The organism is Pseudomonas sp. Au-Pse12 (assembly GCF_021341665.1).
Taxonomy (GTDB): Bacteria; Pseudomonadota; Gammaproteobacteria; order Pseudomonadales; family Pseudomonadaceae; genus Aquipseudomonas.
Map to the genome: position 1 here is coordinate 1 of NZ_JAJTTH010000020.1, position 52,868 is coordinate 52,868.

The window sequence follows — 52,868 nt, forward strand, 5'->3', positions numbered from 1 at the left end:
GTGCGAGGCTGCGAAAAGGTCCGCAGGACCTTGCCTGGCGATCGCCAGTCGAGCCTCCAGCGGCCTTGAGATCCGTGCGTCCCTTCGGGCCGTTCGCAGCCTGCGGTAGCGGCTACAAAGCAATCTGCAGAAAACGGATACAGGTCTGCACGCATCGGCTATTGCCCCGCCAACCCCCGTCCTAGCATGGCCCTGCCTGAATAAAAACAATGGAGGCGGCGGCCATGTCCCTGCGACCCGAATACCTGCATTCCCTGCTTGAAGAAGACCCCGAACAGGGCGTCTACCGCTGCAAGCGGGAGATGTTCACCGACCCCCGGCTGTTCGACCTGGAGATGCAGCACATCTTCGAAGGCAACTGGCTGTACCTGGCCCACGACAGCCAGATCCCCAACCCCAACGACTACTACAGCACCACCATGGGCCGGCAGCCGGTGTTCATCGCGCGCAACAAGAACGGCGAACTCAACGCCTTCATCAACGCCTGCAGCCATCGCGGCGCCATGCTCTGCCGGCACAAGACCGGCAACAAGGCGTCCTTCACCTGCCCATTCCACGGCTGGACCTTCAACAACGCCGGCAAGCTGCTCAAAGTCAAGGACCCGGCCGCCGCGGGCTATCCGGCCAGCTTCAACTGCGAAGGCTCCCACGACCTGACCCGTGTCGCGCGTTTCGAGTCCTACCGCGGTTTCCTGTTCGGCAGCCTTAACCCCGACGTGCTGCCCCTGGTGGAGCACCTGGGCGAGTCGGCGAAGATCATCGACATGATCGTCGACCAGTCCGCCGACGGCCTGGAAGTGCTGCGCGGTTCCTCCAGCTACCTCTATGAAGGCAACTGGAAACTCACCGCCGAGAACGGCGCCGATGGCTACCACGTCAGCTCGGTGCACTGGAACTACGCTGCCACCCAGAACCAGCGCAAGCAGCGCGAAGCCGGGGAAGACATCCGCACCATGAGCGCCGGCACCTGGGCCAAGCAGGGCGGCGGTTTCTACTCCTTCGACAAGGGCCACATGCTGCTCTGGACCCGCTGGTCCAACCCCGAGGACCGCCCGCTGTACGAGCGCCGTGACGAGCTGGCCCGGGACTTCGGCCAGGCCCGGGCCGACTGGATGATCGAGAACTCGCGCAACCTGTGCCTGTACCCCAACGTCTACCTGATGGACCAGTTCAGCTCGCAGATCCGCATCGCCCGGCCGATCTCCGTGGACCGCACCGAGATCACCATCTACTGCATCGCGCCCAAGGGCGAGAGCGACGAAGCACGGGCCCGGCGCATCCGCCAGTACGAAGATTTCTTCAACGTCAGCGGCATGGCCACCCCCGACGACCTGGAGGAATTCCGTTCCTGCCAGCTCGGTTACCAGGGCAGCAGCACGGCCTGGAACGACATGTCCCGTGGTGCCGAGCATTGGGTCCGGGGGGCGGACGAGGCCGCGAAAGAAATCGACCTGCAGCCGATCCTCAGCGGCGTGCGCACCGAAGACGAAGGCCTGTTCGTGATGCAGCACAAGTACTGGCAGCAGACCCTGCTCGCGGCTCTGGAGCGTGAAGCCTCTCGCCGGATCGACGTGGAGGCCGTGCAATGACCATTTCCTACGACACCGTGCGCGATTTCCTGTACCGAGAAGCCCGCTACCTGGACGACAAGGACTGGGACAACTGGCTGGAACTCTACGCCCCGGACGCGACCTTCTGGATGCCCTCCTGGGACGACAGCGACCAACTGACCGAAGACCCGCAGCGGGAAATCTCGCTGATCTGGTACGGCAACCGCAGCGGCCTGGAAGACCGGGTGTTCCGCATCAAGACCGAGCGCTCCAGCGCCAGCATTCCCGACACCCGCACCTCCCACAACCTGAGCAATATCGAGCTGCTGGAGCAGGGCGACGGCCTGTGCAAGCTGCGCTTCAACTGGCACACCCTGAGCTTTCGCTACAAGACCGTGGACAGCTACTTCGGCTGCAGCTTCTACACCCTCGACCTGCGCGGCAAGAGCCCGCGGATCCTGGCCAAGAAAGTCATCCTGAAGAACGACTACGTTCGCCAGGTCGTCGATATCTACCACCTCTGAGGCGACTGCCATGAGCCATCAAATCGCACTCAATTTCGAAGACGGCGTGACCCGTTTCGTCAACGCCAACCCGGGCGAAACCGTGGCCGACGCCGCCTATCGCCAAGGCATCAACATTCCCCTGGACTGCCGCGACGGCGCCTGCGGCACCTGCAAATGCCTGGCCGAAGCCGGGCGCTACGAGCTGGGCGAGGACTACATCGAAGACGCCCTGAGCGCCGACGAGGCCGAGCAGGGGTTTGTCCTCACTTGCCAGATGCGCGCCTTGAGCGATTGCGTGGTGCGGGTGCCGGCTTCGTCCCAGGTCTGCCGCGCCGGGCAGGGCAGTTTCCAGGCCCGCATCAGCGCCGTGCGCCAGCTCTCCGACAGCACCATCGCCCTGTCGATCAAGGGCGAAGCCCTGAGCCAGCTGGCGTTCCTGCCGGGGCAATACGTCAACCTCGGGGTGCCCGGCAGCGAACAAACCCGAGCCTATTCCTTCAGCTCGCTGCAGCGCGACGGCGAGGTCAGTTTCCTGATCCGCAATGTGCCCGGCGGCCTGATGAGCAGCTTCCTCACCGGTCTTGCCAAAGCCGGCGACAGCATGACCCTGGCCGGGCCCCTGGGCAGCTTCTACCTGCGGGACATCCGCCGGCCCTTGCTGTTGCTGGCGGGCGGCACCGGGCTGGCGCCGTTCACCGCCATGCTGGAGAAAATCGCCGAGCAGGGCAGCGAGCACCCGCTGCATTTGATCTACGGCGTGACCAACGATTTCGACCTGGTGGAACTGGAGCGCCTGGAAGACTTTGCCGCGCGCATCCCGCAGTTCAGCTTCAGCGCCTGCGTGGCCAACCCCGAGAGCCAGTACCCGCGCAAGGGCTACGTGACCCAGCACATCGAACCGGCGCACCTCAACCAGGGCGATGTGGACGTCTACCTGTGCGGGCCGCCGCCGATGGTCGAGGCGGTGAGCCAGTTCATCCGCGGGCAGGGCATCGCCCCGGCGAACTTCTACTATGAGAAGTTCGCCGCCAGCGCCGCGTAAAGAGCGTGCCCCTTGGTAGGAGCTGGCCAGCCGGCTCCTACGTGGAGCCGCGTCCTTGCCATCCTTTTGTTCTCACGAGGTCTTCATGAAGCGCTTCCACAACCAAGTCGCCCTGGTCACCGGCGCCGCCCAAGGCATCGGCCGTCGCGTCGCCGAACGCCTGGCCGAAGAGGGCGCCCGCGTGGTGCTGGTGGACCGCTCGGAACTGGTCTTCGAACTGGCCGCCGAACTCAGCCCTCGCTACCCGGTCCTGGCCCTGACCGCCGACCTGGAGCAGTACAGCGAATGCAGCCGGATCATGGTCGCCGCCGTCGGCCATTTCGGCCGCCTCGATGTGCTGGTCAACAACGTCGGCGGCACCATCTGGGCCAAGCCCTTCGAGCACTACGAGCCGGCGCAGATCGAAGCCGAAGTGCGCCGCTCGCTGTTTCCGACCCTGTGGTGCTGCCACGCCGCCTTGCCGCAGATGCTGGAGCAGGGCCGTGGCGCCATCGTCAACGTCTCGTCCATCGCCACCCGCAGCCTCAACCGCGTGCCCTACGGCGCAGCCAAGGGCGGCATCAACGCATTGACTGCCTGCCTGGCCTTCGAAACCGCCGGCCGTGGCGTGCGGGTCAACGCCACCGCCCCCGGCGGCACCGAGGCACCGCCGCGGCGCATTCCGCGCAACAGTGCCGAGCCCAGTGCCGAAGAGCAGGCCTGGTACCAGCAGATCGTCGACCAGACCCTGGATAGCAGCCTGATGCACCGCTACGGCAGCGTTGACGAGCAGGCGGCGGCGATCCTGTTCCTGGCCTCCGACGAAGCGTCCTACATCACTGGCACGGTGCTGCCGGTGGGCGGCGGGGATCTGGGCTGAACCGGCTCGGCAGGGCAGTGCATCGGCTTGATGCAACTGGCGAAGCTGATGCCCGCGAGTCCGCCTGTTGGGCGTTGCCCCGCTGCTGACGGCTCAGGCGGTGCTCGAACGGGGGTTGATAAACGCCGTGGCCCCGTGGCCGTGGCGTCAAGGCAAACGCAAACTGGGCAGCGCTGCCTTGCCCTCGGCCGACAGCACCGGCGCCAGCTGTTCCCAGGTGAAACTCAGCTCATTGTCGCAACTGTCACCGTAGGCGGGGGTCGAGAGTTGCAGGCCTTGGGTGTTGAAGCTCAGGTCGTAGTTCGAATAGCTGCTGACGGCCGGGCAATCGGCGTCCTTGGTGGTCTGCTTTTCGAGCCAGGTGGCGAAGCCGGGGGCCAGTTTCACCTGGCCGGAGTAGGCGTCGTACCACTGCCGGCGGCCGCCCAGCCAGGTCCAGGGGTCGACGCTTTCGCCGGTCTTGAGGTTCCAGCTGTGCAGGCCCCAGCTGATGCCATTGCGTCCGGTGCCGGCGGCCCAGCGATAGAACCTGACGGTGAGCCACTGCGACGACCAATAGTGGGGCTCGACGGTGATTTCGCTGGTGTAGCCGGAGCCGTTGCGGCCCAGGTATTCGCGGCGCTCGCTGAAAAATTCCTCCTGGCCCTCGGGGCTGATGGCCAGGCGCTCCAACTGTCGGTTGATGTTCTTCAGCGCCGGGCTGTCCCCCTCCAACCTGAGGCTGACCTGGGCGCCTTGGGTCCTGAGCTGGTAGCGGTGTTCGCCGAAGCGCTTGTTCACCACCTTGAGCGCCAGCGGCGCAGCCTCCATTGGACCGTTGTAGGCATCGCCACCACAGCCTTCGGTACTGATGCGGGTCAGTGCCAAGGGTAACGGCGCAGCGCCCGGAGCCTTGCTCCAGGTGCCGCTCAGGTGATCGCCCTGGGGCGCGTCGAGCTGCCAGAAGCCGGTCTTGCGGTCCTCGACCCAGGGCTCGCCGGCCTGGGCCTGAGTCAGCTGGATCGGCGTGACAAAACGCTGGTAGTAGTAGCTGCCGTTGCTGTTGGGGGCGGCGTTGAAGCAGGCGGTAATCGCCGATTTCCCCAGGGTGCCTTGCCATACCCCAGCGAGGTCGGTGGAGGCGGCGCTGGCGTGCGCTGAAACACCGGCCAGGGCCAGCAGGGCCAAGAGGGACAGAGGCTTGAGCATGGGGATCGGACTTCCAGTTGTCTGACGGGCGCGCATCATAGCTGAAACGCGGCGGCCGATGCCTCGGCCCTGCGCGCCGCCGACTAAAGCGCCGGTTTCAGCAGCAAGCGCGCGCACAACCCGCCCTCGGGCCGATTGTGCAATTCCAGGTGGCCACCGATCTTGCTGACGATCATCTGCACGATCGCCAGCCCCAACCCGGCGCCATGGGCGTTGCCCTGGCTGTAGAAGCGCTCCAGCAAACGCCCGCGATCTTTTTCGTCGATACCCGGTCCTGCGTCTTCCACGCACAGGTGCATGGCGCCATCGGCCTGGGGCCGCAGGCCAACCCGCACTTCGCTGCCTGCGGGGGCAAAGTTCAGGGCGTTGGTCACCAGGTTCTGCAGGGCAATGGCCAGGGCCACCGGGTCGGTGTCGATCTGCCAGCCTTCTTCGCCTTCCAGTACCAGTTCGACCTCTTTCTCCAGGGCCAGGGGCGTCAGTTCTGCCAGCTCTTCGCGCACCAGGGCGCTGAGATCGACCCGGCTCAGGCGCGGGCTGTGCAACTGCGGCTCGATGCGCGCCATGGTCAGCAGCTGGCTGGCGATACGCGTGGCGCGGTCGACGCCGTTGACCAGAAAGTCCAGGGCTTCCCGGCGCTGTTCCGGGGTGCCGGCACTCTGGGCGTTCTGCGCATGAATCCGCAAAATCGCCAGGGGCGTGCGCAGCTCATGGGCGGCGTCGGCGATAAAGCGCCGCTCACGCTCCAGCAGGCTGTCGATCTGGGCCAGTAACTGGTTGAGGGCGGTCTGCATCGGCTCCAGGTCCTGGGGCAGGGGCTGCAAGCTCAGGGGCTGCAGGGTTTCGCTGCTGCGCCCGCGAATGGCCCGGGCCATGGCCCGCAGCGGCGCCAGGCCCCAGCCGATGGTCAGCCAGATCAGCAGCGCCAGCAGCGGCACGCCGATCAGGGTCGGCCACAAGGTGTGGCGCACGATGCGCTGGATCAGGTCCTGGCGAATGTCATCGCGTTCGCCCACCCAGATCAGCAGGCCCTGCTGCGGGTCGGCCAGCAGGAAGGCGCACCAGTCCTTGCCGTTTTCCAGGATGTCGTGGGCCCCCAGGGTGGTGGGCGGCGCCTCCAGCAGCGGGGCCTCGGCGGAGCGCATCAACAACTGGCCGTCGTTGCGCCAGACCTGGAAGGTCAGGCGGGTTTCATAGGGGTGGGCGGCGCCGTCCACGCCGACCCGGCTCATGGCCTGGTCGAAGGCCTGGTGCAGGCGCTCCCAGTCCGCCGCGTCCGTCTGTTGAGCCGGGTCGCGCTGGCGCAGCACCCCTTGCAGCAGCCGCGCGCTCTGGGCCAGCTGGGCGTCGTAGACCTCTTCGATTTCATGGTGGCTGTCGCGCAGCACCAGCCAGCTGATCAGCAAGTCCCCCAGCAGCACCAGCACCAGGACCGGCAGCAGGATCCGCGTGCGCACCGAGTTCATGGCTTGAGCTCCAGCACATAACCGACGCCGCGCACGGTGCGGATCAGTTCGCCGCAGAGCTTCTTGCGCAGGTTGTGGATCAGCACTTCCAGGGTGTTGCTCTCGACCCGGTCCTGCCAGCCGTACAGCGCACGGGACAAGCGCTCGCGGGTCACCACCTTGCCCGGGCGCACCATCAGCTGGTGCAGCAACTGGTATTCCATGGGCGTGAGCACCACCTCGGCGTCCTGGTAGTGCACCTGCTGGTTGGCCGGGTCGAGGCAGATGCCGGCGTGCTCCAGCAGCGGCTGGGCACGACCCTGGCTGCGGCGCAGCAGGGCGCGGACCCGGGCCTTGAATTCCTCGACATCGAAGGGCTTGACCAGGTAGTCGTCGGCCCCGGCATCCAGCCCGGCGATGCGCTCGGCGGTGCCGTCGCGGGCGGTGAGAATCAGCACCGGCAGGTCCTGGCGGGCGGCGCGCAATTGCTGCAACAGCTCCAGGCCGTCGAGCCGCGGCAGGCCCAGGTCCAGCAGCAACAGGTCGAAGCTTTCCGTGCGCAGGGCATGCAGGGCGCTGGCGCCGTCTTGCAGCCAGTCCAGGGTGTAGCCTTCGGCGCTCAGGGCCACGCGGATGCCCTGGCCGAGGGCACGATCATCTTCGACAAGCAGCAGGCGCATGGGCGGTTCTCGGTAGGGCGAGGAGCAGGGAAGGGGCGCATGATGACGCCGGCCAGGGTTCGCCGGCAGGGGTTTTAGGCGGGGAAAATGTTACCGCGCGTTGCCAACTAAGCTTTCACTAAGCTTGGTTTTGCACAGTGGAATCTCCCCCATTACCGGAGCGTTTTTCCATGCGCAACATCCTGCTGCTGTCCCTGGTTCTCGCCAGCCCCCTGGCCCTCGCCGGCCCGCAATGCACCACCGCCGAACGCTCGCAATGGCAAGACCAGAAAGCCTTCCAGGAACAGCTCAAGGCCCAGGGCTACCAGATCAGCAAGTTCAAGGTCACCGACGGCAACTGCTACGAGATCTACGGCTTCGACAAGGACCAGCGCAAGGTCGAGATCTACCACGACCCGGTCACCGGCAAGGCGGTGAAGACCGAGATCAAAGGCTGATGCCAGAAGCTGCCCTGCGGCTGTGGGACCCGTTGGTGCGACTGTTTCACCTGTCCATCGCCGGGGTCTTTATCGGCAACTACTTCTTCAATGAGGCCGGTGACGACTGGCACGTCTGGCTGGGCTACTACGCCATGGCCTGGCTGCTGTTGCGCACGCTGTGGGGTTTTGTCGGGCCGCGCAGTGCGCGCTGGTCCGACTTCTGGCCGACCCGGGCCCGGCTGGCGGGGCATCTGCGCTCGCTGTTGGCCGGGCGCCCCGAGCACCGCCTGGGGCATTCGCCCCTCGGGGCTTTAGTGATGGTGCTAATGCTCCTGGCCTTGTTGCTGATCGGTATCAGCGGTTTCTTGATGGAGGAGGTCGATGCCCTGTGGGGCGCCGACTGGCCGCTGCAAGTGCACGAAACCAGCGCTGATCTGCTGCTGGGGCTGGTGCTGCTGCACATGTGCGCGGCGATATTTGAAAGCTTCCAGGTGCGCGACAACCTGCCGTTATCGATGCTCACCGGCCGCCGCCGGCCCTTGCCGGGCAGTGCTAAGCGCTAATGGTTTTTTCCCTTGTTCCCACCCTGTATTTGCCACGGGTTCCTGTATGCGTGCGCTGTCCTTTCGCCTGATTTTTCTCTGCAGCAGCCTGCTGTTGGCCGCAGTCTTTATCGCCGCCTGGCGCAGCCATCCACCTCATCAATTGGCGCCTTTCGCCCAGGCGGCCGTGAACAGCGACGCGGCCACGGCCAACAGCACACCGCAATACACCAGCCGCTTTGTCTCCTCGGAACTGGATGACTTCGTGCATTCCTCCTCGGTGACCGCCTTGCCCGGCGGCGACCTGATGGCGGTGTGGTTCGCCGGCTCCCGGGAGGGCGCCGCCGATGTCCAGGTGCGCAGCGCACGCTTTGATGCCCAGAGCGGCGAGTGGGGCGCCGAGCAGGTGCTGGCCACCCGGGAATCGACCCGTGACGGCACCGGGCGCTACATCCGCAAACTCGGCAACCCGGTGATCGCCCTCGGCCCGGACCAGCGCCTGTGGATGTTCTACGTCTCGGTGTCGGTGGGCGGCTGGGCCACCAGCGCCATCAACCTGATGGTCTCCGACGACCTCGGGCGCAGCTGGTCGGCGCCGCGCCAGTTGATCACCTCGCCGTTCTTCAATATCAGCACCCTGGTGCGCGCCGCGCCGGTGTTCCATGCCGACGGCGCCATCGGCCTGCCGGTGTACCACGAGTTCATGGGCAAGTTCGCCGAGTACCTGTACCTGAGCGCCGACGGCGCGGTGATCGACAAATTCCGCATCAGCCGCGGCAAGCACTCCCTGCAACCGACCATCGTGCCCCTGGACGAACGCCGCGCCGTGGCCATGCTGCGCTATGCCGGCGACACCCACCACAAGGTCCTGGCCAGCCGCACCGAAGACGCCGGGCAGACCTGGAGCGAGCCCTATCCGCTGCAACCGTCCAACCCCAACTCGTCCCTGGCGGCGGTGGGCACCGACGACCAGGGCCTGCTGGTGGCCCTCAACGACCTGCGGGACGGGCGCTTCAAACTCAGCCTGTACGGCACCGACGCCGGCCTCAGCCAATGGCGCCCGCTGGTGGAGCTGGACCAGTCCCCCGACCCGTTGGGCCAGCCGTTTTCCCACGAAGCCTACAAGGACATCATCGGTGCAGGCTTCCGCGCCTCCAGCGGCGCCCGGCGCCTGCCCCTGGAACAGCGCTTCCTGAGCAACCTCGACTACCGGGTGTGCAAGCCCCAGGGCTGCGACTTCGAGTACGAATACCCTTACTTCAGCCGCGGTGCGGACGGCCTTTACCACCTGGTCTATTCCTGGAACAACACCTTTATCAAGCACGTCAGCTTCAACGCGGCGTGGCTGGCGGAGCGCCTGTGATGCTGTCCCTGTGGCAAGCCCACCTGAGTTTTATCCTTCTGGGTTTCGTGCTGCTTGGCAGCCTGCGCCTGACCGCGCCCTGGCGCCCCTGGCTGCTGCCCGTGCTGGCCCTGGTCAGCTTTATCCCGCTGAACCAGTTGCCGCTGGCGGCCTATGTGCGCAGCTTCACCGATGACCTGGCCATCAGCACCCTGGTGCTGCTGGGCTGGGCCAGCCTGCGGCGCTTGGGGGTGATTGCGCCCTTGCAGGCCAAACACCGGGTGCAGGTCCTGCTGCTGTTTATCGGCCTGACCCTGAGCCTGTACCCCGCGACCCTGGGCCTGACCTATTTCGACCCCTATCGCTGGGGCTACAACCCACGGCCGATGATCGTGCTCATGGGCCTGGCGGCGCTGGTGCTGCTGTGGCAGCGCAACCTGCTGGGGGTGCTGATGCTGGCGGTCGGCACCCTGGCCTTTGCCCTGCGCCTCAAGCCTTCGGAAAACTACTGGGACTACCTGCTGGACCCATTGCTGGCGGGCTACTGCCTGATCGCCGGCAGCGGCGCACTGCTGTTGTGGCTGTGGCGCCGTTTCGTCCAGCGCAGCCGCCGGCAGCCCCTTACCGGCTAAACCAACAGGCCGCGCCGCGGCCTTCGACAACACTACACAGAGGTCAATGATGGGCGGCTTGCAATCACGCCGCCTGCGCTACGGCGTGGGCGCGATAGGGTTGGTATTCGGCTTGCTGGCACTGCTACGGCTGCTGTTCGCCGTGGGGTTTTCCGGGGTCGACCTGAGCGCCGCCAATGAGCGCGAGGCCATCCTGCAGACCCTCGGCATCGGCCTGCGCTTCGACCTGCGCCTGACCCTGCTGCTACTGCTGCCCCTGGCCCTGCTGGCCTGGCTGCCGCGCTACAACCTGCTGCGTCAGCCAGCCCTGCGCTGGCTGGCCCGGGCCTATCTGCTGCTGGTGCTGGGCGGGGTAGGGCTGCTGTACATCATCGACTTCGGCCACTACGCCTACCTCGGCGTGCGCATCAACGCCACCGTGCTGCGCTACCTCGACGACGCACAGATCTCCCGACAAATGCTCTGGGAAAGCTACCCGGTGCTGTGGATCGTCCTCGCCTGGGGCGCCGCCCTGGCCCTGTGCTGCTACGCCTTGCTGCGCCTGGAGCGCCTGACCCTCGACCGCCCGGCGCAAGCCATTGGCCGGCTGCCCCTGGCCAGCGTCAGCGCCCTGGGCACTGCCGCGGTATTCCTCGCCCTGCTGGGCCGGGTAGACAACCTCAACCTGGAAAACCCCGTGCCCCTGCGCTGGAGCGACGCCTACTTCTCCGGCAACAACCAGATCGCCGCCCAGGGCCTGAACCCCGTGCTGTTCTTCTACGACACCCTCAAGGCCGGCCAGGCCCAGTACGACGAAGCCCAAGTGCGCCAACACTACCCGGCCCTGGCCCGCTACCTCGGTGTCGACCAGCCCGACCCGCAAAGCCTCAGCTTCACCCGCCAACAAGGCGTGCAGCCTTACCGCATCGACCGCCCGCGGCCGCCCAACGTCATCTTCGTGATGCTCGAATCCCTCGGCACCAGCGCCGTGGGCGCCTACGGCAACCCGCTCAACCCCACCCCCAACCTCGACCGCCTGGCCAGCCAGAGCTGGTTCTTCAAACACTTCTACGTCCCGGTCACCGGCACCGCCAAGACCGTGTGGGCCAGCATCACCGGCGTGCCCGACGTCACCCGCCAAGAGACCGCCACCCGCCAGCCGCTGATCACCCGCCAACACAGCCTGATCAACGCCTTCAGCGACTACCACAGGCTCTACCTGATCGGCGGCAACGCCGGCTGGGCCAACATCAACGGCCTGATCCGCCAAAGCATCGACAACGTGCGCCTGTACGACGAAAGCCACTGGCAATCGCCCCTGGTGGACGTCTGGGGCATCTCCGACCTCGACCTGTTCAAGGAAAGCGACCGCCTGCTGCGCGCCATCCCCCAGGACCAACCCTTCTTCGCCTACCTGCAAACCTCCGGCAACCACCGCCCGTTCACCATCCCCAAGGACAACGACGGCTTCCAAACTCAAGACCTGCCCCTGGAACAAGTCCAAGCCGCCGGTTCCCGCAGCCTTGCGCAATACAACGCCGTGCGCCTCTTGGACTTCAACATCGGCCGCCTGCTGGAGATCGCCAAAGCGGGCGGCTACTACGACAACACGATTTTCGTGTTCTTCGGCGACCACAACACCCGCATCAGCCAGATCCCCCACATGGCCCCCGCGTTTGAACAGCTAGGGCTGGAAAGCAACAACGTACCGCTGCTGATCCATGCCCCAGGGATGTTGCAGCCCAGAGTGATCGAAGAAGCCGTCGGCCTCGCCGACCTGCTGCCCACCGTGGCCGGCATGGCCGGGATGCCCTTCACCAATGGCGCCATGGGGCGGGATATTCAGCAGCCTGCACCGGAGGGGGAGCGGGTGGTGCCGCTGGTATTGAGGGAAGGGACCTTTCCGGTGATTGGCGGCGTGACCCAGGATTTTTTGTTGCAGATGCAGCACGACGGCAGCGGACCGACTCTGCACGATTTGGCCTCACCCACCCCACGCGACGATGTGGCCCAGCAACACCCCGAAGAGTTTCAGCGGTTGCTGGAATTGACTAGGGGGCTGCACGAAACGGCACGCCTGATGCTGTATAGGAATGTGCGTTAGACCTTTCGACTTCATCGCATTAACTAACGTACTGGCACACATTTCGGTACAGGTGTTGTTGTCTTGATTGACATCGAGTGGTCGCTTTAATAAGTTCGGCGCCCGATTGATGACCTATAGCCAAAACGGCTGAGAACATCGAGCTTTGTTGAGGTCCACAGGCCAGCGTCAGCAAGGAGGCTGCATGTCCCAGCAACACAATGACAATCACTACGTTCCACAGCTGTATCTCAAGCAATGGGCGATTGAGGGCAAAGTGCTTGCCTATCGCCTGCTGGTTCAAAACCCCAACGTACCTCAATGGAAAAAGTACACGCCCAAAGGTATTGCTTACTATCGGCACCTTTATGTCTACACCTACGCCAAAGGTGAAACCGACGAGTTCGAGCGATGGCTGGATAGCGAGTTTGAGTCTCCGGCTAAAGCTGCCATTGAGAGGGCGACAACTGGGCAGCGCTTAACTCCGCGAGATTGGGAGCTTTTAATACGGTATCTCGCTGCGCAAGATGTTCGGACGCCTGCCCGACTAAGGGAGTTTCTTGTGTATCAGCAGGAGCATCTTCCAAGCCAACTAGACGAGGTACTCCCGCGTACTCTTAAACAGTTGGAAACCCAAGTCAGCCTCGGTCTGGACATTCAAGTTCCTACTCAGCAGCAACTCGATTCGGCACCAGTAAAAGTGACCTTTGAGCCCCATTCGGATCGACCAGGCGGTACGATTCAGGCAAAGACTCTCATTGGCCGCAAGCTTTGGGTGGATGCCACGCGGTATGTACTGCAAAACGTGATGCCTGAGCTGATGAAGCACAAGTGGACGATTTTCACTGCACCTGGCGATTTCGAATGGTCTACCAGTGATGATCCTGTAATACGCCTGGATACGTTGAGCAAACCGTATAACTTTAAAGGAAGATGGGGCGGCGAAAGTGGCTTTATCCTGCTTCCTCTAAGTCCTAAAAATCTATTGTTCACAAGTTTTGGTCAGCGTATGCCTCCTCGTGGAAAGAAGGTGTCCATTGAGTTTGCTATGCAGATAGAAAAAATCATTGTGGAGCATGCTTATCGTTATGTGTTCTCTACAAAAACACACGATATGCGTGCCCGCCGTCCAAGAATTGAGTGTGCAGAGTTGTTTAAAGAGGAAAAAGCAATCTGGGAAAATTGGCATCGCGATCAAAGTCATGCGGAGCGACAACTGCTTTAAATCAACCAATTTTCAGGTAACAGCTAAGGGGTAGGGCCTGCCCTGGAGCTTGCAAGGGCGCTTAAGCTGGCCTCTTTCAGAAGGCGTTAGCCGTCAGCGAAATGGTATTTAACAACCATTAATTGGTATTTGATTTTAGGTTTGTTTGGTAGCGCTCCTTCACTTCAGCCACGCTCAGCCACTTGCGTTGCGAATGCACCACCCGATGGCAATTGGCACACAACAACGCCAAATCAGCGAGCTTAGTTTTGTCACCCGGCTGGAGCGTGTGCAGAGGTTTAGTGTGGTGGACGTCAATCACCCCCTCCACATCTGCACCATAGGTTTGGCTGAAGTTAAAACCACACGCCTCACACTGCAGCGCTCCATGTTGCTTCAGCGCCTCTTCCTTTTTGCGCTTAACGATTTTCTTGTCTCTTTCCCGCACCCGATGTACCCGGGTGAGCACTTTGCCTTCCTCTGCCTCGAAGAAGCCCGGGTCATCCGCTGCACTTAAATCGATAGGGCTGGCTGGAATCGTCTGAACATTGGCATTGATCGCCGCCACAACCTCAGCAAGACGCTCCGGGTCATTGGCAAACTCCAGCCACACCAACTGCTCATCCTTATTGCCTTTCGCAAGCCCCGTACGGCCGTTATTGGTGTAGCTCGGGTCCCAACGCCGGAAGTTGTTGAGCTTCATGCACACACCGTTGGCATTACGAAAGCTCTGGTTCTTGCTCACTCCTGTGGCATTGCCGATGAGATTGAGAGCCTGCGATAACGCCAAAACATCCGGATGATTGACACCGGGTAAACCGTTGCGGTGGAGGAGATATAAGTTCAGGGCAAGAACGAGCTCGTCGCGACTCCAAGCAGGGTTGGATTGATTGCTGGTAGATGCAGAGGTCATGCGGGGGGCTATCCGTAGTTTTCCCGATTCACTGTACGAAACAGCGTAAGAGGCCGTAAGGATATTCTTTTCCCAACAGGTTTGGGAGTTCAGTAGTGAGTAGGAAAGGGGGCGTAGCAGGGGAGGGACGCGTTGCCTCTCACCACCTGTCTATGGCCGTGGCTGGGCAGTGAGAGAGCTTAAGCAATATCGAAGGGCTACAGCATCTGTAGGAGCTGGGCTTGCCAGTGAAAGCGGCCCACCAGAAGCGGGGCAAATAATCCTTCACCCCGCTTCCATATTTTTCGGACTTTTGAGTATTTAGTCGATTACCGAGGAGGCGCCGGTCTATTGGCATCCAGCAACGAATCCACCACCGCCCTGGCCATCTCCACCGAATGGATCATCGACCAAATCAATCCACGCTCCACGCCGCTGGCGCGTTCGGTGATTTCATCGCTGACCTGCACCGCGCAATCGAGCAGCAGCGACACATGAATCAAGGCTTCTTCAGCGCTGATACCGGCGCGCACGTTGAAGAGCGAGTCGCGGCCGATGAAGGTGTGCGCGGTGTCTTTCAGAGAGCTGAGGATTGATGCCTCGGCGTTGTTCGAGGCCAGGGCCAGGCGAATACGCTGGGTGTCGATATCGTGTTCGGGGGTTCTGAATTGTCCAGGTAAGGACAGGGGCGGATCGGGAACGAGCTTTTTCATGGTGCATCTCCAATGTGAATGGAGCTGCCAGCTATCGCTGCTAAACGAAGGAGTGGCAGCTGTACGCAGGTTAGCAGACCGGTCACATTGGAAACCGGCGCACCCGAAGGTGCCCTGCGCACAGCCACCATAAAAAGCAGAAGAAAAACTCTGCCAATAGGTGACGTCGATGCGCCCAATGTGATGTTTCGAGCTGCTAAACCCGATCACTGATATGCAGTGATGAACCGAGCCTAGCCAGCCGAAGTATCAGGCGCAAGCGGGTTGGATTCTCTAGGAAAAGTCGCTCGATAGAAAGGGACTAGCCTTACAAGGCGTTGTGAGTTGGGCGAAGAATAGGGGCCATGACTGTGAGGTAGAAGCCCCGTTGGCTCAGGTGTTCAGGCCTGAACTTGTCAGACTTCAGTTCGATGACCACATAGCAGTGCTAAAAAAGCAGGTCGATGAAGAAGTCTTTTCCGCCCACTTCCAGTGCCACTTGCCGGCCAACAAAGGCAAAGCCTACCCCCAATTCCAGCAGAAAGCGGGTGACATGCTGCACCAAGGCATGTTCGATATCGCGCTCGTTTGCCTCCCGGGTCACGTCGAGAAAATTGAATACATAAGGGTCTTTCAACAGCCGTTGCGCTAGGTCCGAGTTGGGGGCAGGCAACTGCGTTGAGAAGTTGGTTTGTGCCATGCCTTCACGCTCCAGCAAGCGAGTCTTGATGTGCATGCCCAGCACGTTTCGGGACCAGCCGTATTCAACGGCTCGTTGGGCGTAGGCCAGGCACTCTTGTGGCACTTTCAGCTTGGTGATCAGCAGCAGATTGTGGCCCCACGGCAATTGTCCGATAGCCTGTTGGACAATCTCAGAATCGGGCCAGGCCTTGGCAAAACCATCTGACCTTCAATCGATTTTGCTATCCTGCGCCCCTTTTCCCCACCGCAAGGAGCGCAGGCATGACCCAGCCCATTGGCAGCAGTCCGCAAACAAGGGCTGGCCAACAGCGTCACCTGCAACACTTCCTTTTCCGTCTGACCACAGCACTCCTGCTTGGCCTCGGGCTCCTCACCCCAACCGCCCAAGCCAACCCCACCACCACCTACCGCGGCACCCTCGGCGACACTCCGGTTGAACTGGCGCTCACCTACGACTCCCAATACGGCGGCGGTATGTCCGGCTATTGGTTCTCCGAGTCCGAGCGCTTGCCCATGGCGTTGGAATCCACCCCTTTCCACCCTGGCTCCGCGCTGTTGATCAACATCATGGACAACCCGACCCTGCCGGCGACGGCGGTGTCGTTGCAGCCGTTCGCCGAGGGGGCAGAGGCGCTGCAGGGCAGTCTGGTGGATTTGCGCACGGGCACGCAGCAGCCGTTGCAGTTGCAGCGGGTGACGCGTTTTGGCGGCAGTCAGCGGGAGGCGTTTGATGGGGAGTTGTTGCAGCCGGTGTTCGATCGGGATTTCTATTTCAGTGTGCATGCCGCGCGCAAGGCCGGGGAGGAGGTCGGGCAGGTGGACAGTATCCGGGTGATCAGTCGCAACACCGGGAGGCAGGTGCAGGACATTCGTGGGCAGTGGTGCCTGTCGCCGGTGGGCACCCAAACCCTGACCTTTGGCCATTTCCAGGAAGAGGCGCGGATGGATTTCCGCGCCCAGGGCTATCGCCTGACGGAGGCGGATGGCCGGCAGTGGTGTTCGCCCACTCAGTATTACCTGTTCAACCGCGAAGGCCGGGAATACCTGCGCCATCCGCAGATGGAGCAGTTCGCTGCGGACGGCGATCTGCGCTTTTCCCCCAGTGGCCAGATGGAGTTCAGCAAGCAGGACTTCATCAATTACGACCAGCGCACTCGGCGTTGGGATTATTACCGGGTGATCAGCCCTGAGCGTTTGCAATATCTGTCGTCGGGCGAGGAGCGTTTCTGATGCGCGGGTTTGATCTTGGCCGTGGATTGGCGGCGGTGTTGTTGGCGCTGTGGTTGTTGCCGGTGCAGGCGTCCCATGGGGTGTATGAGGGGACCTTGGGCAAGCAGGCGATTGTCTTGACCCTGGGCAGCCAGAATGCGGTCTACCAGGGCACCTATGCCTATCAGCGCTATCGCACGCCGATCCGCCTCAAGCCGACCTTCAGCTACAGCAACAAGACGCTGGCCATGGATGAGCTGGACGAGCAGGGCTTGCCGGTGGCGCGTTTGCAGTTCAATGACTTGATGAACTCCCGCCAGCAGGAGCAGGTGCGCGGCACCTGGACCAGTTATCGCACCGGCAAGACCCTGCCCATTGCGCTGAAGCTGGTGGGCCTGGTGGATTCGGATCGCTCGTGGCCGCAGCCGGTCACCACGCTGTTGCAGAGTGCTTCCACCCAGCGCTGGTATTTCCAGGTGCCGATGCCGGGCAATGATCAGCGGATCACGACGGTGGAGGTGATGGACAAGACCAGTGGCAAGTTGCTGCAGACCCTGGCGGTTGCGGCGCCGGGGTGTCGCAACCTGGGGGTGGATACCTTGCAGGTGCAGGCTGAGGGGGAGCCGTTGCGGATTGGCTTTCAGGACTGCAGGTTGCCGGGGTTTGCGTGGAATGAGGGCAGCGGGCGGTTTGAGCCGTTGCCCTGAGGCAGGGGAGGGAAGCCTTGGGTAACAGAACAAGGGTCAGGTGTTGAACGTGGAAACTGTGGAGCCTCGTATGGACGACAAGCAATCCCCTGTGCTGATTCAGGTGTACATGGCCGATGACGATGGCGCCGTTCGCGAGGAGCTGCTGGCGCGGCAGATCGATGAGGATACCTACGAGTTGCTGTCCTCGCCGGGCCTGGCGCAAAACCTGGCGCGGGGCGATATCGTTTCCATCCGCAATCCCGATGCTCCGGCGCAAGTGCTGAAGCGGGGCGGCAATTTCTGCATTCAGATTTATGCCGATTACATTGATCCGGCGGTGATCAGTGCGCTTGAAAACGAGGTCGCTGGTGAACTGGGCGGAACCCTGGATGGGCTGTTCGAGGGGAACCTGTCATTCGCTGTTCCTGCGAGGAGTGGCATGGATCGTATCAATGCGGTGTTCGATCGCTTCCGCGAGCAAACCGGGATCGAGTGGTACTACGCCAATGTCTATAAAAACCTCGACGACGATGAGGACGAGACGCTGTTGAACTGGTGGTTGGACTGCTGATCTTTCCCGGGGCCTGGGCATGCCACCCAACAAACCGACCAAGTAGCGACCAAGTAAGCGACCAAGTCAGCACCCGGTAGTGCTCCAGCGGCCGTTCTGTGGTGTGGGCCTGCATGGGCGTGGGGGAGCGCTAATCGTCCAACAGCGTGTTGGACGATTGAGACTTTTGTACTGGCATTGGAAAGAGGCGTGCCGACCTTTTGTTTGCTCAATCGTTGGGTGTGCTTTTTACCGGCGAGGGCGTGCTTGAGGACGCCTTCGCCGGCAAGCCGGCTTCTGCGGTGGATGTAGGAAGGGTCTGTCTTTTCTGTAAGGCAGGCTGGAGGCGCTGATTGCGGTGCTGTTCTGTGGGATAACCATCAGCGCAACCCTGGACGTACTGATCGATACCAGGGCGTATCCCACGCAGAGAGGTCGTAGCCATGGGCCAGGAAATGCGGCTGTTTCAGGAGGACTTGCTTAAGGCGGTTGCCGATATGAGCGCCGGTAAGGCTGTGCGCTCAGTGACGCTGTCCGTGGCGACTCGTCGCCAAGGATGGGCGGGAGACGGGCAAGGTACGTTTGTCGAGATTTTGATGGCTGGCTTGTGCCGGCGCTGCAGTTTTTCCGGCAAGCCACAACGCCCGGGATTTCGTGGGCGTTGTAGCCGCTGCCGCAGGCTGCGATCGGCCCCGTAGGGGCCGTCTGCCTCAGAAACTCACTGAAGCACTCAACCGCGCCGTCAACGGCGCGCCCTGGAACAGGTAGTCGTCGCCCATGTATTCCCCAGCGTCGCGCCAGTAGCGCTTGTCGAACAGGTTGTCCACGGTCAGGCGAAATACCGTGTCGTAACCGTCAATGCGGGTGCTGTAGCGGCTGCCGATGTTGAAGATGGCGTAGGCGCCGGTGGCGACGTTGCCCTGGCGGTCGGCGTACTTGCTGCCGCTGTACTGCATGCCGCCCAGCAGGGCCAAACCATCGAGCCAGGGCAGGGCGTAGTCGCCCTGCAGGCTGGCCCGCAGGCGGGGGACGTTGAGGGTCTGGTGGCCTTCGTAGGCAGGGGTGCCGGTGCCCTCGACCCGCGAGCGGATCGCCGCGACGCTGGCGGCAATCTGCAGGCGCTGGGTGGCCCAGCCGTTGGCCGCCAGTTCCAGGCCGGTGTTCTTTTGTTGGCCCTGCTGGACATAGGTGAAGCCGCCAGCGGCGTCGGGGCGCGAGTATTGGTAGGCCTGGCGCATCTGGAACAGCGCGGCGCTGAAGCTCATGCGCTGCCAGTCGTACTTGATGCCGGCTTCGATCTGCCGCGAGACGGTGGGGGCCAGGGTGTCGAATCGATTTTCTGCGAACCACGGTGCCTGGCCACCCAGGCTCAAGCCCTTGCTGTATTGGGTGTACAGCGAAAGGTCGCTGATCGGTTTGTAGATCAGCGCCGCCTGGGGCAGGAATACATAGCGCTGGGTGTGGCGATCGCGCACGCCGTCCTTGTCGAAGCTTTCTTCGTCGAGGCGCACTTCGCGCCCGCCGAGGACGGTCTGCCACTGTTCGTTGAAGCTGATGCGGTCGCTGAGGAACAGGCCGTATTGGCGGCTGTCCAGGCGTTTGTGGGAGTCACGCAGGTCTTCAGTGGAGCGAGGACGATCTTCCGGTTCGTTGTTGATATTGCCGCTGCCGATCATTTCGTTAATGGCATCGCGCTTGTTCACTACCCGGCGGAACGCACTGGTCCCCACCGTCAAATCATGGCCCAGGCCCGCTGCATCGAAGCGGCCATTGAGCAGCGCCTGCACCTCATCGTTGCGCCGGGTGTCGTCGGGGCTGCGGAAGTCGTAGATGTCGTAGTTGCCTTCCGGGCTGAAGTAATTGGGCACCTTGACGCTGGAGCAGCTGGTAGAACCGTAGCAACCCCAGGCAAACGAACTGTAGTCATCGATCACCACCTTGCTGCGCGACGCACTGAGGCTGCCCTTCCAGTCGTCATTGAAGCGGTATTCGAAATTGCCACCGATGTTCAGCGATTCATTGGTCACCGGCTTCGACCCGCTCTGGTGCCCCAGGAGCTTTTTCGGCGAGGCGTGGTGCGGCAGGCTGGAACCGCCCAGCAGTTGATAGCCCGGGGCCGAGCGCTGCTGTTTGTTCTGGTATTCGATATCCAGTTGCAGCAGGGCGTCGGGGCTGATGTTCCAGTCCAGGGCCAGGGAGGCAAAGTCGCGCTGGCCGTTGGTGTGTTCGACGTAGGAGTGCAGGTCTTCATGGGCCAGGTTGGCGCGCAGGCCGAACTGCTGTTCGCTGCCGAACCAGCCGCCGACATCGGTGGCCAGGTAGCCGCTGCCGCGATCGTCGGTGGAGACGGTGACCGAACGAATGTCCGTGGGCCGCTTGGTCACGTAGTTGACCAGGCCGCCCGGTTCGCTGATGCCGCTTTGCAGGCCGGAAAGGCCCTTGAGCAGTTCCACCCGCTGCTTGTTTTCCAGGGCGACGTTCTGCTCGCCAGTGAGGGTGTGGTTGTTGATCTTGTAGCTGCTGGCGGCATTCAGCGAGAAACCGCGCACTTCGAAGTTCTCGTAGTAGCCCACCGGCGCGTAGCTCTGGCCCACCGAGGCGTCGTTCTTCAGCACGTCGCTGAGCAGGCGCGCCTGCTGGTCCTTGATCAGTTCTTCGTTGATCACGCTGATGGAGGCCGGGGTATCCAGCAGCGGCGTTTCGCTGAAGCTGCCCACCGAGGCGCTGTCGCTGCGATAGCCGTATGGTTCCTCGCCACTGACGGTCTGGGTCGGCAGCTGGGTGCTGGCGGCGTTGCTGGCCATGCTGCTACCGGCCAGCAGCAGGCCCAGGGTCAGACGATTGAAAGGCAACCCCGTGGTGCGGGCGTGCACGCGGGCAGTCGGGTGAATCCGGCTCATGAACAGTCCTTGAAGGCGACGCCGTGCCGTGGCGCAGCCGGAGGCGTTTTCCGGGGGGCTACGGGCGTCGACCTGAGTGTGTAGTGAGGAACAGCGGGGGAGTCTTGCGGGCTTCAGGCCAGTGGCTGGCGGCTGTCGCTGCGTGCTGTCGGGCAGGCGCCATCATACAAGTTGCGGCGAGGGGGTAAAGGCGGGAGTGGCGCAGGACCGATGTCGGGAGCGCGGCGGCTCAGCTCCTGGCATAAACGGCTGGCGAGTCGTGCTCAGGTTCCGGAGGGTTTATCTGCAGGTTCTTGAGCTGATGTTCCAGGGCCTCCACCTTGCGCAGCAGTAAGGCGATGATTTTTTCATCCCGTTGGCGGGCTTCGTCACTGACCAGGGATTTTTCCAGCCGATCGACGATTTCATTGTTCATGCTGCGGTTTTCGCGTTTGGCGATGTGTTTGAACTGAGTGTGCAGTTCACCCGGAAGACGAATGATGAACTTTTGCTGGGAGGAGCACATAGCGGGCCTCGGAATGATGTCAAAGAGCAACATCATAGGAACGAGGCAGGCTTGCTTGCTTCAGGAAAATTCTTAAAAGCATGACAAAAACCACGCTTTTTTCATTAGGAAGTTTCTGGCAGGCACAAGACCCCGTTGCAATCCGATGGAAAAAGCGGACCTGATCCAGGTCCGTTTTTCATCGGGAGCATTCAGCCGCTGACGTGGCCTCCGAGCCTCAACGGCGGTCCAGCCACACCGTCTGCGCGTTGCAGAATTCGCGCACGCCGAAGTGCGACAGCTCGCGCCCGAAGCCGCTTTTCTTCACCCCGCCGAAGGTCACCCGAGGGTCGCTGGCGCTGTAGCCGTTGATGAACACGCCGCCGGTTTCCAGTTCGTCGGTCATCTGCCGGGCCCGTTCCAGGTCCTGGGTGAAGATCGTCGCGGTGAGGCCGAACTCGCTGTCGTTGGCCAGCTCCAGGGCGTGTTGCGCGTCCCGGGCGCTGATGATGGCGGCCACCGGGCCGAACAGTTCCTGCCGGAAGGCGGTCATCTGCTCGGTGACGTTGGCCAGCACCGTGGGCTGATAGTAGTTGCCGGCGCCTTCGACCTTGTCGCCGCCCAGCAGCAGGGTGGCGCCTTCGGCCAGGGTGGCCTGGACTTGCTGGTGCAGTTCGTCGCGCAGGTCGAAGCGGGCCATCGGGCCGAGGTAGGTGTCGCTCGCCAGCGGGTCGCCCATCACCAGGGCGCGGGTGGCTTCGACGAATTTGCGGGTGAATGCCTCCACGACGCCTTGCTCGATGATCAGGCGCTTGGCGGCGGCGCAGACCTGGCCGGTGTTCTGGTAGCGGCCGATCACCGCGGCCTTGACCGCTTCGTCCAGGTCGGCGTCGTTGAGCACGATAAAGGGGTCGGAGCCGCCCAGTTCCAGTACGCACTTCTTCAGCGCGGCGCCGGCCTGGGCGCCGATGGCCATGCCGGCGCGCACGCTGCCGGTGAGGGTCACGGCGGCGATGCGGCGGTCGGCGATGGCGCGGGACACGCCGTCCGGGGTGACGTTGAGCAGCTCGAACACGCCATCAGGGAAACCGGCGCGCTGCATGACGTCCAGCAGCAGGTAGGCGCTGCCCATGACGTTCGGCGCGTGCTTGAGCACGTAGGTGTTGCCGGCCAGCAGCGCCGGCACCGCGCCACGCAGCACCTGCCAGATCGGGAAGTTCCACGGCATCACCGCCAGCAGCGGGCCCAGGGGGCGGTACTCGATGCGCGCCTTGTCGTGCTCCACCAGGGTCGCTTCCGGGGCCAGCATGGCCGGGCCGTGCTCGGCGTACCACAGGCACAGCTGGGCGCACTTCTCGATTTCGCCGCGGGCCTGGGGCAGGGGCTTGCCCATTTCCTGGCTGATCATCCGCGCCATGGCGTCGCTGCTGTCGCGCAGGGCCTGGGCCAGGGCCGTCAGGCGCGCGGCGCGGGCGGCGACGCTCTGGCGTTTCCACAGGGCGAAGCCGCGGGCCGCGCGCTCCAGGGTGGCGTCGGTTTCAGCGTCGGACTGGTAGGGGTAGGCGCCGATCTGCTCACCGCTGGCGGGGTTGATCGACAAGGCGTGGGTGTGGCTGGAAACAAGGCTCATGGCAGCGTCCTGCAAGGTGGGAATGACGGCAGGTTACGGCGCTGGCTCTTTTCTGAAAACTGAATAATATTAAGCGAGTCGTTCACGTTTGGAGAATGCTGTGGATCTGGTCCAGCTGGAAATTTTCAAGGCCGTTGCCGAGCAGGGCAGCATCAGCGCCGCCGCGCAGCTGATCCACCGGGTGCCGTCGAACCTGACCACCCGGATCAAGCAACTGGAGCAGGACCTGGGGGTGGAGCTGTTCATCCGCGAGAAAAGCCGTATGCGCCTGTCGCCCGCCGGTTGGAACTTCCTCGATTACGCCCGGCGCATTCTCGACCTGGTGGCCGAGGCGCGCCTGACCGTGGCCGGCGAAGAACCCCAGGGGCCGTTTGCCCTGGGCTCGCTGGAAAGCACGGCGGCGGTGCGCATCCCGGCGCTGCTCGCGGCCTACAACCAGCAATACGCCAAGGTCGAGCTGGACCTGTCCACCGGCCCCTCGGGGACCATGATCGACGGCGTGCTCGCCGGCCGTCTGGTGGCCGCCTTCGTCGACGGCCCGGTGCGCCACCCGGCCCTGGAAGGGCTGCCGGTGTTCGAGGAGGAAATGGTCCTGATCGCGCCCCTGGGCCACGCCCCCATCACCCGGGCGCGGGAGGTCAACGGTGAAAGCATCTACGCCTTTCGCGCCAACTGTTCCTACCGCCATCACTTCGAGAGCTGGTTCACCCAGGACGCCGCGGTGCCGGGCAAGATCCATGAAATGGAGTCCTACCACGGCATGCTGGCCTGCGTCAGCGCCGGCGCCGGGCTGGCGCTGATGCCCCGCAGCATGCTGGAAAGCATGCCCGGCTGCGCCACGGTGAGCGTCTGGCCACTGTCGCCGCGCTTTCGCTTCCTGCGCACCTGGCTGGTCTGGCGGCGCGGCACCGTGTCCCAGAGCCTGAGCAGTTTTGTGAAGTTGCTGGAGGAGCGTGGGGTGGTGCTGGCAGAAGGGTGAAAGGGAGCGGTTTATCAGCGCCTGCTCAAGGCCAGGCGCGCGGCGAACAGCACGAAGATCATCCCTGTGGTGCGGTCCATCCACTGGATCACCTTTTCCCGCTGCAGCACCCCGCTCAGTGAGCGGGTGGCGCCAATCAGCAGCAGGGACCAGATCAGCCCGAGCACCACGTGGATGCTCACCAGACCGAAGGTCCAGAGCACCAGCGGCTGGCCCTGGGGAATGAACTGCGGCAGGAAGGACACGTAGAAGATCCCCACCTTGGGGTTGAGCACGTTGCCCAGCAGGCCCTTGAGAAACCAGTTGGCTCCGGGTTTTTCAGCGGTGCCAGAGGGGGCGAAGGCGCGGCGCGGGCGCAACAGCATGTTCAGCCCCAGCCAGGCCAGGTAGGCGGCGCCGCAGTACTTCAACAGGTTGAAGGCCAGTTCCGACACGGCAATCAGGGCCCCCAGGCCGAAAGCCACGGCCGCGCCCCAGAGCAGGCAACCGGCGTTGATCCCCAGTGCCGCGCGCAGGGCCTGGCGTTTGCCTTCCACGGTGGCGGTGCGCAGCACCAGGGCGGTGTCCAGGCCCGGGGTCAGGGTCAGCAGGGTGGCGGCCAGGGTGAAGGCCAGGAGGTTTTCGGCGATGGGCATGGGCAGGGTTTCAAGCTGAGACGTTGGCGAACGTTAGCACAGCCGTGGAGTGCCAATGCGCGCCGCGGGTGCGGTCATGTCTGTGGGAGCGAGCTTGCTCGCGATGCTTGCCAAAGCGCCGCCTATTCCCAGTGAGTGCGCGTTATCGTTGGCGTCCTTCGCGAGCAAGCTCGCTCCCACAAGGGTGGGGCAAAACGGGCCGCAGGGTTCCGCGATGCCCAGTTGCAGTTGCCGGGCTTCGATCTGTTGTCGGCGACCATCCCCAGGGTTGTCTCGGCCGGCAGGCGATGCAGGCCCAGGGTGCTGATGCTCGGACACTGGCTCAGAATCTCCAGGTCATGGCTTTGCGGGCTGATGTGCAGGCTCTGCAACTCGGGCATGCGGGCAATCGGCGCCAGATCGATGGCCGGGCCCTGGTCCAGGGAGAGCCGCAGGCTGTGCAGGCGTTCGAGGTTGGGCAGGGCCAGAAGCCCGGGCAGCTCGGCGCGGAAGACTTCCAGGGCAAGCTCCCTGAGCAGGTGCAGGCTGCCAATGGCCTGGAAATGTTCCAGGGTTTCGAGGCCGTCCAGGCTCAGCGAGTGGACGTTGGGCAGGGCGAGCAAGGTCCGGCCATCAAAACCTCTGCTCGAATAGTGGTTGTAGAAACGCACGGTAAGGCGCTCGCCATAACGTGCGCAGAGGGCATCGAGTTGTTCCAGCAGTTGGCAATCGTATTGCTCGACGCTGTGCCACTGGACGATGACCCGGGCCCGCGGATCGGCCTCCAGCCGGGCACCGACCTGCAGGCGCAGGTCGGCCTGGGTCGGTGCTTTGATTCGATGGGGAAACATCAGCGGTCCTTGAAGATTGTCGCGCGGCATCATGTCATACAGCATGCCCGGCTACGCCACGCCGAGCGCCTGGCCACTGTCGCCGCGCTTTCGATTCCTGCGCAGGGGCGATTGGTGAGCCTCAGGCCTTGCACCGGACCAGCGCCAGATACACCGCCGAGCCTTTCCCGGGTTCGATGTAATGCGCGTCGTCCAGGTCGGCTATCCGGGTCGGTTTTATCTCCAGTTCCAGCTCCGGTGCGCCGGCGTACCATTCGTCATTGTCGTTCAGGCCATTCTCGAAAGCGTCGAGAAACCCCTGGCAACTGTCGAACTTGCCATAGCTGTAGTTGCCTTGCTGGTCGCTGTAGAAGCGTGAGTAGCTCAGCAACACGATGCCCCAGCGCTCAATGCGCTCACCGGGACTGGTGCGGGGGATCTGCTTGACCAGGTCCTTGCGGATTTCCCAGATCTTGTAATAGGCATTCTTGTTGTTGTGCACCACCTTGAACTCGATGGCGGTAGAGGCCTTGTCGTCGTATTTGTTCTCGACCCAGATATCCACCTTGCGCCGCTCGGCGGCGATCAGCCAGCGCGGGACGTTGCTGCGTTCATCCAGCTGGCCGCCGAGGCCGAAGTGCTCGCGATTGATGTCCAGCAGCGCCGCCGATTCCAGGCTCAGCCACAGTTCGGGAGCGGCGCTGACGATGATGGATTTGAGGATGCGCTGGCGTTCGTCTTTTTTCAGGTGAGCCAGCAGCAGTTCGGTAAAGCCGGGAACAAAGGACATGGGATCTCCTTATCAGGTCCAAAAAAGGTGGAGCGGTGAGGTTGATGCTGTTCTGTAGGAGCGAGCTTGCTCGCGATGATCTCGAAAGCGCCGCAGGTTCCCTGTGAGTGCGCGTTATCGTTGGCGTCCTTCGCGAGCAAGCTCGCTCCTACAAGGGCAGCCGGTGTTCAGTACGTTCCGCGGGGTTCTGGGATGCCCAATTGCTGTTGCCGGGCTTCGATCTGTTTGTCCACGGCGCGTTTGCCACTGCGCAACTTCAGGTGCTGCACGCTGGGCGGCAGCTGTTGCTCGATCAGGGCCAGCAGGTCCACCTGTGGGGTCTTGATCAGGCGCAGGTCGGTGATTGTCGAGGTGTGCAGGTGGTTGATCGCCCCGAGGTTCTTGAGGTTGATCAGGCTCAGCTTGCGCAACTGCGGCGCACCGCCCAGGTCCAGTTGGCTCAATTGCGCCTGGTCCTCGATCTTCAGCGCTTCAAGCTGTGGAAAGCCGTCCAGGTCCAGGCGGTTGAGGCCGCGAACCCGCATGATCTCCAGTTCCTTGACCTGGGGGTTGCGCAGCTCCGGCATCTGCTCGCGGCTGCCGAAGGTCACCGAGAGGCTGCGCAGGCCGGTCATGCTGGCGACCATCCCCAGGGGCGTCTTGGCCGGCATGCGGTGCAGGTCCAGGTGGTTGATGCTCGGGCACTGGCTGAGCACGTCCAGGTGATGGCTTTGCACACTGAGGGACAGGGTGTGCAGCTCGGGCATGGCGGCCAGTGGCGCCAGGTCGATGGCCGGGCCTTTGTCCAGGGACAGGCGCAGTGTTCGCAGCCCCCTCAAGTTGGGCAGGGCCAGGAGGCCCGGCAGGTCGGCGCTGATGACTTGCAGGGCAAAGTCCTTGAGCTTGCGCAGGCTGCCAATGGCTTCGTAGTGCTCCAGGCTGTCGAGGCAATCCAGGCTCAGGGACTGGACATGGGGTAGGGCCAGCAACACCCGGGCATCAAACGCACTGCCCGGGTAATGGCTGTAGAAGCGCACGTTGAGGCGCTCGCCGTAGTGGGCGCAAAGGCTGTCGAGTGAGTTCAGCAACTGCGCGTCATATTGCGCGCCACGCTCGAACTGGACGATGACCCGGGCCTGTGGGTCGGCTTCCAGATGGGCCTGGACCTTGAGTGTCAGGTCTTCTCGGGTCGGGGCATGAATTCGGTGGGGAAACATCAGCGGTCCTTGATGATTTTCGCCGCGGCATCATGCCATTGCGCAATCCGCACTGCCATCGACCCGGCCAATGGCAGCCAAGGTTACGGGTCGACTTGCCCCATCAGCTCGGCCACCGATTCCGGGCGCTTGGCGTAGCGCTGGGCCAGCACCGCACAGACCATCAGCTGGATCTGGTGGAACAGCATCAAGGGCAGAATCAGCACGCCCATGGTGCTGCCGGCAAACAGCACCTGGGCCATGGGCACGCCGGTGGCCAGGCTCTTTTTCGAGCCGCAGAAGAGGATGGTGATGCGGTCTTCCTGGTCGAAGCCGAACAGCTTGCCGAGAAAGCTCGAGGCCAGCAGCACCAGGGCCAGGAGGATGCAGCAGGCCACCACCAGCCCGCCCAGTTCCCACAGTGGGATCTGCTGCCAGATGCCTTCGTTCACCGCCTCGCTGAAGGCGCCGTAGACCACCAGCAGGATCGAGCCCTGGTCGACGAAGCGCAGCCAGTGCTTGTTGCGCCCGACCCAGGCGCCGATCCAGCGCCGGGCGATCTGCCCGGCGATGAACGGCAGCAGCAGTTGCACGCTGATCTTGAGGATCGCATCCAGGGTCGAGCCGCCGTCGCCGTGCACGTTCAGCAGCAGGGTGACCAGGAGCGGGGTGAGGAAGATCCCGAACAGGCTCGACGCCGCGGCGCTGCAGATGGCCGCCGGGATATTGCCCCGGGCCAGGGAGGTGAAGGCGATCGCCGATTGCACCGTGGCCGGCAGGGCGCACAGGTAGAGCATGCCCAGGTACAGGTCGTTGCCCACCAGCGGCGACAGCAGCGGCTTGAGCGCCAGCCCCAGCACTGGAAAGAGGATGAAGGTCAGGCTGAACACCAGCAGGTGCAGGCGCCAGTGGCCGGCCCCGGCGATGATCGCCTCGCGCGACAGCTTGGCGCCGTGGAGGAAGAACAGCAGGCCGATGGCGAGGTTGGTCAGCCAGCCGAAGCCGACCGCCACTTGGCCGCTGGCTGGCAGGAAACTGGCCAGCAGGACCACGCCGATCAGGGTCAGGGTGAAGTTGTCGGGCAAAAGACGCGAGCGAGTCATAGCGGGATCATCCGGGGGTTGCCAAGTGCAGTGGGGCGACTCTAACGTGGCTGCGTTTTACCGACTAACGCCAAGGAGCCAGTTAATGCCGCCTAAAGGACATGAAAAGATCGTCCGGCGCAGTATTCCCGGGCTGCCAAGCCTGCCGAGACCGGTGTACGGGCGCACCGAGTCCTTGCCCAATCGCGCGCTGACCCGGCGCCACAGCCACCCTTGGGTCCAGTTGTCCTACGCAATTGCCGGGGTGCTGGAGATCCAGACCAGCGGCGGGCGCTTTGTCGCCCCGCCGCAGCGCGCGGTGTGGATTCCCGCCGGGGTGCCGCACCGGGTGTTCAGCTCGCCGCGCACCGAAATGCGCAGCCTGTACCTCGATTGCAGCGTCACCGCCTGGGCGGCCACCGACAGTTGCCAGGTGCTGGCGGTCAGCAGCCTGCTGCGGGAGCTGATCCGCGCCTTTAGCGAACTGCCGGTGGAGTATGTCGAGGACAGCGCCGACGGGCGCCTGGCCCAGGTGTTGCTGGACCAGCTGGCCGCCGCGCCGCAACTGGACCTGATGCTGCCGCTGCCGCTGGACGCGCGCTTGCGCTCGATCTACCGCAGCCTGCAGGCGCACCCGGAGCAGCCGACCACCCTGGGCCAATGGGGCCAGAAGCTCGGGGTCACGGAGAAGACCCTCAGCCGCCTGTTTCTCAAGGACACCGGGCTGACCTTTCGCGCCTGGCGCCAACGCTTGCGCCTGCTCGGCGCGCTGACCCCGCTGGAGCAGGGCGAGCGGGTCACCGATGTGGCCCTGGCCTGCGGCTATGACTCGACCTCGGCGTTTATCGCCGCGTTTCGCCAGCAGTTCGATGCCACCCCCGGCGAGTTCTTCCGCGACCTCTGAACCCCCGCGATTCCTGTAGCCGCTGCTGAGCCCGCGAAGCTGCGCAAAGGTCCGCAGGACCTTGCTTGACGACCTCCCGTCGAACCTCTATCGATCTTAAGAACCCTACGTCCCTTCGGGCCGTTCGCAGCCTGCGGCAGCGGCTACAGGGTGCGACGATGCGGCAGGTGCGGCAGGTGCGGCAGGTGCGGCAGGTCAGGCCTTTGATGGGCGCAGCAGTTCGATGCGCTCTGGCGGCACCAGGGTGCGCAGGGTCTTGTACAGGGCCCGGGTCTCCAGCAGGTTCCAGATCCGCAGCAGGGTTTCCAGGGCGTCCAGCGGCTTGCTGATGAAGTCCCGCGCGCCCAGGGCCAGCGCTCGCAGGCGGGTGTCGCGGGTGGCGTCGGCGGTGAGCACCAGGATCGGCAGGTAGTCGTTGGCCGGAATCCGCCGGTTGAGCTGTTCGAGCACGGCAAAACCGTCGAACTCGGGCATGTGCAGATCGAGGATCACCAGGTCCGGCTCGAAGCTGTTGAACAGCTCCAGGGTGCGCAGCGGCTGGGTGCTGCTCAGGACGTTGTGCAGGCCTTCGCGGGCCAGCAGCTGTTCCATCAGGTCGAGGTTGGGGCGCTGGTCATCGATGATGAGGATGCGCATATCGGCACTCATAGGGGCTCCGCTAGACAGGCATCGAGGTGGGCGAGGAACACCGGGATGTGGATTGGCTTGGTCAGGATCGCCGTGGCCCCGGCCTCGCGCAGGGCGCGCTGGGTCGGTTCGCTGGCGTCGGCGGTGATCATCAGGATCGGCGTGCTGGCTGTGCTGCCCGAGGCCCGCAGCCGTTGCAGCACCTCCAGGCCTTGCAGGTCCGGCAGGTTGACGTCCAGCAGGATCATCTGCGGCGCGTGCTGGCGAGCCAGGTCCAGGCCCATCTGGCCCTGCATGCTCGACAGCAGCTGGATGCCCGGGCGCCGTTGCAGCAGGGTTTCGATCAGCGCCAGGCTTTGCAGGTTGTCCTCGATGCACAGCACCTTGCCCTGGTAGCGGCCCGCGGCCGGTGCGGCGGGCGGGCTCAGCGCCGGGGCACTGAAGGTGGCGACGGCGGGAGCGTCGGGCAGGCTCACGTAGGGCAGTTCCAGGGTGAAGCGGCTGCCGCTGCCCGGGGTGCTGTGCACGCCCAGGCTGCCGTCCATCATTTCCAGCAGGCTCTTGCTCAGGGCCAGGCCCAGGCCGGTGCCCTCGACCCTGGGGTCGGCGTCCAGGCGTTCGAACGGCTTGAACAGAAGCTCCAGGCGATGGGCGGCAATTCCCGCGCCGGTGTCGAGCACGCTGATGCGCAGGCGCGACTGCTCGATCGTCACTTCAATGCTCACCCGGCCATCCGCGCGGTTGTATTTGATGGCGTTGGACAGCAGGTTGAGCAGGACCTGGATCAGCCGCTGGCGGTCGGCGATCACCCCGCTGTCGCTGGGCAACGGCGGCAGCGGCGCCAGGTGAATGCCGGCGTCGGCGGCCATCGGCGACACCAGGGTCAGGGCTTCGTGCAGCACCGCCGCCAGGGGCATGGGCTCGACGTTCAGCGGCAGGCGCCCGGCTTCGATGCGGGCGATGTCCAGCACTTCGTTGATCAGCCCCAGCAGGTGCTGGCCGGCCCGCAGGATGTGCCCGACCTGGGGCCGCTGGCCGGCGCTGGAATCCATGTCGAGCAATTGCGCGAAACCGAGGATGGCATTGAGTGGGGTGCGCAGTTCATGGCTCATGCGCGAGAGGAACTCGCTCTTGGCGCGGCTGGCGCTTTCGGCTTCTTCGCGGGCGGTGCCCAGGGCGATTTCCGCGGCGCGGCGGTCGGTGATGTCGCGGGTGATCTTGGAAAAGCCGCGCAGGGCGCCGCTGGCGTCGTACTGCGCGGTGATCACCACGCTGGCCCAGAAGCGGCTGCCGTCCTTGCGGCAGCGCCAGCCTTCCTCCATGTAGTGGCCGTGGGCGGTGGCTTCGCGCAGGGCCATGTCCGGGTGCTGCGGGCACTCTTCCGGCAGGTAGAACAAGGAGAAATGGCGGCCGATGATTTCCTGGTCGCGGTAGCCCTTGATCCGCTCGGCGCCGAAGTTCCAGGTGGTGACCATGCCGGCGGTGTCCAGGGCGAAGATCCCGTAGTCCTTGACCCCGTCGATGATCAGCCGCAGGCGTTCCTGGTTGTCGCGCAGGGCGCGCTCGCGCTCGGCCAGCAACTGCCCGGCCTCCACCAGGCGTGTGCCCAGCTGGCCGATCTCATCCAGCTCCGGCGCCTGTGGCAGCAGGGGCTGGCCCAGGGCCAGGCGCTGGGCGTTGCCCTGGACCTGCTGCACCCGGGTGACGATGCCGCGGGACAGCAGCAGCACCGCGACGATGGCGCCGAACAGCCCGCAACCGGCGGCCAGCAGGGTGGCGAACAGCAGGCGCATGCGGGTCGCGGCCGCGGCTTCGGTGCGTTCGGCCAGCAGCGCGTCTTCATGGATGCGCATGGCGCTGATCTGTTCGCGCAGCACGTCCAGCACCTGCTTGTTGTCGATGAGGATCGCGGTCACGGTGGCGCTGTCGTCGCGGCTGCCGTTGCGCAGGGCCACCAGGCCTTCGAGCTTGGTCTGGATCAGCGGGGTGATGGTGTGCAGGTACTCGCGCATGCGCGTGTCGCGCACGTTGCGGTCCAGGCGTTGCAGGGCGGCCTCGATCTGTGGGCGGGCCTGCAGGTAGGCGGGCAGGAAGTCCTCGCTGCGGGTCAGCAGGTAACCGCGCACGCTGGCCGCGGCTTCGGCCAGCAGGGTGTGCACGGTCTGGATATCGCCCTGCACCAGCAGCACCCGGCGCACGTCTTCTTCGGCGCGGGCGGTCTGGCGTTCGGCGCTGTAGATCAGCACCAGGGACAACAGCAGGATCACCAGCGGCAGGGAAATCACCACCAGCGCCTTGCCCCGCAGCGGCAGGTCGGCCCAGCGCCGGGCGCTGCGCAGGTTCATGGCCACTGTCCGTTGGGCTGGGCCACCAGCCCCAGGGCGATGCCGCGCACCGCCGCCTGGGTGCGGTCGGAGGCGCCGAGCTTGCCGATCACCCGCTCGACGTGGGCCTTGGCGGTGCCGGTGGTGATGCCGAGCTTTTCGCCGATCTCGCGGTTGCTGAAGCCGCCGGCCACCAGCCCCAGCACCTGGCGCTCGCGGGCGGTCAGGGCCTGGGCCTGGGGCATCTGGCCGCTGCCGCGTTCGGTCATGCGTCGCAGCAGGCGCGCGCTGACCGCGCTGTTCAGGGCTTCCTCGCCCTGGGCCACCCGTTGCAGGGCGCTGATCACTTCGTCGCGGCTGGCGTCCTTGAGCAGGTAGCCCACGGCGCCGGCGGTCATGGCCGCTTCCAGGTGATCGGGGCTGTCGTCCATGGTGAAGATCACCACCTTGACCTCGGGCTGGCGCTGCTGCAAAAGGCGCGCGGCCCCCAGGCCATTGAGCCGGGGCATGCGGATGTCGAGGATGGCGATGTCCGGGCGCAGTTGCTCGCACAGGGCCAGGGCTTCCTCGCCGTCGCTGGCCTGGCCCACCACTGCGAATTCCGGATTGCCCGCCAGCAGGGCGACGAACCCGGTGCGGGTCACTTCATGGTCGTCCGCCAGGACCAGGCGTATCTGCGCGCTCATAGGGTTTGCTCCAAGGGGTGGGCCGGCACCCGGGTCAGCAGCCGGGTACCGTTGCCGGGCTGGCTGTCGCAACTGAAATAACCGCCCAGCAAATGGGCGCGCTCGTGCATGGCGACCTGGCCCAGCTGTTCGCGGCCCGGGGCCGGCGAGCTGATGAAGCCGCAACCGTCGTCGCTGACCCCGAGCAGCGCCTGGCCGTCTTCCAGGGCCAGGCTCAGGTGCACCTGCGAGGCCCCGGCGTGCTTGAGGATGTTGTTGATGGCTTCCTGGGCGATGCGGAACAGGGCGATCTCCACCGCGGCGGGCAGGCGCTGCGGCGCGCGCGCCCCCCAGTACACCACCAGGCCGGCGTCGCGCAGGCGGTCGGCCTCGCGGTCGATGGCCCGCAGCAGGCCGAAGTCGTCGAGCACGTGAGGGCGCAAGCCGCCGATCAGTTGCCGGCCTTCGCCGACGCAACCCTGGGCCAGTTGCAGGATGGTCTGCAGCTCTTCGTGCAGCTCGGCGGGCAACCGCGGACAGCGCCCGGCGAAGCCCTGCAGGCGCTGGTGCAGCCCGGCCAGGGTTTGCGCCAGGCCATCGTGCAGGTCATAGGCGACCCGCTTGCGTTCGTCTTCCTGGGCGCTGAACAGGCGCTGCACCAGTTCCGACATGCTGCGCTCCCGGGCTTGCAGGTCGCGCAGCAGGCGATGGTTTTCCAGGTGCGCCGCCAGCAGGGTGGCCAGCAGTTGCAAAGATTCCAGGTCTTCGCTGTCCGGCGGGCTGATGGGCACGCTGTTGGCCAGCAGCAGGGCGCCGAAGGCGCGGCCGTCGGCGCGGTGCAACAGCACCCGCAGCACGGTGCTGCCCTGGGTCGGCGGCGGTTCTGGCCACTGCGGGTGGTCGGCCAGGGCGCGCAGGCCTTGCAGGCGCTCGTCGTGACCCTGGGCGGCGCGGGTGTGCACCACGCCATCCTCGGCCCACTCCAGCAGCAGCCCGTGGTCCATGGCGGCAAAGGCACAGGCCCGTTGCACCACCCGCTGGCGCATCTGCTCGGGTGGCAGCTGCAGCAGCTCCTGGCCGGTGTCCACCAGCAGCCGCAGGCGCGCGGCGCGGCTCTGCGACTGTCGATACTGGCTGCGCAGGGCCAGAGCGCTGGCGGGGTCGAGGGGCGGCGTGGACATGGCGGGGCTCCGGGGCGACGGCGGTGCGGTTGAACAGAGGTGGGCATTAGACCTGTTGCCCGGCAGCACGCCTATCTGCCGAATGGCATAGGCCGAAAGCTCCGGTTGGCCGATGGCGCGGGCGACGGCGATGGGCAAAGTGTGGCTCATTGAAACCCACTGGAGAAATCGTATGAATCTGAAAACTACCGCACTGGCCCTGTTTTTTGCCTTCACCGCTCCGCTGGCGGTGGCCGCCGAGGTCAAGCCTTATGTCTACAGCAGCGTTGCCGAGTTGCCACAGGCGGCCCAGGACCGTGAGATCGCTGGCCTGTTCGACCGCTGGAACAGCGCCTTGCAGACCGGCAACCCGCAATCGGTGGTGAGCCTCTATGCAGCGAACGCGGTGTTGCAGCCTACGGTTTCCAACCAGGTGCGCAGCACCCACGCGCAGATCCAGGACTACTTCGAGCACTTCCTGGCGTCCAAGCCGGTGGGGCAGATCAACTACCGTGAAATCCGTCACCTGGGCCCCGATGCCGCCCTGGACAGCGGCGTCTACACCTTCACCCTGACCGATGCGGCCGGCAAGGCCGAGAAGGTCCAGGCGCGCTACACCTTCCTGTACGAGCGCATCGATGGCCAGTGGAAGATCCTCAACCACCACTCTTCGGCCATGCCGCAAGTTCAGCCGCAACTGGCCGCTCACTGAGCCACGTGCTTTACCCTTCACGCCGAGCCTGTGCTCGGCGTTGTCGTTGTCGTTGCCCGGGGCTCACTGCTCGCGGTAGCGCCCCGGGGTCATGCCGAACCAGCGCAGGCAGGCCTTGTGGAAACTGCTCTGGTCGCGAAAGCCCAGCAGGGCGCCGATGTACTTGACGCTGCGCATCGAGTTGCGCAGAAAACTGTGGGCCAGCATCAGCCGCGCCTCGTCCTGCAGGGCCGAGAAATGCACGTCTTCGTGCCCCAGCCGGCGCTGCAGGCTGCGGGTGCTGACCCCGACCATCTGCGCGATGTTCGGCAGGTCGCTCGGCGCGCCCTGGGCCAGGCGTTCCGACAAGGCTCGCCGGACACGGGCGGTCATCGAGCCGTTGTGCAGCAGGTTGAGGCGGTTGCGCGCGTACTCCAGGTGCAGCACGTCCAGGGCCGGGTCGGCGGTGGGCAGGGCGATGGCGCAATCCTGGCTGCTGAACGACAGGCTGTTGTAGGGCGCGCAAAACTGCAGGTTGTCCCCCAGTAGCCGGCGCAGTGACGTGGTGTCCAGGGGTTCCGGGTAGGTGAAGGTGGCCGCCAGGGGGCGCACTTTGTGCTGCGGCAACAGCCAGTGCAGCAGGCCCAGGGTCTGGGCCGCGCCGGCATCGATGAAGGCCCGGGGCATGATCGAGGGTTCGCTGGCCACGTCGAAGCCGATCAGGGTCAGCATCTGCGGTTTGCGTTCCAGGCACATGCAAAAGCCGTTGCTGATCAGCGCGTGGTAATCCACCAGGCGTTGCAGCGCGGTGCCCAGGGTGGCGCAGGACATCACCGCATACCCCAGGGCCTCCAGGTTGGCCGGGTGGGCCTTGCTGTAAGCCAGCAGGCCGAGGTCCGGCTTGCCGGTGCGACGCGCGGCTTCGTGCATGACCTGATAGACCAGTTCCAGTCTCACTCCCTTGGGGTTTTCATACACATCCCGCAGGCTGCTGCCGAATTGCTTGAGCAAGGTTTCGACGTGGGCGCCGCCTTCATTCATGACATCGGCAAGCACCCGAAAACTGGCGCTGGTCATTCTGTGCATAGGTCTTCCTGGACTGGTGGCTAAGTGATAGCGGAGAGGCCGTTCGCATGATTGCAATAAACGCGGGGCCGCAGACGATTCGGCAGCGCCGCGCGTTTCCAAGGACAAGCGAAAGGTATCCAGGAACACTTCCTCAAGGCGTACAGGAGGGTCGATCATGGTCGGCCAGGGGCCCTGAAGGATGGTGATGGCCAGCGCGTCGCGTGCGGTTTGTCGCGAGGGTGCCGTTGTCTTGCCCGGGGAGTTGTCATGCAAAGCGTCAGAGACTTTTATCGTGAACTGGCCGAGGGGCGCCTGATGCTGGCGTTCCAGCCGGTGGTGTGGTTGCCCGACAGCACTCGGGTGCTCTACCACGAGGGTTTGCTGCGCCATGTCGATGCCCAGGGCGGCGAAGTCTATCCTCTGGCGCTGCTGGAAAAACACCAACTGATGCGTGAACTGGATCACAGCGTGGTGCTTTGCGTGATCGAGGGTCTGCGCGGCAACGAGCGCCTGCGCCTGGGCTGCAACATCTCGGCGCAGAGCGCGATCATCGACGACTTCTGGTGGCCGATTCTGCAGGTGCTGCGCGACTGGCCTTCCGTCGCTGCGCGGCTGGTGATCGAGATCACCGAAAGCGCCACGCCACCGAGCATCGAGGCGGCCAGCGAGTTTGTCCTGTGCCTGCGCGAACTGGGGTGCCGGGTGGCCATCGATGATTTCGGCGCGGGCCTGGGCACCCTGGAATTCATCCGCCAGACCCGGCCGGACATCGTCAAGATCGACAAGGGCTACCTGCACCGGGCGCGTGGCGAACTCAACAGCGCGCAGACCCTCAGCCACCTGGTGCAACTGTGCAAGACCCTGGCGCCCTGCGTGATCATCGAGGGGGTGGAAACCGCCGCCGACCAGAGCCTGGCCACGGCCTGCGGTGGCGAGTGGGGGCAGGGCTATCTGTTCGGGCGCCCGCAGGTCGATCGCCTGGGCTGGCGTTGCCGCCTGGAGCAGCGGATGGCGCCGCTGTGTGCGCTGGATCAGGCCTAGCCCGGTTGCGCCACGGTACGGCGCCTGCCCCGGTGCGAGCCCGCCTGACGGGGTTCAATCAGCCTGCGGGGTGATGGGCGGGGTGTGGGCCGTCGGGTCTTGTACCTCGGCACTGATGGGCAATGCCGCCAGGTCTTCCTCGGGAATCTCCTTCATGTCCACGTGCATGTTGCGCTTGGGCCGTTCCGGCTGGAACGCGTCGTAGGGCAGCAGCACGGTGTCGAGCGCCGCATCCAGGGGCAGGCTGGCGATCATCAGGATCGGGCACACCACCATCACCCAGCAGCCGCCGGTGATCATGCGTGCGTAGCCCATGTCGTAGCCGGTGAGCACTTGGGCGTTGGTCTTGACGCTGCGGTAGTAGCGGTCGTCGCGAAAGTCCAGGGCATTGCCGCGAGTCATGTAGGTGCCGCAGCCGGACAGCAGCAGGGTGTTGAGCAGCAACAGGTAATTGATGATTCGGATGATCGGGCTTCCATTCAGGGCAGTGGCAGGGGGCGAGGCTCAGGGCTTCATCGCGTCGTAGGGCAGCAGCACGGTGTCGACGGCGGCGTCCAGGGGCAGGCTGGCGATCATCAGGATCGGACACACCACCGTGACCCAGCAGGCGCCAGTGACCATGCGTGCCTGGCCCATGTCGTAGCCGGTGAGTATCTGCGCGTTCATCGTCGTGCCGCGGTAATAGCGATCGTCGCGCCAATCATGGCCGCTACGAACCACGTAGGTGCCGCAACCGCTCAGCAGCAGAGTGTTGAGCAACAGGCAAAGGATGCTTCGGATGATCAGGCTTCCACGCAGGGTCGAGACAGGGGCGGGCGAGAATCAGTGACTCATCGCGTCATAGGGCAGCAGCGCGGTGTCGGCCACGGCATCCACCGGCAGGCTGACGATGGCCACCACCGGGCAGACGATGCTCATCCAGCAGAAGAGCGTGGCATAGCCGTCGTAGCCGCTGGCGCCGCGCATGGTCAGCAGTTCGATGTTGGCCTGGGTGCCTTTGTAGTAGTCGTAGCCGCTGTGGGCGTTGGGGGTGCGGGCGATCAGCGTGCCGCAACCCACCAGGGACAGCAGCGACAGTGCCAGTACAGCGTTGAGTGCTTTGATGATGCCATTCCTTAGCGAGCGGATTTTTGCCGCGCGCATCGTCGCAGAAGCCAGGCGCGCAAGCTAGATCGGCCTGGATAAATACTCGCCCGGCCCGATCAGACCTCTGACGGGATCAACAGCAGCAGATCGGTATCGCCGATATCCACGCCGGCCTGGCTCAGCAGGGTGCTGGCCTGACCCCGGTGGTGGGTCTGGTGATTGAAGAAATGCACCAGCAGGGCGTGCACATTGCGCTCGGCCACCACGCCCTGGGTGTTGGCGTAGTGCAGGTTGCTGTCCAGCTCGGCGTCGCTCAGTGCCTGGCAGAAATCGAGGATCAGCGAGTCCAGCCACTGGCGTTGTTGCCAGAGCCCGCGCAGGTCGGGAAACAGCAGGGTCTTGAGGTCCTGTGGCTGGGGCACCTGCTGCAGCGGGGCCAGAGCCGGAGGCCGCGCCGGGTGTTGGGCAAAGCGCTTGAGCCAGATCGTGTCACCGGCCAGCAGGTGATTGAGGGTGCCGAGGATCGAGCCGAAAAACGCCTGGCGGTCGAGGACGATCTGCGCCTCGGGCAGGGTCATGGCGGCGTTGTACAGCTTGGCGTTCATCCATTGGTTGTAGCGGGCCATCAGGCACAGGTGCTCGGTGCGCTTCATTGCTGTTCCTCTGGGGCTGGGCGTGCAGCAGCTTCGCAAGCTGGCTGGGCACTGCGCAAGAGGCGCCGTGAAGGCCTTGCGCACAGCCGGTTTTGCGGGCGTTGCAGCCATTAAAAAAACCGCCCCTTTGGCCCCGATAACATCGTTTCTCGGGGCTTGGGCTTTTCTCTATATTGGCCACCAGATCCAGCGCGGCAAGAGGCCGCGCGCCCTTTATGGTGAGCCGTTGCAATGAATAAAAAACCTGAACGCACAGGGCTGGAAAACCCCGGAACCGCTACCCGGGTGGTCTGGGGCGGCGAGCAAGTCCGTCACCCCTACAACGCCACGCAAACCCCGATTGTCGCCAGCGCCGCCTACGGTTACGACGACATTGACCAGTGGTACGACGTGGCCCTGGGCAAGGCCCCGGGCTTCATCTACAGCCGCATGAGCAACCCCACCGTGGAAACCCTGGAAGCCAAGCTGCGGGACCTGGAAAGCGCCGAATCGGCGGTGGCCTTCAGCAGCGGCATGGCGGCCATCAGCGGGGTGCTCTACAGCTTCCTGCGCCACGGCCAGCGGGTGGTGTCGACCAAGGACAGCTACGGCGGCACCAACAAGATTTTCGAAGAGTTCCTGCCGCGCATGGGCGTGGCCGTGAGCCTCTGCGAAACCTTCGACCAGCAGCAGATCGAGGCCGAGATCGCCAAGGGCTGCGACCTGCTGTACCTGGAAACCCCGACCAACCCGACCTTGAAGATCGTCGATATCCAGCGTCTGGTGGCGGCGGCGAAAAAAGTCGGCGCCCTGGTGGTGGCGGACAACACCTTCGCCACGCCGCTGAACCAGAACCCCCTGGCCCTGGGCGTGGACGTGGTGATCCACAGCGCCACCAAGTTCCTCAGTGGCCACGGCGATGTGCTCGGCGGCGTGGCCTGCGGCAGCGAAGCGCTGATGAGCCAGGTGCGCCATTACCGGGAAATCAACGGCGCCAGCCTCGATCCGTTCTCGGCCTACCTGATCATCCGCGGGATCAAGACCCTGGCCCTGCGCATGCGCCAGCAACAGCACAGCGCCGCGCAGCTGGCGCAGTTCCTGCTCAACGAACCACTGGTGGAATCGGTGAACTACCCGGGCCTGCCCAGCCACCCGAACCACGCCGTGGCCTGTGCGCAGATGCGCGGTTTCGGCGCCATCGTCAGCTTTGTCCTGGTGGGCGGCATGGACAGCGTCAAGCTGCTCTTGCCGCGCCTGCGCTATGCCCACTGCGCCGGCAACCTGGGTGCGGTGGAAACCATCTACGGCCCGGCGCGCACCACCAGCCATGTCGAGAACACCCTGGAAGAGCGTCAGGCCCTGGGCATTTCCGAAGGGCTGGTACGGGTCTCGGTGGGCATCGAAGACACCGATGACCTGCTGGCGGACCTGCAACAGGCCTTCGCCTGGCTGCGTCAATCGCTCAAGCACAACCCGGCGTCCGACGCCGTTCCTTCCCTGCAGGCCCGGGCCGAGGTCGCCCACTGAAAGAGCGCGCAACACCCCCACAGCAAGGCAGCCAGTGGGGGCTTCATGAAGAGGAATAACAATAAAAACCTGGTGGCATCCGATTTGTTTTCTGCCCATTTCCACAGTCGCAGAAATTGAGACTTGCCCTGACAACTTTCATGAGAACCATCATGTCCCTACAAGAACAACAGACCGACTTGCGCGGCGGCTTCAAGCAAGAAATGCAGACCCGGCACATTGTCATGCTCGCCCTGGGCGGGGTGATCGGCACCGGGCTGTTCCTCACTTCCGGCTACACGGTGAACCAGGCCGGCCCGCTGGGCGCGGTGATCGCCTACATCATCGGCGCGCTGATGGTGTACCTGGTGATGATGTGCCTGGGCGAGCTGGCGGTGCAGATGCCCGAGACCGGCTCCTTCAGCACCTACGCCACACGCTTTCTCGGCCCCGGCACCGGCTACACCGTGGCCTGGCTGTACTGGCTGACCTGGACCGTGGCCATCGGCTCGGAATTCACCGCCGCCGGGATCCTCATGGCCCGCTGGTTCCCCGAGACCCCGGTGTGGATCTGGAGCGCGCTGTTCGCCATGATGGTGTTCCTGTCCAACGTGGTGTCGGTGCGGCTGTTCGCCGAAACCGAGTTCTGGCTGTCGCTGGTCAAGGTGGTCACCGTGCTGGCGTTCCTGGCGGTGGGCGGTGGGGCGATCCTCGGTTTTTTGCACATCGACCAGGCCCACAGCATTGGCCTGAGCAACTTCACTCGCGAGGGGCTGTTCCCCACCGGCTTCATGCCGATCGCCATGACCCTGCTGGCGGTGGCTTTCGCGTTCTCCGGCACTGAACTGATCGGCATCGCCGCTGGCGAAACCCGCGACCCGCAACGCAACGTGCCACGGGCGATCCGCACCACGGTGCTGCGCCTGGCGATCTTCTTCGTTGGCACCATCTTCGTCCTCGCCACCCTGTTGCCGCGGGAGCAGGCCGGCCTGGTGGAAAGCCCGTTCGTCACGGTGTTCACCTACATCGGCATTCCGTACTCGGCCGACATCATGAACTTCGTGATCATCAGTGCGCTGCTGTCGGCCGCCAACTCCGGGTTGTACGCCGCCTCGCGGATGCTCTGGACCCTGAGCGACCAGGGGCACCTGCCCAAGCAGTTCTCGGCCCTGACGCGCATGGGCACGCCGCTCAACGCGATCATCGTGAGCATGGCCGGCGGCGCCGCTTCGCTGCTCAGCAGTGTGTTCGCCCCGGACACCATCTACCTGGCCCTGGTGTCGATTTCCGGGTTGGCGGTGGTGGTGGTGTGGATGAGCATCGCCGCCAGCCAGATCGCCTTCCGCCGGCACTTCGTGGCCAACGGCGGTGATGTGCGCGACTTGAAATTCCGTGTCCGTGGCTACCCCTGGGTGCCGCTGGGGGCGCTGTTCTGCTGCGCCCTGGCCTGTGTCGGCATCGGTTTCGACCCCGAGCAGCGGGTGGCCCTGTACTTCGGTGTGCCCTTCATCGCCTGGTGCTACTTCGTGTATTACATTACCCGCAGTAGCCGCCAGCGGCGCCTGGCCCTGGCACCTCTGGCTCGCTCGTCCGATGCCCTGTCGGGCTGACGGACGGGAACGGTATCCAGGGTGTCCATGAGAGCCAGGCCATGAAGCAGAAAAGCTTGCCCCCGCTGAACTGGCTGCGCGCCTTCGAAGTGTCCGCCCGCTGCCTGAACTTCACCCACGCCGCCGAGGAGCTGTTCCTCACCCAGGGCGCGGTCAGCCAGCAGATCCGCCAATTGGAAAGCCACCTCGGGGTGGCGCTGTTCAAGCGCCTGCCCCGGGGCCTGGACCTGACCGAGGAGGGCCGCTCCTACCTGCCGGTGGTGCAGGACGCCATCACCCGGCTGGCGGTCGGCACCAACGAGATTTTCGGCCAGCACCAGCACCGGCCGATCAAGGTGCGCGGCAGCCTGGCGTTCTTCGTCCACTGGCTGGCGCCCAAGCTGCTGACCTTTCAGCAGGCCCAGCCCCAGGTGGACATTCGTTACATCAGCAATATCTGGGTCAAGGAACTGGATGGCGAAGACGACCTGGAAATCCGCTGGGGGCGCGGTCACTGGCCGGGGCTGGTGGCCCAGCGCCTGACCTGGGACAGCCTGTTCCCGGTCTGCGCACCGGCGCTGCTGGCGCGCCTGCCGCTGCAGGTGCCGGCCGATCTGGCCCGCCATCAACTGCTGCACGTGCTGGGCTACGAAGAGGGCTGGGGCTACTGGCTTGAACGGGTCGGTGCCAGAGGCGTGGACTCGTCCCGGGGCATGCAGTTCGACACCCTGATCTCGACCCTGCGCATGGCCGAGCTGGGGCAGGGCGTGGCCCTGGCCCGTTCCTCGATGGTCGCCGACATGCTGGCCGACGGGCGTCTGGTGGAGCCCTTCGAGCAGCGTATCGAGGCTAGCGAATCCTTTTACCTGGTGCGCGGCGCGGATGCCGAGCAACACCCCGATGCGCTGAAGTTCTCCACCTGGCTGGTGGAGCAGGCCCATCGCTACAAATGACTGGCCGGAGCCAAGCATGCGCTATGTGAGTACCCGCAGTGCCGCCGAACAGGTGGATTTTGCAACCGTGGTCCTGTCCGGCGTGGCCGCCGATGGCGGGCTGTATGTGCCGCAGCGGCTGCCGTGTTTCAGCCCCCAGGAAATTGCCAACTGGTCGACCCTGGACTACCCCGAACTGGCCTTTCGCGTGCTCAGCCCCTTTGTCGGCGACAGCCTGCCCGAGGCCGACTTCAAGGCGTTGCTGCACCGGGCCTACAGCGGTTTTGGCCATCGTGCGGTGGCGCCCCTGCGGCAGATCGATCGCAACGAATGGCTGCTGGAGCTGTTCCATGGGCCGAGCGGTTCGGCCAAGGATTTTGCCGCGCGGCTGCAGGCCCAGCTGGTGAGCTACTTTCTCCAGCGCCGGCAACGTCGCGGGGTGCTGGTGGGCGCCAGCAACGGCGACACCGCCCTGGCGGCGATCGACGCCTTCAAGGACTGCGCGCAGACCCAGCTGCTGGTGTTCTATCCGCAGCACGGCGTGCCCGAGCAGCAGGGGCAGCAGTTGCAGGCGGCGCACAACCCCGGCCTGTGGCGCTTTGCGGTGGCGGGCAGTTTCGACGACTGCCAGACCCTGGTCAGCCGCCTGCTGCGCCAATGGCCCCTGGCCGAGCGCGAGGTGATCGGTTTCAACTCCAGCAACTGGGTCGGGGTCATGGCCCAGTTGGTGCTGTACTTCCACGCCGTGCTGCAACTGGGGGGCGGCCAGCGGCCCATCGGTTTCAGCGTGCCGGCGGCGAGTTTCGCCGAGGTCTATGCCGGCTACATCGTGCAGAAAATGGGCCTGCCGATCACCCAGATGATCGTCGCCACCAACCGCAATGACGCCCTGCACCAGCTGTTCCTGAAAAACCAGTACTGCCGCGCCCAGGCCAGCCAGAGCCTGTCGCCGGCCATGGACCTGTCGCTGTTCGCCAACCTGGAGCGCTTTGTCTGGGAGTTGTATGGCCACGACTCGCAAGCGGTGGCGGCCTTGATGCAGCGCTTTGAAGACAGCGGCGAGATGACCCTGGGCAACGAGTTCTGGCTGCAGGCGCGGATGATCATCGACTCCTATTCGGTGAGCGATGAAGAGACCGGCAAGGAGATCAGCAGCCTCTATCGGGACACCGGCTACATCATCGACCCGCATGCCGCCACCGGGGTCCTGGCGGCGCGCCTGTATCGGCGCAGCCTGGTGGCGCCGATGGTCACCCTGGGGGAAATCGCGCCGGCCAAGTCGGCGCGGCTGCTGGGTTCGCTGGGCATCCCCGGGGTGGTTACGCCACCGCTGGCCGCGCCCTCGACGCAGCAGTGGCAGGCCCTGGCGGCGGATGATTTTGACGCGGTCTTGCATTGCCTGAAGGCGCTGTGATGGGCACGTTCAAGGGGTGGGTATGAAGCGGATTCTGGATCCTCTGGACGAGCGCATCATCGCCGAACTGACCCGCAATGCCCGGGCGGCACATGCCGAGCTGGCGGCCAAGGTCAACCTGTCGCGTAATGCCGTGCGCCAGCGCATCGAGCGCCTGGAGCGCGATGGGGCGATCCAGGGCTACACCATTCGCGTGGGCGAGGGGCGTGGGGCGGATACCCGGATCAACGCGCTGATCTTCGTCTACCGCTACGACCGCATGCGGGGCGCCGAGGTGTTGCAGGCGTTGCGCGCGATGCCGGAGATCGTCCAGTGCGAAGTGCTCAGCGGCGAGTTCGACGTGCTGGTGCGGGTCAGCGCCGCCAGCGCAGAGCGAGTGCACCGAGTGTGGAATGACATCGCCGCCTTGCCCGGGGTGGAAAACACCGTGACGTCCTTTGTCTTGTCGTCGGTGAGCTAGGCGCTGTTCGCCACGAAAAAAAAGCCAACGCAAGTTGGCTTTTTTTATGCCCGCTCACCTGGCTCCAGGGTTGAGCAAAATGCTCAGCAAATACAGCAAAACGGCATATTTCACTGCCCGGCCCCGGCCCCTAACCTTGTCTCCATCAGCTTCTTCAACCCGGATGGAACACAACAAAAATGACCGAATACAACATTGCCCTGGTGGGCTTCGGCGGGGTCAATCGGGCCCTGGCGCAACTGATTGCCGAGCGCAATCAGGCGTGGAAAAAACAGCTGGGCTTGAGCCTGAAAATCGTCGGTGTCAGCGATCTGTTCCTCGGTTCCATCGTCGCTCCCCAGGGGCTGGATGCCGGCCTGCTGAGCCGGTTGCCCGCCACCAAGGGCGCCCTGGCGCAACTGCCTGGCGGCCAGGTGGAGGCGCTCAACGAACAGGTGATCAAGGACTCCGGCGCCGACATCATCGCCGAGGCCACCTTCACCAACCCGGTGGACGGCGAACCGGCCAGCACCTTCTGCCGCTGGGCCCTGGAGCAGGGCAAGCACGTGGTGACCACCAACAAGGGTCCGATTGCCCTGCACGGCGCCGAGCTCAAGGCCCTGGCCCTGCGCAATCAGGCGGCGTTCGAGTACGAAGGCGCGGTGATGAGCGGCACCCCGGTGATCCGCATGGCCAAGCAGTCCCTGGCGGGCAGCGAGCTGCTGGGTTTCGAGGGCATTCTCAATGGCACGTCCAACTTTGTGCTGACCCGCATGGACGCCGGCCTGGGCTTTGCCGAGGCGGTGGCCGAAGCCCAGGCCCTGGGGTACGCCGAGGCCGATCCGACCGCGGATGTCGAAGGCTTTGACGTGCGCTTGAAGGTGGTGATCCTGGCCAATGAACTGCTCGGTGCGCAGTTGACCGTCAGTGATGTCAGTTGCCGGGGTATCTCCGGCCTGACGGCGGCGGACCTGGAGCAGGCCCGTGCCGAGGGCGCGCGCTGGAAGCTGATCGGTTCGGCTCAGCGCCTGGCCGATGGCTCGCTGCAGGCCCGTGTCGAGCCGCGGCTGTTGCCTTTGGCTCATCCGCTGGCGGGTATTGGCGGGGCGGTCAACGCGGTGTCGTTCAACACCGAGCTGCTGGGCGCGGTGACGGTTTCCGGACCGGGCGCGGGGCGCATCGAGACCGCCTTTGCCTTGCTTTCGGACATCATTCACATCCACCAGTCGCGCTCGGCTCGCTAGGAGCATGCCCATGAACCTGTCTCGCCTGGCGCCCGTCGCCGATACCATTGAAGTGCGCAGCCCATTCGATGGCCGGGTCATCGGCAGCGTGCCGCGCACCGATGCCTGCGCCGTGCCGTACCTGTTGCAGCAGGCCCGCGAGGGCGTGCGGGCCTGCGCCGCGCTGCCGCGTTTCCAGCGGGCGCGGATTCTCGAACAGGCGGCCCTGAACATTGAGCGTGACGCCGAGCACTTTGCCCGGTTGATCGTCGATGAAGCGGGCAAGACCCTGAAACAGGCACAGAAGGAGGTCAAGCGCTGCGTCAACACCCTCAAGCTCTCGGCCGAAGAGGCCAAGCGCAATGCCGGCGAAGTGCTGCCCTTCGACGCTTATGAAGGCTCGGAAAACCGCCAGGGCTGGTTCTCCCGCGAACCCTTGGGGCTGATCCTGGCGATCACCCCCTACAACGATCCGCTGAACCTGGTGGCGCACAAGCTCGGCCCGGCGATTGCCGGGGGCAACGGGGTGATTCTCAAGCCCTCGGAGCTGGCACCGCTGTCGGCGATCAAGCTGGTGGAATACCTGCGTGATGCCGGGCTGCCGACTTCGGTGGTGACCCTGGCCACCGGTGGCGCGGACCTGGGCAAGGCCCTGGTGGAAGCCCGCGAGGTGCGCATGGTGTCGTTCACCGGTGGCTTCGTCACCGGCGAGCAGATTGCCCGCAGCGCCGGCCTGAAAAAGCTGGCCATGGACCTGGGCGGCAATGCCCCGGTGATCGTGATGGCCGACTGCGACCTGGCAGCGACAGTGGCGAGTTGCGTCTCGGGGGCCTTCTGGGCGGCCGGGCAGAATTGTATCGGCACCCAGCGCCTGCTGGTCCAGGCCTCGATCTACGAGGCCTTTCGCGAGGCCTTTGTCCGCCTTGCCCGGACGCAGGTCAGTGGCGACCCGCTGGCCAGCAGCACGGACATCGGGCCGATGATCAGCCTGCAAGCGGCGCAGCGTGCCCAGGCCGTCGTGGACGAAGCCTTGCAGCAGGGCGCACGGCTGCTGTGCGGGCACCAGCGCCAGGGTTCCTGCTACGCCGCCACGGTGCTGGAGAACGTCGACCACGGCAGTCGGCTGTGGCAGGACGAGGTCTTTGCGCCTGTGGTGGTGTTGCAGCCGTTCGACGATCTGGATCAGGCCATCGCCCTGGCCAACCAGCCCGAATACAGCCTGCATGCGGGGATCTTCACCAACGATCTGCGCACCGCCATGGACGCCGCGCGGCGGATCGAGGCGGGCGGGGTGATGATCAACGATTCGTCCGACTACCGTTTCGATGCCATGCCCTTTGGCGGCTTCAAGTACGGCAGCCTGGGCCGCGAGGGGGTGCGTTTCGCCTATGAGGAAATGACCCAGCCCAAGGTGGTGTGCCTGAACCGCCTGGGCTGAGGCAGGTAGCGCTCACACGACAGGTCGTCGGGCACCGGGCAGGTTTGGTCACCTGCCCGGTGTTTTTTTTGCGGGCGGCGCGGGGCGCTGAATCGGTGGCGGCGCGGGCAGTGGTAAAGTTCGCCGCTTCAGGATGAACGATGCGGGATGCCGGCGAATGATCAAACGGTGGTGGCAACAAGGGCGCGGCCTGTGGCTGTTGCTGGTATTCGGGCTGCTGCTGCCGACGCTGGTGCACGCCGAGGAGGCGCCGCCGGGGTGGGTGAAGGTGGCCCTGGATCGACGGGTGATCGACCTGACCGCCACCCTTGATGGCGCCACACAGCAGCGCATGGTGCACAAGCTGGAGGCGCTGGAGCAGCGCCGTGGCGCGCAGATCGCGGTGATGCTGGTGCCCAGCCTGGGCCAGCAGAGCATCGAGGCGCTGAGCAACCCGCTGTTTCGCGCCTGGAAACTGGGGCGCAAGGGCGTCGACGACGGCATCCTGCTGCTGGTGGCGAAGAACGACCGCAAGGTGCGGATCGAGGTCGGCTATGGCCTGGAAGCGGTAGTCACCGACCTGTTGGCCGGGCAGATCATCGCCCAGGACCTGACCCCGGCCTTTCGCCAGGGAGATTTTGCCGGCGGTCTCGACCGTGCCCTGGACGACCTGATCCTGCTGGTGGATGGCGGCTCGCTGCCGCAGCCGGCCGGGCTGTCGGTGCCGCTCGAAGCCTATGCCTTGCTGCTGGCGTTCATCTTCGGCGCGGTGGCGGGCGGCCAGGAGTGGCGGGTGCAGTTGTTCCTGGTGCCGCTGTGCATGCTGATCGGCGGCGCCACCTTCGCCGGGTTGTGGCAGGCGCGCCGGGTGTTTTACGGGGTGCTGGGGCTGTTGCTGTACATCGGCTTGTTGACCCTGGTCAGCCAGTACCTGGGCCGTTCGACCTTTCTCTATGGCCTGGCGTGGCCGGCTGGGGTGTTGTTGGTGCTGGGCGGCCATTGGCTGCTGTACCGGATGATGCGCAACCAGTGGCACAAGAGCAGCAAAGGCTTTTTCTGGCGCCTGGGCGTGCTGCTGACCCTGGTGCTGCTGTTGGGGTTGGGTGTCGACGCCTGGCAGCTGGCCCAGCGCTGGCTGAGGGTGCTGCCATTCGCCTATTGCCTGATCTTCATCCTGTTTGCCGATGCCCGTCGCTTTCGCTGGAGCAGCGCTGGTGGCAGCCGCAGTGGCGGCCGTTCCGATTCGGGCGGTGGGTTTTCCGGTGGCGGTGGTTCCAGTGGCGGCGGTGGGGCTTCCGGCAGTTGGTGACAGTGAGTGGCCGGGCCAGCTGTTTGCGGGTGACCTACCTGCTGGCGTGCGCTGGCTCGGAGCGCGGACCGGCCATGGCATGGCCGTGTCCGCCTGTTGCGGATCTTGAGTAGGGATAGCCGGGCATGCGCGAATGAATCTTGCAGTTGATAATCGTTCTCGATTGAGAATAAGATATGTTATTACATTATTTTTGTCTCAAGGAAGCCATGCCCATGAAAGTCCTGTCCTCCCTCAAAGAAGCCAAGAATCGTCACCGCGACTGCCAGATCGTCAAGCGTCGCGGGCGGATCTACGTGATCTGCAAGTCCAATCCACGCTTCAAGGCGCGCCAGGGCGGGGCGAAGAATCGCAACAAGGGGTGATCCAGCTCCCGCTCCCGTCCAGGGCGCCCGATACGCTGCAAGCACAGCCGGGCGCCTGGGTGGCTTATTTGCCCAGGCGGGCGATCAGGGGCTCAAGCGTCGGGCGTTTGCTCTGCCACTCCGCCTTGGTGATGCCCAGCAGGACCACGTCGATACGTTCGTCCTCCTTGAGGATGTTCTGGCGCCGCAGCCCCTCCTGTTGGAAACCGAATTTCAGGTGCATGTTGATCACCGCAGGGTTACTGGCCAGCACCTCGCAGTTGAGCTTTTCCAGGCCGGCTTCAGTGAAGGCGTAGTCCAGCATCCAGAACTCGATCAGGCTGCCCAGGCCCTTGCCTTGCTGCTGGGCGTCCAGGTAGAACGCCCAGTCGGCGGTTTTCTGTCGGGCATTGATGGCATTCAATGAAACGATGCCCAGGGCCTGGCCTTCACCCATGACGACAAACACTGCCTGGGCCGTATTGCCCTGCAAGGAGCTCAGCCAGCGCTGGTGTTCCTGTTCACTGATTTCATGGGAGGTGTACATGTACTTGCGCACCTCTTCCTGGTTGCGCAGCGTGCGCACATGGGCCTGAGTGGCGGGGTCGGCATCGACCAGGGGGATGAACTGCATCCTGATGTCCTTCTCGGATGGGGTAACGGTGGTGGCACATGATGGCATATCCACTGCCGTTGTATGGATTTGTCTCCTGAGACAAGAACCGGTAGAAAGAACCCTCACATTCAGAAAACAGATACCAGCATGAGCGACATTGAGAAACCCAATAGCCGCCTGTTCGACCTCGACTTGCTGCGGGCCATTGTCACAGTGGCCGATTGCGGCAGTTTCACCACGGCGGCCACCCGCCTGCATTCCACCCAGTCAACCATCAGCCAGAAGATCCGCCGCCTGGAAGAGATGGTCGGGCAGCGCCTGCTTGAGCGTGGCAACCGTGACGTGCTGCCGACCGATGCTGGCGAGACGCTGCTGGGGTATGCCCGGCGCCTGCTGGCGCTGAACGACGAAATGTTCGAGGCACTGTCCGGTGCCACGGTGGTGCTGACGGTGCGAATCGGCGTACCGGATGACTTTGCCGCTGGCCGCACCACCGAACAGTTGGCGGCGTTCAACCGGCGCTACCCGCAGGTCAAGCTGGAGGTCACCAGTGGCATGAGCCGCGACCTCAACGCCAGTTATGACCGCGGCGAGCTGGACCTGGTGGTGCTCAAGCAACTGCGCAACAGCCGCGAGGCACTGGCCTGCTGGCCGGAGAAGACCCGCTGGGTGGACAGCGCGAAAAACCCCTGCATCGATCTCGACCCGCTGCCTATCGTGACCTTCCCGCCGCGCGGGGTGTATCGCGATGCGATGATCAATGCCCTGGAAGCCATAGGCCGGCGCTGGCACATCAGCTTCACCAGCTCCAGCCTCAGCGGGCTGCAGTCGGCCATCGCCGATGGCATGGGCATCGGCTTGCTGCCGTTGCGGGCGGTAACGGCTGGCCATCAGGTGCTGCCCAAGAGCACCGGGTTGCCCTCGGTGGATGTGTTCGAGGTGGCGTTGCTGCACCGTCCGGCGGCGGATCCCATGGTCAAGGAGCTGGCGCGGGTCTTGTCGCGAGTGCTGGCCGAGGACACTCAGGGCTGAAACCGTCAGGCATTTGATAAGTGAATATAGCGGATTCCAGTATTTAATTTGTGCATGTAAACGGCGCTGGATATCGTGGTGGCCAGCAGCGGTCCGCGCCACCCCCCTGGCGCGTCGACCCGCAGGTTTGTTAACCCCGCCGGCGTTGCTGCGTGGGGCAGCAAAACAACAATGAGGAGAGTCTCCATGTCCAAAACCACTTATTACGCGCCTCACGGCGGGCACCCGGCGCAGACCGAACTGCTCACCGACCGCGCGATGTTTACCGAAGCCTACGCGGTGATCCCCAAGGGCGTGATGCGTGACATCGTCACCAGCCACCTGCCGCACTGGGACAACATGCGCATGTGGGTGATTGCCCGTCCGCTGTCGGGTTTTGCCGAAACCTTTTCCCAGTACATCGTTGAAGTCGGCGCCAATGGCGGCAGCGACAAGCCCGAGCAGGACCCCAATGCCGAAGCGGTGCTGTTTGTCGTCGAAGGCGAGGTCAACCTGACCCTGCAAGGCCAGGTGCATGTCCTCAAGCCGGGCGGCTATGCCTTCATTCCGCCGGCCGCCGACTGGAAGCTGCGCAACACCAGCGGCACCGAGGCGCGTTTCCACTGGATCCGCAAGCACTACCAGAAAGTCGATGGCGTGCCTTATCCGGACGCTTTCGTGACCAACGAGCAGGACATCGAGCCGCGCGTGATGCCCGATACCGAAGGCCGTTGGAGCACCACGCGCTTTGTCGACATGAGCGACATGCGCCATGACATGCACGTCAACATCGTCAACTTCGAGCCGGGCGGCGTGATTCCGTTCGCCGAGACCCACGTCATGGAACACGGCCTGTACGTTCTGGAAGGCAAGGCGGTGTATCGCCTGAACCAGGACTGGGTCGAAGTCGAGGCCGGCGACTTCATGTGGCTGCGCGCCTTCTGCCCGCAGGCCTGCTACTCCGGTGGCCCGGGTCGCTTCCGCTACCTGCTGTACAAGGACGTGAACCGCCAGATGCGCCTGACCCTCAACGCGGCGCATTGAGCCAACGGCGGGGCAGGGGCGCTTCAGGCCTCTGCATGGCTGGATGGCCAAGCATGAAAACCGGCGATCATTCGCCGGTTTTCTTTTTTCTGCGGGCTGCGCCCGCCGGGAATATTCGGCTCTGGAGCAGGCCACAGCGTGCCCTGGCTCGATGTCCACCGCATCCAGGATCGTTGCGGGCTTTCGGAAAGAGACGGACCTTCACGACGGAGTTTCGCACAGCGGATTGTCAGTTGCTGGCCGCGCTTGTGCGCGCCGGCGCCGCTCATTGCTGCTGCTCCAGCTGGGCTACGCGATAGCGCAGAACCTGCAGTATCCGACCGCAGTAACCAGGCTCCGCGTACTGTTCAACCGGCGGCCCGTAGAAGCCCCGGCGCTCGGCCAGGCTATATGCATCACGCAGGTTGTGGGCGGTGATGTCTTCCAGCTGCTCGTCGACCAGAGATTTGATTGGGGAAGTGGTTATTCTGCTTCCTTGCGCCGGTGACAGGCTTCCATCAGGCGCTTGCAGTAGTGAGTGAATTCGTCGGTGGTGATTGCCCTGTCGGTGAAGAGGCGGGTGATCAGGCCTTGCACCAGGACATCGATGTCGGACTGGCTACTGGGATCGGCAACGCCTTCGAGGGCTTGGACGATTAGGATGTGAGGGCTCAAAGCCCGCACTCCTGCTCTAGGCGCGCCTGCTCTTGCTCGAAGGCCGCGGCGGCCTCTACGTGAGGCTTCAAAAGTTCGAGAGCGATTTCCTTCAGCGCTGACTTCTTGCCCAGCAGGTACACCGCCAGATCCATCAGGAGCCCCGAGCTGCGAAAGCCCATGGCACTGATCACCAGTTGGCCGAAGGCGTCTTGCTGATCCTCACCGTCGATCTGGCGTTGGTTCAGGTGGTCCTGCACGGCCCTTGCAACGTCGGCCTGTGTGACCTCGCCGCGCTCTGAAGGCTGGTAGCCCCAGGAAATCCGGCGGGTGGTGTCGGAGGGGAAAGGGGTTGACTAACTTTTCGCGATAGCGTCTATAGGGCTTACAACGGAAAGTAATAGGGAAATTACGTGTTACAGAAGCTCATTTTGATGTTGGCCATTTTGCAGTTGAGCGGCTGTGCTTGGCTTGCTGCAAATTCATACGGTCCCATTTCCTGCT

Annotated in this window: 54 protein-coding genes and 1 pseudogene; 28 read left to right on the plus strand and 27 right to left on the minus strand. The window is 64.2% G+C overall.

Features of this window, described 5'->3' with window-relative positions:
- Window positions 1-224 precede the first annotated feature (224 nt).
- From benA to LXM55_RS31115, 4 genes are all read left to right on the plus strand, one after another.
- Window positions 225-1,589, plus strand: coding sequence for a benzoate 1,2-dioxygenase large subunit (gene benA, locus LXM55_RS31100; RefSeq protein ID WP_233323922.1), 1,365 nt, complete (start codon window positions 225-227; stop codon window positions 1,587-1,589).
- Window positions 1,586-2,074 carry a benzoate 1,2-dioxygenase small subunit gene (gene benB / locus LXM55_RS31105; protein WP_233323923.1) on the plus strand — a complete coding sequence of 163 codons (489 nt, stop codon included), beginning with the start codon at window positions 1,586-1,588 and terminating at the stop codon, window positions 2,072-2,074. Before benA ends, benB begins: the two co-directional genes overlap by 4 nt.
- A gap of 10 nt (window positions 2,075-2,084) precedes the next feature.
- On the plus strand, window positions 2,085-3,098 hold the full coding sequence (gene benC / locus LXM55_RS31110; RefSeq protein ID WP_233323924.1) for a benzoate 1,2-dioxygenase electron transfer component BenC: 1,014 nt from the start codon (window positions 2,085-2,087) through the stop codon (window positions 3,096-3,098).
- A gap of 85 nt (window positions 3,099-3,183) precedes the next feature.
- Window positions 3,184-3,957, plus strand: coding sequence for a 1,6-dihydroxycyclohexa-2,4-diene-1-carboxylate dehydrogenase (locus LXM55_RS31115; protein ID WP_233323925.1), 774 nt, complete (start codon window positions 3,184-3,186; stop codon window positions 3,955-3,957).
- Between the two features lie 147 nt (window positions 3,958-4,104).
- Here LXM55_RS31115 and LXM55_RS31120 read toward each other — a convergent pair whose 3' ends face one another.
- The 3 genes from LXM55_RS31120 to LXM55_RS31130 all read right to left on the minus strand — a co-directional run bounded on the left by LXM55_RS31120 (window position 4,105) and on the right by LXM55_RS31130 (window position 7,270).
- Window positions 4,105-5,145, minus strand: coding sequence for a hypothetical protein (locus LXM55_RS31120; RefSeq protein ID WP_233323926.1), 1,041 nt, complete (start codon window positions 5,143-5,145; stop codon window positions 4,105-4,107).
- 83 nt (window positions 5,146-5,228) lie between these two features.
- Window positions 5,229-6,611, minus strand: coding sequence for an ATP-binding protein (locus LXM55_RS31125; protein WP_233323927.1), 1,383 nt, complete (start codon window positions 6,609-6,611; stop codon window positions 5,229-5,231).
- A complete protein-coding gene (locus LXM55_RS31130; RefSeq protein ID WP_233323928.1) occupies window positions 6,608-7,270 on the minus strand; it encodes a response regulator in 663 nt (220 codons plus the stop codon). The genes LXM55_RS31125 and LXM55_RS31130 overlap by 4 nt, the downstream gene beginning before the upstream one ends.
- Window positions 7,271-7,440: 170 nt before the next feature.
- Here LXM55_RS31130 and LXM55_RS31135 point away from each other — a divergent pair, with 170 nt between their 5' ends.
- The 6 genes from LXM55_RS31135 to LXM55_RS31160 all read left to right on the plus strand — a co-directional run bounded on the left by LXM55_RS31135 (window position 7,441) and on the right by LXM55_RS31160 (window position 13,492).
- Window positions 7,441-7,707 (plus strand): PepSY domain-containing protein, encoded by a 267-nt coding sequence (locus tag LXM55_RS31135; protein ID WP_233323929.1) that lies wholly within the window; start codon window positions 7,441-7,443, stop codon window positions 7,705-7,707.
- Entirely contained in the window at window positions 7,707-8,252 is a 546-nt protein-coding gene (locus tag LXM55_RS31140; RefSeq protein WP_233323930.1) for a cytochrome b/b6 domain-containing protein, read from the plus strand. The genes LXM55_RS31135 and LXM55_RS31140 overlap by 1 nt, the downstream gene beginning before the upstream one ends.
- Before the next feature lie 46 nt (window positions 8,253-8,298).
- Window positions 8,299-9,594, plus strand: a complete 1,296-nt coding sequence (locus LXM55_RS31145) for a sialidase family protein (RefSeq protein WP_233323931.1) — start codon at window positions 8,299-8,301, stop codon at window positions 9,592-9,594.
- Window positions 9,594-10,205, plus strand: a complete 612-nt coding sequence (locus LXM55_RS31150; protein WP_233323932.1) for a hypothetical protein — start codon at window positions 9,594-9,596, stop codon at window positions 10,203-10,205. Before LXM55_RS31145 ends, LXM55_RS31150 begins: the two co-directional genes overlap by 1 nt.
- A 49-nt stretch (window positions 10,206-10,254) precedes the next feature.
- Window positions 10,255-12,288 carry an LTA synthase family protein gene (locus LXM55_RS31155; protein ID WP_233323933.1) on the plus strand — a complete coding sequence of 678 codons (2,034 nt, stop codon included), beginning with the start codon at window positions 10,255-10,257 and terminating at the stop codon, window positions 12,286-12,288.
- Between the two features lie 184 nt (window positions 12,289-12,472).
- Window positions 12,473-13,492 carry a DUF4238 domain-containing protein gene (locus tag LXM55_RS31160; RefSeq protein WP_233323934.1) on the plus strand — a complete coding sequence of 340 codons (1,020 nt, stop codon included), beginning with the start codon at window positions 12,473-12,475 and terminating at the stop codon, window positions 13,490-13,492.
- A gap of 118 nt (window positions 13,493-13,610) precedes the next feature.
- Here LXM55_RS31160 and LXM55_RS31165 read toward each other — a convergent pair whose 3' ends face one another.
- The 3 genes and pseudogenes from LXM55_RS31165 to LXM55_RS31175 form a co-directional block, all read right to left on the minus strand.
- Complete coding sequence (locus LXM55_RS31165; protein ID WP_233323935.1) at window positions 13,611-14,384, minus strand: HNH endonuclease; 774 nt, start codon at window positions 14,382-14,384, stop codon at window positions 13,611-13,613.
- 308 nt (window positions 14,385-14,692) lie between these two features.
- Window positions 14,693-15,076, minus strand: a complete 384-nt coding sequence (locus tag LXM55_RS31170; RefSeq protein ID WP_233323936.1) for a DUF6124 family protein — start codon at window positions 15,074-15,076, stop codon at window positions 14,693-14,695.
- Between the two features lie 343 nt (window positions 15,077-15,419).
- Window positions 15,420-15,953: pseudogene (locus LXM55_RS31175) on the minus strand (PDDEXK nuclease domain-containing protein); the annotation flags it as partial.
- Between the two features lie 65 nt (window positions 15,954-16,018).
- On the opposite strand from LXM55_RS31175, the gene LXM55_RS31180 reads away from it, so the two are divergent.
- From LXM55_RS31180 to LXM55_RS31190, 3 genes are all read left to right on the plus strand, one after another.
- Window positions 16,019-16,987: a hypothetical protein gene (locus LXM55_RS31180; protein WP_233323937.1), complete on the plus strand. Its 969-nt coding sequence runs from the start codon at window positions 16,019-16,021 to the stop codon at window positions 16,985-16,987.
- A complete protein-coding gene (locus LXM55_RS31185; RefSeq protein ID WP_233323938.1) occupies window positions 16,987-17,673 on the plus strand; it encodes a hypothetical protein in 687 nt (228 codons plus the stop codon). The genes LXM55_RS31180 and LXM55_RS31185 overlap by 1 nt, the downstream gene beginning before the upstream one ends.
- 70 nt (window positions 17,674-17,743) lie before the next feature.
- The gene (locus LXM55_RS31190; RefSeq protein ID WP_233323939.1) at window positions 17,744-18,226 is read left to right on the plus strand and encodes a DUF4265 domain-containing protein; all 483 of its coding nucleotides are present in this window, start codon (window positions 17,744-17,746) and stop codon (window positions 18,224-18,226) included.
- A 689-nt stretch (window positions 18,227-18,915) separates the two neighbouring features.
- On the opposite strand, the gene LXM55_RS31195 is transcribed toward LXM55_RS31190, so the two are convergent.
- The 3 genes from LXM55_RS31195 to LXM55_RS31205 all read right to left on the minus strand — a co-directional run bounded on the left by LXM55_RS31195 (window position 18,916) and on the right by LXM55_RS31205 (window position 23,219).
- Window positions 18,916-21,105 carry a TonB-dependent siderophore receptor gene (locus LXM55_RS31195; RefSeq protein ID WP_233323940.1) on the minus strand — a complete coding sequence of 730 codons (2,190 nt, stop codon included), beginning with the start codon at window positions 21,103-21,105 and terminating at the stop codon, window positions 18,916-18,918.
- Window positions 21,106-21,334: 229 nt separating this feature from the next.
- Window positions 21,335-21,643 carry an Arc family DNA-binding protein gene (locus LXM55_RS31200; RefSeq protein ID WP_233323941.1) on the minus strand — a complete coding sequence of 103 codons (309 nt, stop codon included), beginning with the start codon at window positions 21,641-21,643 and terminating at the stop codon, window positions 21,335-21,337.
- Between the two features lie 184 nt (window positions 21,644-21,827).
- Window positions 21,828-23,219 (minus strand): aldehyde dehydrogenase family protein, encoded by a 1,392-nt coding sequence (locus LXM55_RS31205; RefSeq protein ID WP_233323942.1) that lies wholly within the window; start codon window positions 23,217-23,219, stop codon window positions 21,828-21,830.
- A gap of 100 nt (window positions 23,220-23,319) precedes the next feature.
- On the opposite strand from LXM55_RS31205, the gene ptrR reads away from it, so the two are divergent.
- A complete protein-coding gene (gene ptrR, locus LXM55_RS31210; protein ID WP_233323943.1) occupies window positions 23,320-24,198 on the plus strand; it encodes a putrescine utilization regulator PtrR in 879 nt (292 codons plus the stop codon).
- Between the two features lie 14 nt (window positions 24,199-24,212).
- On the opposite strand, the gene LXM55_RS31215 is transcribed toward ptrR, so the two are convergent.
- The 5 genes from LXM55_RS31215 to LXM55_RS31235 all read right to left on the minus strand — a co-directional run bounded on the left by LXM55_RS31215 (window position 24,213) and on the right by LXM55_RS31235 (window position 28,710).
- Window positions 24,213-24,833, minus strand: a complete 621-nt coding sequence (locus LXM55_RS31215) for a LysE family translocator (RefSeq protein WP_233323944.1) — start codon at window positions 24,831-24,833, stop codon at window positions 24,213-24,215.
- 122 nt (window positions 24,834-24,955) lie between these two features.
- On the minus strand, window positions 24,956-25,663 hold the full coding sequence (locus LXM55_RS31220) for a hypothetical protein (RefSeq protein ID WP_233323945.1): 708 nt from the start codon (window positions 25,661-25,663) through the stop codon (window positions 24,956-24,958).
- A gap of 121 nt (window positions 25,664-25,784) precedes the next feature.
- Window positions 25,785-26,432, minus strand: a complete 648-nt coding sequence (locus tag LXM55_RS31225) for a hypothetical protein (protein WP_233323946.1) — start codon at window positions 26,430-26,432, stop codon at window positions 25,785-25,787.
- Between the two features lie 167 nt (window positions 26,433-26,599).
- Window positions 26,600-27,628: a hypothetical protein gene (locus LXM55_RS31230; RefSeq protein WP_233323947.1), complete on the minus strand. Its 1,029-nt coding sequence runs from the start codon at window positions 27,626-27,628 to the stop codon at window positions 26,600-26,602.
- Window positions 27,629-27,711: 83 nt separating this feature from the next.
- On the minus strand, window positions 27,712-28,710 hold the full coding sequence (locus LXM55_RS31235; RefSeq protein ID WP_233323948.1) for a bile acid:sodium symporter family protein: 999 nt from the start codon (window positions 28,708-28,710) through the stop codon (window positions 27,712-27,714).
- Between the two features lie 85 nt (window positions 28,711-28,795).
- Between LXM55_RS31235 and LXM55_RS31240 the strand changes: the two genes are divergently transcribed.
- The gene (locus tag LXM55_RS31240; RefSeq protein ID WP_233323949.1) at window positions 28,796-29,593 is read left to right on the plus strand and encodes an AraC family transcriptional regulator; all 798 of its coding nucleotides are present in this window, start codon (window positions 28,796-28,798) and stop codon (window positions 29,591-29,593) included.
- Between the two features lie 195 nt (window positions 29,594-29,788).
- Here the strand turns inward: LXM55_RS31240 and LXM55_RS31245 are convergent, their stop codons facing one another.
- The 4 genes from LXM55_RS31245 to LXM55_RS31260 are packed head-to-tail and all read right to left on the minus strand — an operon-like array spanning window position 29,789 to window position 34,390.
- Window positions 29,789-30,241 carry a response regulator gene (locus LXM55_RS31245; RefSeq protein ID WP_233323950.1) on the minus strand — a complete coding sequence of 151 codons (453 nt, stop codon included), beginning with the start codon at window positions 30,239-30,241 and terminating at the stop codon, window positions 29,789-29,791.
- On the minus strand, window positions 30,238-32,565 hold the full coding sequence (locus tag LXM55_RS31250; RefSeq protein WP_233323951.1) for an ATP-binding protein: 2,328 nt from the start codon (window positions 32,563-32,565) through the stop codon (window positions 30,238-30,240). Before LXM55_RS31250 ends, LXM55_RS31245 begins: the two co-directional genes overlap by 4 nt.
- Window positions 32,562-33,230, minus strand: coding sequence for a response regulator (locus LXM55_RS31255; RefSeq protein ID WP_233323952.1), 669 nt, complete (start codon window positions 33,228-33,230; stop codon window positions 32,562-32,564). The genes LXM55_RS31250 and LXM55_RS31255 overlap by 4 nt, the downstream gene beginning before the upstream one ends.
- The gene (locus LXM55_RS31260; RefSeq protein ID WP_233323953.1) at window positions 33,227-34,390 is read right to left on the minus strand and encodes a sensor histidine kinase; all 1,164 of its coding nucleotides are present in this window, start codon (window positions 34,388-34,390) and stop codon (window positions 33,227-33,229) included. The genes LXM55_RS31255 and LXM55_RS31260 overlap by 4 nt, the downstream gene beginning before the upstream one ends.
- A gap of 172 nt (window positions 34,391-34,562) precedes the next feature.
- On the opposite strand from LXM55_RS31260, the gene LXM55_RS31265 reads away from it, so the two are divergent.
- Window positions 34,563-35,081: an SgcJ/EcaC family oxidoreductase gene (locus LXM55_RS31265; RefSeq protein WP_233323954.1), complete on the plus strand. Its 519-nt coding sequence runs from the start codon at window positions 34,563-34,565 to the stop codon at window positions 35,079-35,081.
- Window positions 35,082-35,144: 63 nt separating this feature from the next.
- Here LXM55_RS31265 and LXM55_RS31270 read toward each other — a convergent pair whose 3' ends face one another.
- Window positions 35,145-36,146, minus strand: coding sequence for an AraC family transcriptional regulator (locus tag LXM55_RS31270; protein ID WP_233323955.1), 1,002 nt, complete (start codon window positions 36,144-36,146; stop codon window positions 35,145-35,147).
- A 249-nt stretch (window positions 36,147-36,395) separates the two neighbouring features.
- Between LXM55_RS31270 and LXM55_RS31275 the strand changes: the two genes are divergently transcribed.
- Window positions 36,396-37,169, plus strand: a complete 774-nt coding sequence (locus tag LXM55_RS31275; RefSeq protein ID WP_233323956.1) for an EAL domain-containing protein — start codon at window positions 36,396-36,398, stop codon at window positions 37,167-37,169.
- A gap of 54 nt (window positions 37,170-37,223) precedes the next feature.
- Here the strand turns inward: LXM55_RS31275 and LXM55_RS31280 are convergent, their stop codons facing one another.
- The 4 genes from LXM55_RS31280 to LXM55_RS31295 all read right to left on the minus strand — a co-directional run bounded on the left by LXM55_RS31280 (window position 37,224) and on the right by LXM55_RS31295 (window position 38,908).
- Window positions 37,224-37,613 carry a YceK/YidQ family lipoprotein gene (locus tag LXM55_RS31280; protein ID WP_233323957.1) on the minus strand — a complete coding sequence of 130 codons (390 nt, stop codon included), beginning with the start codon at window positions 37,611-37,613 and terminating at the stop codon, window positions 37,224-37,226.
- A 60-nt stretch (window positions 37,614-37,673) separates the two neighbouring features.
- On the minus strand, window positions 37,674-37,928 hold the full coding sequence (locus LXM55_RS31285) for a YceK/YidQ family lipoprotein (protein WP_227454126.1): 255 nt from the start codon (window positions 37,926-37,928) through the stop codon (window positions 37,674-37,676).
- Window positions 37,929-37,991: 63 nt separating this feature from the next.
- Window positions 37,992-38,312 (minus strand): YceK/YidQ family lipoprotein, encoded by a 321-nt coding sequence (locus LXM55_RS31290; protein ID WP_233323958.1) that lies wholly within the window; start codon window positions 38,310-38,312, stop codon window positions 37,992-37,994.
- 59 nt (window positions 38,313-38,371) lie between these two features.
- Window positions 38,372-38,908 carry a DinB family protein gene (locus tag LXM55_RS31295; RefSeq protein WP_233323959.1) on the minus strand — a complete coding sequence of 179 codons (537 nt, stop codon included), beginning with the start codon at window positions 38,906-38,908 and terminating at the stop codon, window positions 38,372-38,374.
- 231 nt (window positions 38,909-39,139) lie between these two features.
- Here LXM55_RS31295 and LXM55_RS31300 point away from each other — a divergent pair, with 231 nt between their 5' ends.
- From LXM55_RS31300 to ykgO, 9 genes are all read left to right on the plus strand, one after another.
- On the plus strand, window positions 39,140-40,414 hold the full coding sequence (locus tag LXM55_RS31300) for a cystathionine gamma-synthase family protein (protein ID WP_233323960.1): 1,275 nt from the start codon (window positions 39,140-39,142) through the stop codon (window positions 40,412-40,414).
- A 152-nt stretch (window positions 40,415-40,566) separates the two neighbouring features.
- The gene (locus LXM55_RS31305; RefSeq protein ID WP_233323961.1) at window positions 40,567-42,003 is read left to right on the plus strand and encodes an amino acid permease; all 1,437 of its coding nucleotides are present in this window, start codon (window positions 40,567-40,569) and stop codon (window positions 42,001-42,003) included.
- Between the two features lie 41 nt (window positions 42,004-42,044).
- Complete coding sequence (locus LXM55_RS31310; protein WP_233323962.1) at window positions 42,045-42,935, plus strand: LysR substrate-binding domain-containing protein; 891 nt, start codon at window positions 42,045-42,047, stop codon at window positions 42,933-42,935.
- 16 nt (window positions 42,936-42,951) lie between these two features.
- A complete protein-coding gene (gene thrC, locus LXM55_RS31315) occupies window positions 42,952-44,328 on the plus strand; it encodes a threonine synthase (protein WP_233323963.1) in 1,377 nt (458 codons plus the stop codon).
- Between the two features lie 22 nt (window positions 44,329-44,350).
- On the plus strand, window positions 44,351-44,788 hold the full coding sequence (locus LXM55_RS31320; protein WP_233323964.1) for an Lrp/AsnC family transcriptional regulator: 438 nt from the start codon (window positions 44,351-44,353) through the stop codon (window positions 44,786-44,788).
- 179 nt (window positions 44,789-44,967) lie between these two features.
- Complete coding sequence (locus LXM55_RS31325; protein WP_233323965.1) at window positions 44,968-46,011, plus strand: homoserine dehydrogenase; 1,044 nt, start codon at window positions 44,968-44,970, stop codon at window positions 46,009-46,011.
- Window positions 46,012-46,021: 10 nt separating this feature from the next.
- Window positions 46,022-47,428: an aldehyde dehydrogenase family protein gene (locus LXM55_RS31330; protein WP_233323966.1), complete on the plus strand. Its 1,407-nt coding sequence runs from the start codon at window positions 46,022-46,024 to the stop codon at window positions 47,426-47,428.
- A 157-nt stretch (window positions 47,429-47,585) separates the two neighbouring features.
- Window positions 47,586-48,716, plus strand: a complete 1,131-nt coding sequence (locus tag LXM55_RS31335) for a TPM domain-containing protein (RefSeq protein WP_233323967.1) — start codon at window positions 47,586-47,588, stop codon at window positions 48,714-48,716.
- A 215-nt stretch (window positions 48,717-48,931) separates the two neighbouring features.
- On the plus strand, window positions 48,932-49,081 hold the full coding sequence (gene ykgO / locus LXM55_RS31340) for a type B 50S ribosomal protein L36 (RefSeq protein ID WP_011062095.1): 150 nt from the start codon (window positions 48,932-48,934) through the stop codon (window positions 49,079-49,081).
- 64 nt (window positions 49,082-49,145) lie between these two features.
- Here the strand turns inward: ykgO and pseH are convergent, their stop codons facing one another.
- Window positions 49,146-49,694 (minus strand): UDP-4-amino-4,6-dideoxy-N-acetyl-beta-L-altrosamine N-acetyltransferase, encoded by a 549-nt coding sequence (gene pseH / locus LXM55_RS31345; RefSeq protein ID WP_233323968.1) that lies wholly within the window; start codon window positions 49,692-49,694, stop codon window positions 49,146-49,148.
- Between the two features lie 129 nt (window positions 49,695-49,823).
- Between pseH and LXM55_RS31350 the strand changes: the two genes are divergently transcribed.
- Window positions 49,824-50,708: a LysR family transcriptional regulator gene (locus LXM55_RS31350; protein ID WP_233323969.1), complete on the plus strand. Its 885-nt coding sequence runs from the start codon at window positions 49,824-49,826 to the stop codon at window positions 50,706-50,708.
- Window positions 50,709-50,894: 186 nt separating this feature from the next.
- Complete coding sequence (locus tag LXM55_RS31355) at window positions 50,895-51,731, plus strand: bifunctional allantoicase/(S)-ureidoglycine aminohydrolase (protein ID WP_011062092.1); 837 nt, start codon at window positions 50,895-50,897, stop codon at window positions 51,729-51,731.
- A gap of 23 nt (window positions 51,732-51,754) precedes the next feature.
- On the opposite strand, the gene LXM55_RS31360 is transcribed toward LXM55_RS31355, so the two are convergent.
- The 3 genes from LXM55_RS31360 to LXM55_RS31370 form a co-directional block, all read right to left on the minus strand.
- On the minus strand, window positions 51,755-52,000 hold the full coding sequence (locus tag LXM55_RS31360) for a hypothetical protein (protein WP_233323970.1): 246 nt from the start codon (window positions 51,998-52,000) through the stop codon (window positions 51,755-51,757).
- A gap of 193 nt (window positions 52,001-52,193) precedes the next feature.
- Entirely contained in the window at window positions 52,194-52,385 is a 192-nt protein-coding gene (locus LXM55_RS31365) for a hypothetical protein (protein WP_233323971.1), read from the minus strand.
- Window positions 52,382-52,624, minus strand: coding sequence for a hypothetical protein (locus LXM55_RS31370; RefSeq protein WP_233323972.1), 243 nt, complete (start codon window positions 52,622-52,624; stop codon window positions 52,382-52,384). The genes LXM55_RS31365 and LXM55_RS31370 overlap by 4 nt, the downstream gene beginning before the upstream one ends.
- Between the last annotated feature and the right edge of the window lie 244 nt (window positions 52,625-52,868).

Excerpts from the sequence above, each read along its gene's own strand:
- LXM55_RS31250 (WP_233323951.1), bottom strand. The coding sequence starts at position 32,565 with ATGAACCTGCGCAGCGCCCGGCGCTGGGCCGACCTGCCGCTGCGGGGC.
- LXM55_RS31350 (WP_233323969.1), top strand. The coding sequence starts at position 49,824 with ATGAGCGACATTGAGAAACCCAATAGCCGCCTGTTCGACCTCGACTTG.
- LXM55_RS31320 (WP_233323964.1), top strand. The coding sequence starts at position 44,351 with ATGAAGCGGATTCTGGATCCTCTGGACGAGCGCATCATCGCCGAACTG.
- LXM55_RS31200 (WP_233323941.1), bottom strand. The coding sequence starts at position 21,643 with ATGTTGCTCTTTGACATCATTCCGAGGCCCGCTATGTGCTCCTCCCAG.
- LXM55_RS31360 (WP_233323970.1), bottom strand. The coding sequence starts at position 52,000 with ATGAGCGGCGCCGGCGCGCACAAGCGCGGCCAGCAACTGACAATCCGC.
- LXM55_RS31265 (WP_233323954.1), top strand. The coding sequence starts at position 34,563 with ATGAATCTGAAAACTACCGCACTGGCCCTGTTTTTTGCCTTCACCGCT.
- benA (WP_233323922.1), top strand. The coding sequence starts at position 225 with ATGTCCCTGCGACCCGAATACCTGCATTCCCTGCTTGAAGAAGACCCC.
- LXM55_RS31295 (WP_233323959.1), bottom strand. The coding sequence starts at position 38,908 with ATGAAGCGCACCGAGCACCTGTGCCTGATGGCCCGCTACAACCAATGG.
- LXM55_RS31245 (WP_233323950.1), bottom strand. The coding sequence starts at position 30,241 with ATGAGTGCCGATATGCGCATCCTCATCATCGATGACCAGCGCCCCAAC.
- LXM55_RS31195 (WP_233323940.1), bottom strand. The coding sequence starts at position 21,105 with ATGAGCCGGATTCACCCGACTGCCCGCGTGCACGCCCGCACCACGGGG.
- benC (WP_233323924.1), top strand. The coding sequence starts at position 2,085 with ATGAGCCATCAAATCGCACTCAATTTCGAAGACGGCGTGACCCGTTTC.
- LXM55_RS31180 (WP_233323937.1), top strand. The coding sequence starts at position 16,019 with ATGACCCAGCCCATTGGCAGCAGTCCGCAAACAAGGGCTGGCCAACAG.
- ykgO (WP_011062095.1), top strand. The coding sequence starts at position 48,932 with ATGAAAGTCCTGTCCTCCCTCAAAGAAGCCAAGAATCGTCACCGCGAC.
- LXM55_RS31270 (WP_233323955.1), bottom strand. The coding sequence starts at position 36,146 with ATGCACAGAATGACCAGCGCCAGTTTTCGGGTGCTTGCCGATGTCATG.
- LXM55_RS31355 (WP_011062092.1), top strand. The coding sequence starts at position 50,895 with ATGTCCAAAACCACTTATTACGCGCCTCACGGCGGGCACCCGGCGCAG.
- LXM55_RS31135 (WP_233323929.1), top strand. The coding sequence starts at position 7,441 with ATGCGCAACATCCTGCTGCTGTCCCTGGTTCTCGCCAGCCCCCTGGCC.
- LXM55_RS31335 (WP_233323967.1), top strand. The coding sequence starts at position 47,586 with ATGATCAAACGGTGGTGGCAACAAGGGCGCGGCCTGTGGCTGTTGCTG.
- LXM55_RS31225 (WP_233323946.1), bottom strand. The coding sequence starts at position 26,432 with ATGTCCTTTGTTCCCGGCTTTACCGAACTGCTGCTGGCTCACCTGAAA.
- LXM55_RS31140 (WP_233323930.1), top strand. The coding sequence starts at position 7,707 with ATGCCAGAAGCTGCCCTGCGGCTGTGGGACCCGTTGGTGCGACTGTTT.
- LXM55_RS31160 (WP_233323934.1), top strand. The coding sequence starts at position 12,473 with ATGTCCCAGCAACACAATGACAATCACTACGTTCCACAGCTGTATCTC.
- LXM55_RS31120 (WP_233323926.1), bottom strand. The coding sequence starts at position 5,145 with ATGCTCAAGCCTCTGTCCCTCTTGGCCCTGCTGGCCCTGGCCGGTGTT.
- LXM55_RS31220 (WP_233323945.1), bottom strand. The coding sequence starts at position 25,663 with ATGTTTCCCCATCGAATCAAAGCACCGACCCAGGCCGACCTGCGCCTG.
- LXM55_RS31150 (WP_233323932.1), top strand. The coding sequence starts at position 9,594 with ATGCTGTCCCTGTGGCAAGCCCACCTGAGTTTTATCCTTCTGGGTTTC.
- LXM55_RS31290 (WP_233323958.1), bottom strand. The coding sequence starts at position 38,312 with ATGCGCGCGGCAAAAATCCGCTCGCTAAGGAATGGCATCATCAAAGCA.
- LXM55_RS31115 (WP_233323925.1), top strand. The coding sequence starts at position 3,184 with ATGAAGCGCTTCCACAACCAAGTCGCCCTGGTCACCGGCGCCGCCCAA.
- LXM55_RS31235 (WP_233323948.1), bottom strand. The coding sequence starts at position 28,710 with ATGACTCGCTCGCGTCTTTTGCCCGACAACTTCACCCTGACCCTGATC.
- LXM55_RS31215 (WP_233323944.1), bottom strand. The coding sequence starts at position 24,833 with ATGCCCATCGCCGAAAACCTCCTGGCCTTCACCCTGGCCGCCACCCTG.
- LXM55_RS31325 (WP_233323965.1), top strand. The coding sequence starts at position 44,968 with ATGACCGAATACAACATTGCCCTGGTGGGCTTCGGCGGGGTCAATCGG.
- LXM55_RS31125 (WP_233323927.1), bottom strand. The coding sequence starts at position 6,611 with ATGAACTCGGTGCGCACGCGGATCCTGCTGCCGGTCCTGGTGCTGGTG.
- LXM55_RS31300 (WP_233323960.1), top strand. The coding sequence starts at position 39,140 with ATGAATAAAAAACCTGAACGCACAGGGCTGGAAAACCCCGGAACCGCT.
- LXM55_RS31165 (WP_233323935.1), bottom strand. The coding sequence starts at position 14,384 with ATGACCTCTGCATCTACCAGCAATCAATCCAACCCTGCTTGGAGTCGC.
- pseH (WP_233323968.1), bottom strand. The coding sequence starts at position 49,694 with ATGCAGTTCATCCCCCTGGTCGATGCCGACCCCGCCACTCAGGCCCAT.
- LXM55_RS31255 (WP_233323952.1), bottom strand. The coding sequence starts at position 33,230 with ATGAGCGCGCAGATACGCCTGGTCCTGGCGGACGACCATGAAGTGACC.
- thrC (WP_233323963.1), top strand. The coding sequence starts at position 42,952 with ATGCGCTATGTGAGTACCCGCAGTGCCGCCGAACAGGTGGATTTTGCA.
- LXM55_RS31170 (WP_233323936.1), bottom strand. The coding sequence starts at position 15,076 with ATGAAAAAGCTCGTTCCCGATCCGCCCCTGTCCTTACCTGGACAATTC.
- LXM55_RS31155 (WP_233323933.1), top strand. The coding sequence starts at position 10,255 with ATGGGCGGCTTGCAATCACGCCGCCTGCGCTACGGCGTGGGCGCGATA.
- LXM55_RS31145 (WP_233323931.1), top strand. The coding sequence starts at position 8,299 with ATGCGTGCGCTGTCCTTTCGCCTGATTTTTCTCTGCAGCAGCCTGCTG.
- LXM55_RS31240 (WP_233323949.1), top strand. The coding sequence starts at position 28,796 with ATGCCGCCTAAAGGACATGAAAAGATCGTCCGGCGCAGTATTCCCGGG.
- LXM55_RS31185 (WP_233323938.1), top strand. The coding sequence starts at position 16,987 with ATGCGCGGGTTTGATCTTGGCCGTGGATTGGCGGCGGTGTTGTTGGCG.
- LXM55_RS31260 (WP_233323953.1), bottom strand. The coding sequence starts at position 34,390 with ATGTCCACGCCGCCCCTCGACCCCGCCAGCGCTCTGGCCCTGCGCAGC.
- LXM55_RS31205 (WP_233323942.1), bottom strand. The coding sequence starts at position 23,219 with ATGAGCCTTGTTTCCAGCCACACCCACGCCTTGTCGATCAACCCCGCC.
- benB (WP_233323923.1), top strand. The coding sequence starts at position 1,586 with ATGACCATTTCCTACGACACCGTGCGCGATTTCCTGTACCGAGAAGCC.
- LXM55_RS31130 (WP_233323928.1), bottom strand. The coding sequence starts at position 7,270 with ATGCGCCTGCTGCTTGTCGAAGATGATCGTGCCCTCGGCCAGGGCATC.
- LXM55_RS31230 (WP_233323947.1), bottom strand. The coding sequence starts at position 27,628 with ATGTTTCCCCACCGAATTCATGCCCCGACCCGAGAAGACCTGACACTC.
- LXM55_RS31190 (WP_233323939.1), top strand. The coding sequence starts at position 17,744 with ATGGACGACAAGCAATCCCCTGTGCTGATTCAGGTGTACATGGCCGAT.
- LXM55_RS31275 (WP_233323956.1), top strand. The coding sequence starts at position 36,396 with ATGCAAAGCGTCAGAGACTTTTATCGTGAACTGGCCGAGGGGCGCCTG.
- LXM55_RS31305 (WP_233323961.1), top strand. The coding sequence starts at position 40,567 with ATGTCCCTACAAGAACAACAGACCGACTTGCGCGGCGGCTTCAAGCAA.
- LXM55_RS31310 (WP_233323962.1), top strand. The coding sequence starts at position 42,045 with ATGAAGCAGAAAAGCTTGCCCCCGCTGAACTGGCTGCGCGCCTTCGAA.
- LXM55_RS31330 (WP_233323966.1), top strand. The coding sequence starts at position 46,022 with ATGAACCTGTCTCGCCTGGCGCCCGTCGCCGATACCATTGAAGTGCGC.